Here is a 41,381-nt window from a genome sequence, read left to right as displayed (position 1 = left end):
TTTCTCGCATCGACTCAATAGATGCGGTATTGTAACTATTATTTAGGGCTTATCCAATTGAAGACACGCCCTAGTCATAAAAATAAAGCATAAAAAACCGCCATTATAATTGACGGTTAGTAGCATGCTTTTATGTATCAAAAATACATTATACGTCTAGCTGTTGTGAATGATTGCTTAGGTTCACAAAGTCTGTGACGCTTAATGTCTCAGGTCGTGCCTGCGGATCAATACCACAAGCCTCAAAATCGTCTTCGCTCAATGTCGGTAGCAACGTTGATTTTTTGAAGATAGCACGTAGCGTCTTGCGACGATGGTTGAAAGTCTCACGCACGACAATAGCAAAGTGCTCTTCATCATTTGCGACTACTGGTTTGTTGATATGCGGTGTCAGGCGGAAGACAGCACTGGTCACCTTGGGTGGTGGATTAAACGCACCGCGAGGAACGGTCAGCAAGTAATCTGTATCACAGTGATATTGCATAATGACCGACAAGCGGCCATAAGTCTTGCTACCCACGTCGGCTGTGATACGCTCGACCACTTCTTTTTGCAACATAAAATGCATGTCTTGAATCACATCGGCATAGCTAAGCAGATGAAATAAGATAGGCGTTGAGATGTTATACGGTAGGTTGCCCACTACGCGCAGCTTACCGCGCTCTTCACTATATAGCTCACGGTAGTCCACATGCATCGCATTGTCTTTGATAATCTCAAAGTTTGGATGGCTATTGGCACCGATACGAATACGCAAGCTATCTGCCAAATCACGATCCAGCTCCACCACTGTCATCGCATCCACTTCTGCTAATAACGGCTCGGTCAATGCGCCCATACCAGGCCCAATCTCGATCAAATTGTCATCGCGCTCTAGACGAATACTTTCGACGATTTCGCGAATGACGCTGGTATCATGCAAAAAGTTTTGGCCAAAGCGCTTACGCGGCTGATGTTTGGCAGCACGCAAGCTGTTAGAAATAGTTTGAGCATCAAATGAAGTTTTGGACATAAAAGAGTCTTAATGTATAAAAGATAAATGGGCGATGATAATGTCATGGCAGCGATATACTGACTTTATAATAACAAATTATAGCACAGCTCATAATTAGGCTGTGTTTTTGAATAATTATTATCGATAGACGAGCCATGCTTTTGAGTAACTGACTCGGTAACTTTTTATCCCTACATCCATATAATATAAACTCTGATTATGCTAAATGGCAGCGTCAAATCAAGTGCTAGCAGACAGAAACAGGTACAAAGATGGAGTCATCATAACGATTGCGGCGTAAAAATAAATCGATAATTAATCAATTTCTGACACTTCTCAGGTTTAATAAAGCCCGACTGCATAACGCAATTGGTTATGTTTCACCTTTTGAGTTTGAAAAGCGCTATTATGATAATTTAACCCTGTCAGGCATTGCTGTCTGACTCCAGTAAAGTAAGCCAGTCTCTGATATAGTCGAGGCGGTTCAGCCCTACGCGATCGTCAGCCCGCCAGATAAATACCCTTAGGGAATTCACATATGATCCTGAAACTTAACGTCACCCTCCATTATCGACTCTCAGAGCCAATGGATCTTTTGCTTCAGATCGAAGCTGCTGATCTTGCGGATCAACGGGTACGGTCAGCCGAGATTTGGACATCAGACGTTGCGCATTTTTCACGGGTTACCGCCGATGATGGCATAGGAGAGCGGATTTGGATTCACGCTGAAGGGGATTTTAGCTGCACTTATCTCGCAGAAATCGCCGTTGACCGTCCTGCCTTAGACATATCGGTACTGTCCCAAACGCCCCTGCATCTTTTGCCCGGAGAGACGATCAGGCATTTAATGCCGTCTCACTATTGCCCGTCAGAACAGTTCCATGCCTTCGTGGACGCCGAGTTTGGCAATCTCGCTGGCGGCGCACGAATTGCCGCGATGCGCGACTGGATCGAGTCGGCATTTAGCTACGTACCCGGATCAAGCCATGCACAAACCACCGCGCTTGACAGCTTTGCTCAACGTCAGGGCGTATGCCGCGACTTTGCGCATGTTCTCGTAACCCTAGCGCGCGCGTCGTCGATACCAGCTAGGTTTGTGAGCGTTTATGCGCCCGATATGACACCACAAGACTTTCATGCCGTGGCCGAGGTCTATCTTGAAGGGAGCTGGCACCTCATTGATCCGACTGGCATGGCAGATGCCGACACAATGGCCCGCATCGGTGTTGGGTCCGATGCGTCCAGCGTCGCGTTCTTAACTTCGTTCGGATCCATGGATCTGATCAACCAATCGGTATCCGTAACCAGACAAGCTTAGGGTCCTGATCCTAGGCTTTCGAGCCTGTGTTTAAGACAGATGCTGTTCCTCATGCACGATAAAAGCTTTACTAAATCGTCTTAAGTGGCTGCCTTTTTAGATAGGCATTACTGATACTAAAATTATTAAGTACTATGTGAAAAATATCTATAAGCACTGATTTATACAGCAGGTACATCGATAAGTGATTTATCAGCCATCTCATTAGCCATATTTAGTGCTTGATATAAGCTAGTCGCACTCGCACCGCCACTTCCTGCCAAGTCTAGCGCCGTACCATGATCGACAGAAGTACGAATATAAGGCAAGCCCAAGGTTAGATTGACCGTATCGCCAAAACCGTGCGATTTTAATACTGGCAATCCTTGGTCGTGATACATGGCAATGACCGCATCACAGTTTGCTAAATGTCTGGTGGTAAATAACGTATCCGCTGGCATCGCCTCTGATATATTGACGCCTGCATCGATGAATTCTTGCAACACGGGATTGATAATCTCAATCTCCTCGCTCCCCAAATGCCCGCCCTCGCCTGCATGTGGATTGAGGCCGCAAACCAAGATGCGAGGCTGCGCGAGACCAAACTTTTCTCGCATATCATCGATGACAATTTGTACCGTTTGGCGCACGTTCTCCGCGGTGATGGCAGCAGGGATGTCCTTTAATGGTAAATGCGTAGTGACAAGCGCGACTTTCATCGCTTGGTTGGCAAGCATCATGACGACTTTTTCACAGCCACTTTGCTGCATGAAAAACTCGGTATGACCACTAAACATGGTGCCATCTAATAGCTTGATACCAGCATCTATCAACGCTGATTTTTGCAATGGCCCAGTGACGATGGCAGCGACTGTATTATTTATTGCCAGTTTATGAGCAATATCTAACTGCTGAGCCACCATCGCTGAGTTAGCGATATTGATTTGCCCGCAGACAACTGGTGCGGCACAAGGAATACTCAGTAGGATGAAAGCACTATCAGCGTCTATATCTTGCTGCGATATCTGCTCTACCAAGTTAACATCGAAATTATCGGTATTTATATCTGTATTGATAGTATGCCAGCTAGGTATGCTTTTGAGCACGCCAGCTGCAATCAATTCCTCCGCACGAGTTTGCATGGCTTTAGCATCAGCAGTCACCCAAATTGGTCGAGCAAAGTCTTGTAACTTACCCTCTGCTGCTAATCCTAGCACTACGTCCATGCCAATACCTGCAGGCTCACCTGTGGTGATTAATAGCGGGCGCTTTTCTTCTGTCATAACAATAGCCTTTTTTATTTAAATTACTGATTTTATTATATTTATAATTAATATTTTAAGTTTTTACAATTAGATGCTTTATGGTATTTCTTAGTTCATGAAAAACAATCACTTCATATTTAGTGCTTTATCAAGTCTAAAAAACCACATTATGTGTTAAACTTTCGCATCTGATTGTAGCATTTACAGACAAACCTGAGACCGCGTTTTGGTACTTCTATCGTAGAGGCGCGCTACGTTTGTATTGCTCTATCATCGACATCTTTTTTCATACCCATTTTAACTCATTAGGCACTCATGGCAGAAAACGACAAAACCGACGACTTACTCAATCAGACACCGCCGCACAATATTGATATTGAAAAGGCATTGCTCGCGTCTTTGATGAGTATCGAAGAGGCGTACGACAAGATTGCCGATATTGTCACCAAAGATGACTTTTATGCTGGGCGACATCAATACATTTTTGATGCCATTGCTCATTTGGCGGCAGTGAATGAGCCTTATGATACGGTCATGGTACACGACTGGTTAGAAGCGCAAAAGCTACTAAAAGGCGCAGGTGGTGACAGTTATTTGGCCGATATTTTGAGCCAAAGTCCTGCGACCTTATTTAACCTGACTGCCTACGCCCAGCGTGTGCGTGAGCTCTCAACGCTGCGTCAACTGATTACCACTGGTAATGACATGCTGACACTTGCCTATAATCCAAAAGACCAAAGCGTTAGCGACATTCTAGACAATGTCGAAGGCAAGATATTTAGTATCAATGAGCAGCATAACAAACGTGCGGAACAGCGCGGACCTGTTGGTATCACTTCTGTCTTAACCAATGTTATCGATAAGATTCAAGAGCTAAAATCTAATCCCGACGGCATGATTGGTTTGCAGACACCATTTGCTGAATTGAATAACAAAACCCAAGGCCTACAAGCGGGTGACTTGATTATTGTTGCTGCGCGTCCTTCGATGGGTAAAACCACTTTTGCGATGAACTTGGCAGAAGGGATTTTGTTCAATGAAGATTTGCCAGTCGTCGTGTTTTCGATGGAGATGCCTGCAGAATCTATCGTCATGCGTCTGCTGTCCTCATGGGGCGCGATTAACCAGACGCACCTGCGTTCTGGGCAAATGAACGAAGATGAATGGGCAAAGATGATGAATGCCATTCAACATTTGCAATCAAAGCATTTATATATTGATGACAGTACTGCCCTACCGCCGTCTGAGATGCGTTCCCGCTGCCGCCGTATCGCCAAAAACCATGATGGTCGCTTGGGTGCTATCGTAGTCGATTATCTTCAGCTGATGAAAGTACCAAGTCTAGATGGTAACCGTGTTGGCGAGATTTCCGAGATTTCTCGTAGTTTAAAGGCACTGGCACGTGAGCTTGAATGTCCCGTGATTGCATTGTCACAGCTTAACCGTAGTCTAGAAAACCGTCCAAATAAACGTCCTATCATGTCGGATCTACGTGAGTCTGGTGCGATTGAGCAGGATGCCGATTTGATTATGTTCATCTATCGTGATGAGGTTTATAATGAAAACTCGGACCACAAAGGCGTGGCGGAAATCATCATTGGTAAACAGCGTAACGGTCCTATCGGTACTATTCGTCTAGGCTTTGAAGGTCAATTTACCCGCTTTATCAATCTAACGCCAGAGTACTATCAAGGCGTGAGTTTTGAGAATGATGAGTAACTAACCTTATAAAATTTAACCCTAACAAAGACTAAGCCTTATATAGACTCAGTTTCAATTATAGGTTAATGAATAATTTTACATAACCAGTTTTAATACAATAGCCAGTACCGCATCAACTCAATCGATGCAGTGCTGGCTTTATAACTTCATAATTCTACTCATAAAGAAGGCGATTATGCGCACAATTACTATAAAACCAAAAGCCCTTACTCATAACCTAAATCAAGTCAAACAACGAGCACCTCAGTCTAAGGTATTGGCTATGGTCAAATCCAATGCTTACGGACATGGCGTAGCGGCAGTCTTGCCAGCCCTGCAGCAAGCAGATGGTATCGGTGTCGCTACGTTGACTGAAGCGCTAGAAGCCAGACAGTTAGGTTGGGAGAAAACCATCGGTCTAGTAGAAGGTGCGTTTAGCGCTGATGAGTGGCAGCAATCGATTGATCATGAGATTAGCTGCGTGATTCACCACGGACCACAGTTAGAATGGGCACTACAAAATATCCCACCAGCTGGCAGTGCAACTAGAGTAGCTTGGCTCAAATACAATACAGGTATGAACCGTTTGGGTTTCAATGCTGAGGGTGTGCTATCAGCAGCAAAACGCCTACATGAAGCGGGTTATCAGCTGATTCTAGCCACGCATTTCGCCAATGCTGATGACCACGATCACCCATTAAATGCGATGCAGATTGAGCGCTTCTCAAGCGTACTAGCGACTTTGAAAGACACCATTAGCCCAGATATCCAAGGCTCATTATGCAACTCTGCTGGTATCGTCAACTTCCCAGAACATCATTATGATTGGGTACGTCCAGGTATTATTTTATACGGTAGCTCGCCTGTGGTTGATAAAAGCGCACAAGAACTAAACTTGCAGCCCGCGATGGAATTTAGTGCTCAAATCATTGCTCTACAAACCGTTAGCGCAAATGATGCGATCGGCTATGGTAGCCGCTGGCGTGCGCAGCAAGATACCAGAACGGCGTTGGTCAGCGTTGGATATGGAGATGGCTATCCACGTGTGGTCACTGATGATGCGTATGTCACTGTCATCGATGCTAACGACAGCCAAAGCTACCGCTGCCCAGTGATTGGGCGCGTGGCTATGGATATGATTGTCATTGATATCAGTAGCGCACCTGAGAGTCTTGCTATAGATAGCAAAGTCATGCTCTGGGGCGATGCGCCGCGTGTCGATGAAGTCGCAGGTCATGCTGGGACGATTAGCTATGAGCTATTATGTCGCCTTAGCATACGTCCAAACCGTACACAGGCATAATCATTAGCGGCACAGTCATTAGCATATAAGATATTGTGGCTTGCTAAGGTGATTTCGGTCTATTTGGCAAGCCATTTGATCTTGATAAAAATGAACGTTTACATTGAAAGTAAATACGCTATACTAAAAGTTTGTTGTCAACCCAGTAACGCACTGACGCGATGCTATTGAAGACTGATGACGTTTCACTGACTGCGATCGACTGCTAGGATTACTATGAGTTTGCGCCATTTTTTAACCTTATCTGATTTAACCAAACAAGAACTAGAAAACTTAATCAAACGCGCAAGCGAACTGCGTAAGATGCAACACGCAGGCGAGATATACCAGCCTTTTGTTGGTCGTACGCTTGGCATGATATTTGAAAAATCTTCAACGCGTACCCGTATCTCGTTTGAGACCGGTATGGGTCAATTTGGTGGTAACGCCATATTTTTATCACCAAACGATACGCAGCTCGGTCGCGGCGAGCCATTAGAAGACTCAGCACGCGTGATTTCTAGTATGGTAGATATCATTATGATTCGTACCTTTGGGCACGAAAAAGTTGAAACCTTTGCTGAATACTCAAGCGTACCGATTATCAATGCGTTGACCGATGACTATCATCCATGCCAGTTGCTTGCTGATATGCAGACCTATTACGAGCATCGCGGTAGTATCGAAAATAAGATCGTCACGTGGGTCGGTGATGGCAATAATATGTGCTCATCATTTATGCAAGCTGCTAATCAGTTTGGTTTCGAATTACGTGTCGCAGCGCCTTATGGGTTTGAGCCTGATCCGAAACTTATGGAGCGCTTCTCACACTGCGTCAGTCTGGTAGAAAACGTACAAGATGCAGCAAAAGATTCTAACTTAATTGTCACCGATGTGTGGGCAAGCATGGGGCAAGAGTCAGAGCAAAACACACGTGCACGTCGTTTTGCCCCTTATCAAGTGACGCCGTCTCTATTAGACAAAGCCGACCCTGAAGTGGTGTTTATGCACTGCTTGCCAGCCCATCGCGGCGAAGAAATCTCTCATGATATGCTTAATGACCCACGCTCTGTCGTTTGGGATGAAGCTGAAAACCGCCTACATGCCCAAAAAGCATTGATGGAGTTTTTACTTAAAGACAAAATCAAGTTACCTGCATAACTTAGACTATTCTGTAAAAAGACAGTGAGATCAATAGTAAAATAACTTGCTAGTACCCTCCTAAATAAGTTCTCAAATAAAAAAGCCGTCCAGATCTGGACGGCTTTTTTGGTTATACAAATGATTCAAAGATAGTTTAACGCGTGAGCGTTGTCACGCCATTAGCACCTGCTTTTAGCAAAACGTCTGCTTGGTTTGCTGCAAAGATACCATTACAGACCACACCTACGATATTATTTAGCTCTTTTTCGAGCGCGATTGGATTACTCACATCCAAATCATAAGTATCTAGAATGACATTACCATAATCAGTGACAAAGTCTTCACGATATACTGGCTCACCGCCTAATTTGGCCAATTGGCGAGCCACATAAGAGCGTGCTTGTGGTAATACTTCAATCGGTACTGGAAACGCGCGACCTAATATATCAACACTTTTACTATCATCGACCATACAGACGAACTTGTTTGAAGCGGCTGCCACAATCTTTTCGCGAGTCAATGCACCGCCGCCGCCTTTGATAAGTTGCAAGTGTTCATTGACTTCATCCGCACCATCGATATAAACATCCAATGTACCAGCAAAGTTTAAATCGACTATTTCGATACCAAGCGCACGAAGTTTGTCTTCTGTCACCTGTGAGCTAGCGACAGCGCCAGCAAGCTTCAATTGTGGCAACAACTCAATCAAACAGTTGACCGTACTACCTGTCCCTACCCCAAGTATCATATCGTCTTCGATATAGCTTAGAGCAGCTTTGGCCGCGGCTTGCTTTTGTGCTTGCTGATCACTCATCATAAATCCTTGGAAAATAAACGTATGGTCTTAAAAAAAGTAAAAGGCTAAAACAGATAAAATGCGCGGCTATTATAACCGATGATATTAATGGATGTTAGCGCATCATGACGCTAATTTGTGAGTCCTATCGTGCCTAGCTCAGGCTTAACTTAGGTAAATACTTGCACTTCATGTAAATTCGAGCACGAAATCCAAAGAAAACTGCAATTGAGTCTTGCAAGATACTAAAAATCGGCATAGGCTAATCTATTTCGTTTTTATATTCATTTATACTTTTTATATTCACTCTGTTTAGGGATTACTATGCTGTCACAGCTGTCACACTGGGTACGAGCCATCTTACAAGCCACCGTCTATGACGTTGCTATTCAAACACCACTTGAAACGGCGCCCAAGCTGACCCAACGTTTTGCCAATGACATTAGATTTAAGCGTGAAGACTTACAACCGGTCAAATCATTTAAATTGCGCGGTGCCTATAACCGCATCAGTCAGTTGAGCGATGAGCAAAAAGCGCGTGGCGTGATTTGTGCTTCAGCAGGTAATCATGCGCAAGGCGTGGCTTACTCTGCACGCAAATTATCACTAAATAACATCATCGTTATGCCAACCACGACTCCTGACATCAAAGTGGATGCGGTAAGAGCACTTGGTGGCAATGTAGATCTGCACGGTGATAGTTTTGATCAAGCAAACCGCTATGCGATTGACCGCGCTGAACGCGAAGGACTGACCTTTATTCCGCCTTATGACGATGAACTGGTCATCGCAGGACAAGGTACCATCGGTCTTGAGCTGACCCAGCAGTGGCGTAATATGGACTATGTATTCGTTGCCGTTGGTGGTGGTGGTCTGATTTCAGGTGTGGCCGCATTTTTAGGTGAAGTGGCACCACATGTCAAAGTGATTGCGGTAGAAGCCGAGCAGTCAGCTTGTCTAAAAGCAGCACTTGAAACAGGTGAACGTGTCAAACTTGAGCAAGTAGGATTGTTCGTCGATGGGGTGGCAGTCGCGCAGATTGGTGAATTGCCTTTTGATGTCGTCCGTACGCAAAAAAGCGATAACTCAGGCCCTATCGTTGAGCCTGAAGTGATCACTTGTACCAATGATGAAGTGTGTGCGGCTGTCAAAGATATCTTTGAAGAGAATCGCAGTATCGTTGAGCCTGCTGGCGCGTTGTCAGTCGCTGGTATGAAAAAATATATCGAAGCCAATAATATTCAAGATAAAAACTGCGTCGGTATCATTTGCGGTGCCAATATGAATTTTGACCGCCTGCGTTATATCGCTGAGCGTACCGAAATCGGTGAGAAAAAAGAAGCCATCTTTGGGGTTACTATTCCTGAACAAACAGGCGCTTTTTTGAACTTCTGTCGCAGTCTACATGGCCGTAACATCACAGAGTTTAACTACCGTGCTGACAGCAAAAAGTCACCAGACTCAATGGAGCCTGCCTCAATCTTCGTAGGTATCGCTTTAAAAGAAGGCGAAAAAGAGCGTCAAACCATCAGTAACCAATTGTCAGACGATGGCTACACTGCTCACGACCTGACTGATGATGATATCGCCAAATCACATATTCGTCATTTGATTGGTGGTCATGCTCATGTCGAAAACGAACAATTGCTACAAGTAGTATTCCCAGAACGTCCAGGCGCATTGCTAACGTTCTTAGAAAAATTGGGTGATGACTTCAATATTACTTTATTCCATTACCGCAACCATGGTGCTGCTGAAGGTCGTGTGCTGGTTGGCCTGCAAGCCTCTGAAGGTAACTCTCGTCAGCTACAAGACGCGCTTTTAGATATTGGTTATGACTGTGCCACGGTCAATGACAACATTGGCTATCAGTTGTTTTTAAGATAACCTCTTAAGAGTATGTTCCTAAGATGAATAACAAAAGCGGCTTCTCTTATGATTAGCCGCTTTTTGCATCATATAACCCGATACTAGGGAATGTCCCTATTTTAAAAATGGTGATAAACGTTTGAACTGGGAACACGTCCTAAGCACTACAATCACAAAAATACATTTGCAAATAGTAAAGTTGCCCTAATATTATTTATATAAAACTATGATTTAATATAAAAACGAATGCAGAGTGACTCTTATGAAGAAAAATGCTAATGCTGATGATAATAACCAAGGTTTGGTGAAAATCCGTCTCGATAAATGGCTATGGGCAGCTAGGTTTTATCGTACACGCACCCTAGCCAAACAAGCGATTGAAAGTGGACGCGTACACTATGCCGGTAGCCGGGTAAAAACCAGTAAAGAGATTTCAGTCGGAGATGAGCTAACCATTCGCCAAGGCTCAGCGACCGCTATGACTGAAAAGACGGTCGTTGTTGAGGCGCTATCTGCACAGCGTGGCAATGCGACCGCCGCTGAGGTACTATATTCAGAGACCAAAGAAAGCGAGACGCGCCGTGCTTACTATGCCGAACAGCGCAAACTGGCCAACCTTGCTCGTCCTGACAACAAACCCAACAAAAAAGAGCGACGCGATCTACAGCGTTTTAAAAGTAATCAAGATTAAAACCGTTTCACTATCTCACCTTTTGGCCATGCATCATATGGCCAAATTTCCATTGTTAAATGACGCTATTGTTTAGTCTCTATCCTTGCCATTCCAAGCATTAAGCGTTACGCTAGCAGCTGATTCAATCGATTGCATGCTAATAAAAGCCGCATTAACAATGCTGGTCTCTTATAGCATGTTTTTTTTGTTATAGAAGGTCATATTATGCTGATGAAAGCCTGTACTCCCTCGTCTGTATTATTGGTATGTTTAGGAAATATCTGCCGCTCCCCTACTGCTGAAGAAGTTTTTCGTCAGCAAGCAGCGATTGCTGGACTATCTATAAAAGTAGACTCAGCAGGCACCAGTGATTGGCACGTTGGTAGTGCGCCTGATGCTCGCTCACAACGTCATGCTAAGTCACACGGCTACAAAATTAATAAGCTGGTCACTCGTCAAGTCAGTGCCAATGACTTTCGTGATTTTGATTTAATCTTAGCCATGGATTCACAGAATCTAGCTGATCTACAAGCTATTAAAGACAGCATTACAGCAAAGTCAGAGGATAATTTGGCAACACTAGCACTGTTCAGTGAAGAAGACCCTACCTATTGCGGCAGTGATGTGCCAGATCCCTATAAGGGCGATAACGATGATTTTGAAGAAGTGATCGAGCGTATCGAATCAAGCGCCCAAGCTTGGATAGAAAGCTGGAAAGCCTGCTAGCCATACCGTCTATATTTCTGCTACTCTTGCATCCGGTATCCTCTATAATAAGGTTAATCTTCTATAAAAGAGCTACAGCGTTAACCTCGCTTGAAGTATCACAGTTACGTCTGCACTCAGTTGCTTTGTATCTCTTTTAAATTGAAACAACTATAACTACCTTATCATTTATTATCCTTTTGCCACATAGGCTATGTTATGACCCAAGCTTCACGCCTTGACCACAGTACTCAGTCTACCATCAGCTCTGATGTTTCGAATGTTTCAGCGACTGCCGTAGTTAATGATTCAATCGATTTGTCACATAATAATACTATGGCATTGGCTTGTGTTGCTGACTCTGTAGTGACATTAGAGAATGAAGCGCAGCTTGATGATTTTATGGCAGCTTATATAGAGGATACAGCAGACAAGCTACCACTGTTTGTACTGTCTGGCGGTAGCAATGTTTTATTGCCTGCCGCGTTGAAGGCTATAGTATTGCAGCCAAAGATGCGTGGTATTCATCTGACCAATCAAACCGACAATTATGTTGATATCGAGGTAATGGCTGGTGAGAACTGGCATGATTTGGTCGTACATACGGTCAATCAAGGTTGGTATGGATTGGAAAACCTTGCACTAATACCGGGCCTGACGGGCGCAGCACCCATACAAAATATCGGTGCATACGGCGTACAATTAGAAGACCGCTTACAGTATGTACGCGCCTATCATTTGCCGACACAAACTTGGCACCATTTATCAGCTGCCGATTGTCAATTTGGCTATCGTGACAGTATCTTTAAACGCACACCAAACACATGGCTTATTAGTCGTGTGGGTTTCAGATTACATACTGATCCTGCCAATATTCTAGCCAGTTATGGCGATGTACAGACTGTGGCGCAGCGCTATGCGGAGCAACAAGGGCGCGAGCAAGCGATGCCTCATGATGTTATGCAAGCCATTATAGATATTAGACAACAAAAACTGCCAGACCCAAAACAGCTACCTAATTGTGGCAGTTTTTTTCAAAACCCTATTATCGCTCAGGAGCAGTTCACAGCGCTGCAAACAACTTATCCAGCTATCGTTGGTTATGCGATGCCTGATGCAACGATAAAAGTTGCTGCAGGTTGGCTCATTGAACAAGCAGGGTTAAAAGGCGGCGGCATTGCACCTATTTTTACACACAAGCAGCAAGCACTAGTACTGACCAACCATACGCCTCAGCAAGCCACGCAAGAAGATGTAGCCATAGCGCAGAAACATATCGCTGCTACTGTCTATGAAAAATTTGCCATTCAATTGTCACGTGAGCCAGTCTGGGTAAATGCTGATGGCTCAATTGGATATGCTGAGCATGTGGCCTAAAAAATCATGGTCTAAGCGGCTATTATCTAAACGATTATGGCGATATTACTTGCGGTTTTCTGAACGCATGGTGACGCTTTTTCGCATTATCAATATTACTTTTATACTAGGCTCCACGTCTGTCATTTTAGTGATTATTAGCCTATTTACTCCGCTGTTTTCGCAAGCAATCGTTTATATCTTTTCTCTATTGCCACTACCTGATATGCCTTCTGCTGCCATGAGCTCACCGCCTACTGCCTATGTAGTCTTAGGCGGCGGTCTGACCAACGACCACAACAACCAAATTATCTTGAATCGTTATAGCCTCAATCGCGCCCGTACCGCTGCAGGCGCTTACCATGACTTACCTCTACCGATCGTACTGAGTGGTGCTGAAGCTCCATGGCTCGGTCAATGGTTGATGGAACACGGTATCGACGGACTGATCAGTGAAAATGCCAGCATGAATACATGTGAAAACGCCCGTTTTACAGCCAAACGCATTCCGCTACGCCATGTATATTTGATTACTGACAGCTATCATATGGCACGTGCACGCAGACAGTTTGCCTTAAACGGTATCAATAGCACACCACTTCCTGCGCCACTGCCAGTAAGACGCGACTGGATGAAGCCTGCGTACAACTTAAGTCACTCAAGGCGCGCTGTCTATGAGGTCGCAGCCTACCTGCGCGATGTGATACGTCCACAGATGGACTGCCGCCATGCCAAAGATGTGACTTCACAGCAGCTATTGACCCCAAGAGGCAATGCCGCAAAAAACTCTGACGAATAAACGTTAAAGATATATACGATACCATTGAGAAACTCATCCTAAATGCTACCGAACATCCACTACATTTGTGATGGGTGTATAATAATAAGAGACACTGCTATTTAAGAGATTTGCCATGCTCAGTATATTTTTATTAATTCCATTAAGTCTCATGCTGTTTGTGGTTGCTATTTGGGCGGTGCGTTATGCGGTCAAGTCAAATCAATTCGAAGATCTGGACAATGCATCACAGCGTATTATATTGGATGACCGTCAAGAACGCCGCCAAACCATGCAGGCTCATGAACGCTCAGCACCTACCCAGCAAAAAGATCAGACAGCGGTAACTGATGGAAATAACGAACATTCTGAGATAGATAAAAACTCAGAAATCTAATCTTATCTACCTTATAAATGCGTAATTTATTGGTGCCGTTTTATTAAATAATTCAGCATTAGCAAGTTCGCCCTTTACTATTCTTAGGAGACGCATTCATGACCATCGCTTTACTTGTGGCGGCATTACTAATGGGATTCTTTGGTTCACCGCATTGTTTAGGCATGTGTGGCGGTCTTGTGACCGCATTTGGTCTGTCTATGAAGGATGTTAGCCCTGCCAAACGCCGTGCTTTGGTGGCTACTTACCATCTTGGGCGTTTAACGAGTTACGCATTATTGGGTTTAATCGCAGGGCTTATTGGTATTACCATATTAAAGCCATTGATGATGGGTAATAGTACACCGCGTATTTTATTAGGATTGGTACTGGTATTCGTCGGTGTAACGATGCTTGGTGCACCGTTTTTGACTAAGCTCGAACGTTTTGGTATGCGCTTTTGGCAGTATCTTAGCCCATTGCGTCAAAAGGTATTTCCACTCAATACTTTTCCGCGCGCACTGACAGCAGGTTTGCTTTGGGGCTTTTTGCCTTGTGGTTTGGTATATGGCGCTCTACTAATTGCAGTCGTTGCTCATAATCCATTAAGCGGTGCTGCGTTGATGTTTGTCTTTGGTCTAGGGACCATACCGATGTTGGTTGCGACGCATGAGACGGTCGGTTGGCTACGTGATAAGATCGGACGTTTTCGCTTAAGACAGCTAAACGGTGCAGTTATGGTCATATCAGGTTTTGCAGTAGCGGTCGTGCCGATGGTCATGGCAAATATGCATGGCAGTCATGGTGAGATGAACCATAGTAGCCACGCTGCTATGATGTCTGATATGGACTCTCATAATATGAGCCAAATGAATCACGATATGGATATGGCAGAAGATATGGATCATAATATGCAAAATATGGACAACCATATGGATCATAGTATGCATGACATGAGTGATGAATCAGTGGACATGAATCACCATGAGCATACTGAAATGATGGAACACGCTCAATAAATTTATCGGTACAGATACTATTAACACTTCGCATATAAAAAAGCCCTCAATACCATTTGCGATATTGAGGGCTTTTGCTTGTTAAGTAGTGCTCAGTTTATAGCAATTATTCCTGCCACTGCTCAAGCGTAAATTTGGTTTCCAAGTGCTTCTCTAATGCCGGTATATTAAAGGCATCATCCTCACTCACAAAGCTGATACTAATGCCTGTCTGGCCCGCACGGCCCGTACGACCAATGCGATGCACATAATCATCTGGCTGATCAGGCAAAGTAAAGTTAACCACATGGCTGATATCATCGACATGGATACCGCGCCCTGCTACATCTGTCGCCACCAAGATAGACGCGTGACCATCTTTAAAGCGCTGTAAGTATTTCTCACGTTTTTGCTGAATGACATCGCCCGAGAGCATCACAATATTATGCGCTTGACGCAGTTTGTGATACAGACGCTTTACTTGGTCTTTACGATTGGCAAAGACGATAACCTTCTCTACTGCTTCATCACTGATAATACGCTGCAAGGCGTCTAGCTTTTGATCTTCTGTCAGCAAATAAAAATGCTGATCTACTAACTCGCTGGTCTTGTGTTCAGGCTCAATTTCAACAAACTGAGGCTCATGTAACCAGCGGTAAGCTAAATTCATCACATCTTGGTTAAAGGTTGCAGAAAACAACAAGCTTTGACGATCGGTATTGGCAGGCATTCGACCAACTAAGCGCTTGATATCAGGAATGAATCCCATATCTAGCATACGATCGGCTTCATCAAGTACCAGTACTTCTACTCTATCTAGATACACCATGCCTTTATTAGCAAGGTCAATTAGACGGCCAGGCGTCGCTACCAAGATATCAACGTATTGACGTTCAAGCTCGTGCTGCTGAGTTTCATAATTAGTACCTCCCATAATACAGACGCTATGTAGCGAGGTATATTTGGTTAATGCAATGCAGTCATCAAATATTTGCTGAGCCAGTTCGCGAGTTGGTGCCATGACCACAGCGCGCGGCTCACCAAGATAGCGCTCTTCGTCGTTGGTAAATGGACGCTTAAGCAAGGCTTCCATAATAGTCAGTAGAAAAGTCGCTGTTTTCCCTGTGCCCGTTTGTGCTTGTCCGATAGCATCTTGATGTGCCAATGTATGCGGTAGTATCTTTGCTTGAATGGGCGTCAATTCAGTAAAACCTAGATCACTTACTGCACGCAGGGTCGCTGTTGAAAGTGGCAAATCAGTAAACGTTGTAAAATTGCTCAAAAAAATATCCTTTTAAATGAATTGCTCGTATTTTATTAATTATAAATAGGCTCACAATGAACCTTTATAGTGTCAAATGCAGCATTTAAACCGTAATCAGTAAGAGTAGCTTTATTAATTCTGCGGAGAACCACCAGACATATAGGCATAAAAAAAGCCAAGCCCGAATCCAACCCTACCAAATATGCTGCAGTTCACTCAACATAGGTAAGATAAGATGGGCTTGACTCAGTAGTATATCAGTAGTTTGTACAGACATTATAACTAAACCGCTTTAATGTCTGGGTAAATTACTCTTCTATCTTTCTGACTTCTTCAGCTTGCAGACCTTTGTCACCTTCTACTACGCTGAACTCAACTTTTTCGCCATCTTTTAGAGAACGATAGCCATCACCCTGAATCGCGCGGAAATGGACAAAAATATCTTCTCCGCTGTCACGTTGAATGAAACCAAAGCCTTTTGAGTCATTAAACCACTTAACGATACCTTGCTCACGAGCTGACATAATATTACTTCCTAAAAAAGTCCGCTTAGCCCTAGCTTCCTTTGCGACATTGCATATAAACAGGGTCTAAGATTATGAAATCAAAAATTAAGAGTATTACTACTCTACTTACCATCGTCTATGTAGTACTTCAATTACCTACATAGTGTGTCCATAACGAATTCGCTAAACGCGCTTATTGTCATGAAACTCGATGATAGCAACAAACTTGCAATATTTATTGCATAAAAAATATCATAGCACGGGTTTTTAGCAACATAAAGACTTTTAATATGCTTTTTGATATCTAGATAATTTTTTTAGACAAATTTTTATAACCCAGCTGACAAGCTGTTATGATAAAGAGCAAAATGCGTTGAAGCCAATTTAGCTTGGCAGCTCGCGCCTTAAATTATTCATATATTATTATAAATTATTAACATCGCTCAATAGTTACCGAGACCATTATGACCTCCTCTACTCCATCAAAAACAGCCAAACAATCGACTAACGAAAATTCAAATCAAATACTGACTTATAAATTACTACTGGTAAACGGCGTAAACTTGAATTTACTAGGCAAGCGGGAACCGCACATTTATGGTCATACGACACTTGCCGATATAGAAAAGCAACTAGTTGAGCACGCCGCTCGCCACGGCGTAGAGTTAATCTGTATACAGTCCAACCATGAAGGTAAGCTAGTAGACGACATTCAGCATCATGGATTATTGGCGGACAAATCTGCCCAAGTCGATGCTATCATTATCAACCCGGCTGCATTTACGCATACTTCAGTGGCTCTACGCGACGCGCTATTGGCCACCCAAAAACCATTTATAGAAGTGCATTTATCCAATGTTCATGCCCGTGAGCCTTTCCGTCATCATTCATATCTAAGTGATGTTGCGGTCGGAGTCATTTGCGGCTTGGGACAATTGGGCTATCAAATGGCACTTGATTACTGGTTAAGCAATATGTATGCAGTTGACACAAACAAATGATATGACTGTGCTTACTTTTTATAAATGATTACTCGCGTCTTCACACATTAGTCAAACAGTAATTTTGCAATTAAAATAATAGAATTACGACTGAGCAAACAACCCATTATACGGTGACATGAATGGCAAAATCGTCCGGAAAACGCTTTATGAAACTCGCTGGCATGACAGCGAGTATTGCTGGCAAAGCCGCCAAAAACTCATTTAAGCATCTCTCAAGTGACGAAGAAAAACGTCTGCAAGCTCGCTCAGATCTGATGCAAGACGTGGGCGTTCAAATTGCCGAAACGTTGGGTGAGATGAAAGGCGCAGTGATGAAGGTCGGACAGATTGCTTCACAATATAAAGATGTGTTCCCGCCTGAGGTTGCGTCAGCGCTCGAAAAACTACAGAAAGATGCGCCGCCAATGCCATATGCGCAGATAAGAGCCCAAGTTGAACGTGAGTTGAAAGCGCCAATCTTAGAATTGTTTAGCGCGTTTGAAGAGACACCTTTTGCCGCAGCATCCATTGGACAGGTACACAAAGCAACGTTGCCATCGGGTCAAAAAGTGGTGGTCAAAGTCCAGTATCCTGATGTCGATGAAAACTGCGATAGCGATCTCAAACAAGTACGTATGGCATTGAAAATCGCTGGCGTGCTCAATATGAGTAAGCACCTACAAGAGCAGCTTTTTAATGAGATTCGCCAGAGCTTGCATGATGAATTGGACTATGTCAAAGAGGCTCATAACTTACGCGTGTTTGGTGCTTTTCATGCAGAAGATGAAGGCCTTATTATTCCCAAAGTGATTAGTAGCCACTCTTCTAGACGGATTTTAACGCTGACCGAAGAGATGGGAGAGACATTAACTGTCGCCGCGACGTGGGACAATGATGTCAAACAAAAAATAGCTGAGCGTCTGTTTCACTTTACTGCAGGTCAGCTATTTGGCTTATACCGTATGCACTGCGATCCTCATCCAGGTAATTTTGCGTTCCGTTATGATGGCAGTGTCGTGGCTTATGACTTTGGCGGTATCCGCAGCTATAGTGATAGCGAAGTGCAGCTATTTAAACGCTTTGTCAAACATGCATTAAAAGGTGACGTCACTGCACTTGAGCAAGATTTGATTGCGCTAGATATTCGCCGCGAAGATGACAAGAACATCCCTGGTGAATTTTATGAAAAGTGGCTATCGATTGGGCTTAAACCTTTATCTATCAGCCCGTATCAAGAAGGCGCATTTGATTTTGGCAGTAGCCAAGTACATCACGAGGCCATTGCACAGATGCGTACGTCTTTAAAGTACTTCGGTCAGTTTCAACCCTCAGCTACCACTATGATGCTAGACCGTACTGTATCAGGACAGTACTGGAATCTGGTCAACCTAGGCGTCGAGATCGACCTTTCACCACTGGTTGACGAATACATCGATGCGTAGTAGGTATATTGACTGTAGGGATTAAACCTATCTCTAGATATGTAGCGCGTGTCCACAACGATCGCAAAAGTCTGCCCCTACTGCATGGCCGAACTTACCACAGTTTGGACAAGTCACTGGGTTAAGCTGTGGACGCATATTACGTGCTAACTCTGACGTGAAAATACCTGTTGGTACCGCAATAATCGAGTAACCTGTGATCATGACCATGGTTGCAATTGCTTGCCCAAGCGGTGTCTTGGGTGACATATCACCGTAGCCAACCGTAGTCATCGTGACAACTGCCCAGTAGATAGACAGTGGAATACTGGTAAATCCATTCTCCGGCCCTTCTACCACATAAATAATCGAACCAAAGATGGTTACCAACAATACAAGCGATAGGAAGAAAACCGTAATTTTCTGCTGACTGGTTTTTAATGCAGACGCCAAGAACCCAGCCTGTTGCATATAGGCCTTGAGCTTAAGAACGCGGAACACACGTAAAATACGTAATACCCGTATCACGAGTAGATACTGTACACCCACAAACATTAGGCTCAAATAACTTGGCAATACAGACAGTAAGTCTACTATTCCAAAGAAACTAAAAGCATAGCGTAAGCGGTTGGGTGCTGAAAACAGCCTTAACGCATACTCAATAGTAAACAAAATAGTAAAAAACCACTCTGCATAAAAGAACAACGTGCCATACTGCAAACGCATATATAGCACACTATCAAGCATGACGACCGCCACACTGGCTAAAATTGCAATCAGCAATACAATATCAAAGAGCTTGCCCAGACGAGTATCTGTGCCTTCAATAATGATATGCGTACGGTTACGCAAGTGTGTAAGAGCTTCGGCGGTTGGTTGCTTCATAGAATCAGTACTTTATAAAATCAATGGCTTGATAGCACGCAATGACTTAAAATGTGATGGATAAGGGCAAGTTGGTCAAAATAGCTAAAACTGGTTTATAATATCGCTCACCTATCACAGTGAATACAATCTATAAGTTGCCACAGTGTAGCAAAAAAGCACTCTCAACAACATACAAATCGTTAACGTGCTAGTAGCGCTACTACCTCAAATAGACAAAGTAATGATAGTATAAAATCAGGCAATCAGATATCGAAGGTTGTTGTTGATCACTCTTTTTACCCATAAAAATAGTATGTAGAACTTAAGGATGTTATATGGCAGGCCATTCAAAATGGGCAAATATTAAACACCGCAAAGCCCGTCAGGATGCAGTAAGAGGTAAGATATTTACCAAGATTATTCGTGAAATCGTTTCAGCTGCCAAACAAGGCGATCCCGATCCTGACAAAAACCCACGCTTACGTGCCGTTATCGAAAAAGCCCTATCCGTCAATATGACGCGCGACACGATTAATCGTGCTGTCGATCGTGGTACAGGTGGCGGCGATAATGAGAATATGGAAGAAGTCAGTTACGAGGGTTATGGTGTTGGTGGTGTGGCTGTATTGGTCGAAACCATGACTGATAACCTTAACCGTACGGTCAGCGAAGTACGTCATGCTTTTACCAAGAATGATGGTAATCTTGGCACATCAGGCTCAGTTGCGTATTTATTCACTAAACGTGGCGAAATTACTTTTAACGATGTTAGTTTAGAAGATGAGGTCATGCTCGTTGCACTAGATGCGGGCGCCGTTGATATCGAAAACGATGGTGAAAGCTTGCTCGTTATTACTGAATGGGAAAGTTTTGGTCAAGTCCAAGATGCCCTTAATGCGGCTGGTCTTATTTCTGACAACGCCGAGGTCACTATGTCACCATCTACCACGGCTGAGATCGACAATGTCGATGATGCTGAAAAGATCATGAAGATGATTGATATGTTAGAAGATGCTGATGATGTGCAAGAAGTTTATACTAACGTGAACATCTCTGCTGACGTCATGGCTCAGCTTGAAGCATAAACTTATTAATTGTTCAGTAAAAAGGGCCAGATACTAAAAGTATTTGGCCCTTTTTTATTAAGACAGATTTGGACTCAGTTTTATGTCCAACTGCCTTCTAGCGCTAGTAAATACTCTTTTTTATCTAGCCCGCCTGTATAACCACCAAGCTTGCCGTCGCTCGCAATCACTCGATGACAAGGCACGATAATGCTAAAAGGATTTTTGCCATTGGCCTGCGCAACCGCACGGAATCCCTTTGGACTGTTGACACGCTGCGCGAGTGTGGCATAGCTGATGGTTTCGCCATACTCAATACCTTGTAGTGCCTGCCATACTCTTTGCTGGAACTCAGTACCCATAGAGAAGTCTAAAGGCAAATCCAATGTCTTACGTTTACCATCAGCATAGTCTTTAAGTTGAAAAATCGTTTCTATTAATAACGCTTGAGCAGGTTCATTCATGCTTAGGCTATTTTTATCTATAAAGGTAAAGTCTTCGTCTGTCAGGCCATAGTACTTTTTAAGTTTGGGTACAGATTTTGAGCTATGCCATGAGTTACCTGCCAGCAGCCAGTTGGCTTCAACGAGCATAGGCTGACCATGCCCATTGACACGAGCAATCAGTGTTAATCGATGTGACCCAAAGGCTGCTGTGGTAACTATCATAGCGTCTACTTCCAAATTATCTCAAAAATGATTTACCAATTAAAACTGGCTCTCTTATTCTTTATCGTCGGTCTCGAACAAAGCGGCGACAAATTGTTTCGGACTAAAAGAACGCAAGTCATCAATCGACTCACCCACACCGATATAGCGGATAGGCACATCTGTCGTTTCGGCAATATTAAATACCACACCACCTTTAGCAGTACCGTCTAGCTTAGTAATAGTAATACCTGTCAGTGGCACAACTTTGTTAAACAGCTCGACTTGGTTGATAGCATTTTGACCCGTGCCAGCATCTAGCACAATCATACCTTCATGCGGGGCACTTGGATCCGCTTTACGCATGACACGTACGACTTTCTCCAACTCTGCCATTAAATGTGTCTTGTTTTGCAGACGTCCCGCAGTATCGGCGATAAGCACATCGATATTTTTTGCTTTGGCTGACTGCATTGCATCAAAAATGACAGAAGCGCTGTCAGAACCATGACCTTGCGCCACTACTGGAATATGATTGCGCTCGCCCCAAATCTGTAGCTGCTCAGTAGCTGCCGCACGGAACGTATCGCCCGCTGCCAGCATGACTGATTTGCCTTCACCTTGTAGGCGCTTGGCAAGCTTACCAATCGTTGTGGTTTTCCCTACGCCATTGACCCCTACTACCAATATAACAAACGGCTTTTTGCTAGTATCAATCACCAATGGCTCAACTTTCGGTGTAAGGATATCAACCAACTCACTTTGCAATGCTTTATATAGAGAGTGTGCATAGATCAAGTCACCACGATCTGTCTGCTCGGTGAGGCTCTTGATGATACGGTTTGTCGCGTTGACGCCAATATCGGCTACCAATAGCTGATCTTCGACTTCTTCTAATAGCTCATCATCAATCTCTTTGCCACCGATTAAGATACTGACCATGCCTTCGGCTAAGTTTTTGCGTGACTTACTGAGGCCCGTTTTCATACGGTTAAACCAGCTGCCCTTTTTCTTATTTTCTTTAGTCTCTTGTGACTCTTGTAACTCTGTAGCAGGCTCTTTGGTAGTAGCTGCCTGTACATTACTGTCAGCCACTGGGTTTACGCTTGGTGTATCACCCAACTGCTCTTGCAATGGCATAGCAGGAATGGTTGACGCAGTATTAGTTTGACTTGTAGCAGCGGCTGTCTCTTTAGCGCTCGAAAAGCTTTCAGAATTACCTTTAGGGACATTATGCTCTTCTGTCATAACAATTGGCGTCGCTAAAGCAATATTGTCCGCAGCATCATTACTAGAGACGTCTTGGTTTACCATACTGTCCTTTTGCGGAGCAATATTTTCTGTTTCATCAATAATGGGCACAGATTGCACCGGTAGACTGGGTAAGGTAATATCATCGTCATCTAAGTCGTCAAGACCAGCATCAAGGTTAATGACTACGCGGTTGCTATTGTTTGGGTTGTTCATAAATTTGCCCTAAAAGTTATCACGATCAATTATTTGTTTATTGTTAATGGATTTATAGGTTGTCATCTGGCTACGAGCGACATGACATCTAATTTTGACCTATTTTAGCATAATTCAAGTCATGCTCAGCCCTTACCCTATTAGACTATCGTCAAAATCTATCTGTTTAAAAAATCACTCGATGATTTGAGAAAGTTTTGCTTAAGGTTTGGACACAAAATTCTGACCTGTTACTTGTCAGACTTCGCCTACTCTACCAAGACTTATTCGATAAATACTTATTAGGAATCCGTTATGTCATTACTCTCTAAGCACTACAAAAAAATCAGCAGCATCAGTGTAGCTGTTTTATTAACGACGACTATATTGGTGACAGGTTGCACGACGACGCAAGAGTTTAGACCGACTGCTAGCGTTATGGTTGGTGCTCAGACTTCTTTGTAATGTCTTCTATCACTATGATTAGCATTTAATTCTTCTATTATTATTCTATATAAGTAGACCATACCATGCCATTGTCTTTACCTATAGCAGCTGCGCCATTACGCATGGCTTGTGCCTTAGTAGTAGCAGCGTCACTTACTGCGTGTCAAACCAACACGATGCCTACTAATTCTGCAACTGCGACAAGCTCAATCGCAACCGATAGCTTGGCTCAAAACATATCAGATGAAAATAAAACGAGCAAAGACACTCAGCCGTCTGAGTTGACAATGGATATGTCAGGTCGACATGAATATCAGTTAGAAAATGGTCTAAAAGCCGTCATAAAAGAAGACCACCGTGCCCCAGTCGCTATGACACAAATCTGGTACCGAGTGGGCTCAGCAGATGAGCCTCTTGATAAAGGTGGTATCTCTCACTTACTCGAGCACATGATGTTTAAGGGCACGACCAATGTCTCTAGTGATGATTATGAGCGGCTAATTGCTAAGTTTGGTGGTGTCAATAATGCCTTTACCAGCTATGACTATACCGGATACTACGAGCTATTCCCTGCCAATCGTATGCCGTTAGCGCTAGAGCTTGAAGCAGATCGCATGAAAAACCTTATATTCGATGAAAAAGAATTTGTAAAAGAGCATCAAGTGGTCATGGAGGAGCGCCGCCAACGTACTGATGACAATCCGCTTGCCAAAGCGTATGAGTCATTTCGTCTGCTGGCCTTACCTGATAGTCCAAAGGGTGAGTCTGTTATTGGGCCTATGAACGAGCTAGAATCGATCAAACTTTCAGATCTAAAAAACTGGTATAAGACATGGTATGCACCAAATAATGCAACGTTAGTCATCGTCGGCGACGTGCAACCACAAGAAGTACTTACTCAAGTCAAACGTTACTTTGGTGATTTAGAAAAAAGCAACCTACCCAAACGTACCTCTGTGACTCAAAAAGGCTTCCGTGGTTATCAAAAGGTAGACTCTGAGCAAGCCGTTCAAGTGCCCGTTCTACTGATGGGTTACAACGTGCCAAGCCTTGCCACGGCAGGCACCAACAATGAAAAACAAGCTTATGCCCTTTCACTTGCGCAAGATGTGCTCGATGGCGGCTTATCTGCACGCTTAGAGAGTCGACTGATACGTGAGCAAGGTATATTGACGACGGTTGGTACTTCTTACGACTTGCTAGATCGCGGTGATGGGCTGTTTTTGATTCAAGCAACACCGCGTGAAGGCGTCAGCTTAGAGCAAGCACAACAAGCTATAACTTCGGAAATAGAAAAGCTAAAAACCGATCCTATTGCCGATGACGAGATCAGTCGCGCCAAGACCAATACGGTTACTGGTTTGATTTATGCGCAAGACAGCATGGAAGGACAGGCACGTATGATTGGCTCGTTACAATCTATCGGTCTAGATGACAGACTGCTTGCTAAGTTACCAGCTAAGCTCGACGGTATCAGTGTGGCTGACATTCAGGCTGCCAGCAAAAAATATTTGGTCAAAGACAACTTGACGGTGATGCATGTCGTGCCACCTAAAGACAGTAAAACCCCAGCGAAATAGTCGCTGCCTATTATCAAACGTCTCATAAAAATGGCCATAGCACCGTATTCTTAATAAGAAGAAACTCATGATTCAGAATAAATACGACTCTAAAGCAAAACCAAAATCTTTTAAAACTGCTTCAGCCTCTATAAGAAGCACTATCGCATCTAAAAAGGGATCTTATCTCAGTGCTAGCGTAATTTTTGCTTTTAGCATCTTGGCTACTACTGCTCAAGCTGATACAACAGCTGCTGAAGATTACCGCTCACCTGCTGCAGTCGATGCAAGTGCGCCAATTGCTGCTCTATCTAAACTGACCAGCTTAGCCGATGACAAACCTTTAAAAGTCACCGTACCGACCATTCAACAGTTTAAGACCAAGTCTGGCGTACCTGTTATGTTTGTACAAACGACCACCTTGCCAATTGTCGATGTTGATTTGCGTTTTAATGCTGGTAGCGCGCGTGATGGTAGTATCAAAAAGGATGGTTTTGGTATTGCGAATATGACAGCGACGATGCTCGAACAGGGCTCAAAAAGCCTAGATGAAAATGCATTTACTCGTGCAGTGGAAACGTTGGGCATCAATCTAAGCAGTAGCGCCTATAAGGATATGTTTATTGTTTCACTGCGTAGCCTATCTGATGATAAGCATCTCCTGCCAGCCATTGACTTAATGACACAGATGGTGAGTGAACCTACCTTTGACGAGCAAGTTCTAGCTCGCAATAAAGCAAGACTGTTGGTAGGCCTGCAGCAACAAAAACAAAATCCCAATAGCTTAGCAAGTATCGCTTTCAACGAGGCTCTATATGGTACTCACCCTTACGCGCATCCATCAGTCGGCACGCTAGAAAGCGTTCCTACGATTGAGAAGCAACAACTGATAGACTTTAAAAATAAATATCTAGTTGCAGCAAACGCGTCTGTTGCTATGACCGGCAACCTGACATTAAAACAAGCCAAAAAACTGGCAGAAGACATCACTGCTAAATTGCCTACCGGCCAAGCTGCCACTGATTTACCTGAGCCGAAACCGCTGACTAAAGCGCAGCACGTTCATATTCCATTCCCAAGCACTCAAACCACTGTACTCATGGGACAGCTGGGTAGTAAACGGGCAACTGACCCAATAGCACAGCAGCAGCAGACCAACTTTGCTGTTGGAAACGAAGTCATGGCAGGCAGTGACTTTAATGCGCGACTAATGACGGAGGTAAGACAGAACCTCGGCTATACTTATGGAATCTCGGGATCGATGAATCCGATGCTCTCTCGAGGTCCCTACCAGATTGGTTTTTCAACACGTAATGACAAGGCGCGTGCGGCTATTGATGCAAGCTTAGCGGTTATCAATGAGACGCTAGACAAGGGTATCACCAATGAGGAGATGCGCTTAACTACAGATAATTTGAAAAACAGCTTCCCGATGGGGTTTGCGAGCAATGCTGGTATTAATAGCTTACTTGGAATGATGAATTTTTACCAATTGCCGAATAATTACTTAGCTGACTATACCAATCGCATTGATCAAGTCACACTTTCAGAGGTCAATCAAACCATGCGAGATACGCTAAAGCCTGATAACTTTTTAATAGTTACGGTTGGGCAAGAAGATCCTTGGAAAGAAAAGAAAGTGGTAGAAAAAACCAGTAAGAAATAAATCGCTAGGAAGCAATATTAGAAATAAGCGTTATCAATCCAATGGACGTATTATAAATGGTAAAAAATACTACTCATAATATGTCCATTTAAATATTTGAACGGCTATAATCTTTAAATAAGAAGCAGAACATTCTTAATGCTTGGCATTAGGAATACTTGGCGTCAGAAATTTTTAGCGCAACATCATAGACAAAATGCTCAGGCTTATGGGTAGCCCCGTTATAGCTCAAACGGATAACATGCTTATCATAAGACGTCACTTTATAATTACCATTGGCAAAGTTATGTAGCGTCGGCACAATTAATAGCGCTTCTATTTGACGGTTATCTACTTTAACATTGAGGCGCTGACCCTCTCGCGGATATAAGAAATAATCACAGTAGTCATTTACCATGACCTCTGATATACGTTCGATAACCTGATTACCTGTTTCTTCTTGAATTAATTTTGGACAGACATCAGAGCGCTTAGAGGCTAAACGAGCGTAAGAGTTCTTGATACTATCTTCTATCTCTTTAGAGCTTTGTATATGTCTATCAGCTTTATCCGTCACTATCATATTGTTTTCAGAGGACATCTCTGTACTACACGCATTAATCAATAATACCGACATAAGTGCAGAAGTAAACAAAGCGCCATACTTATAGTTCGAGTGCAAAAAACTTTGCTTCTCGTTATTTAATTTATGATAGTTTTTCATTGTCAAGCGCTGATTTTTCATAGTTTTCGCTTAAAGTAAATTTGGTGGTTTTCTTTATAAGCCATGAAAATATAAAGGCGATTGATAACAGATATTATTAAAGCATAGTTTTTAAAGACCAAACAAATTTTTAATGAACTCATGCGTCTATCCTATGAATCCTACCAAATAATTACAAAATTATTATTTTTAGTAAACACCGGAATAGTATATATAAAAATGAATATATATCTAGCGTTATCCCGGCTAACTTTATAATTATTTGAATTCTCGATTCTTGATAAATCAATTAATAGCGGCAAGAAGAGGAACTACTAGCGTGATTGAATCCCCATTTGCGATAACCATCAGTATCTAAATGAATAGCCCCTGTCGCATATAATCCTAAGCCAAAGTTATAAGGCTGTCCTTGATACTGCCAAAACTGACATAAGCCATCATGCATGGTACTCAAGCGCCATAGATTGTCTTCATACTCAGGTACCCATATATCGATAGCACTTGCATTCATATGCTTACTACCGTCTGCCCCGCCTGCACAATCATTCAAACCTGGGTTACGATATACCGAACGTATCTCACTACTAAGTGGTAAAATACCTTGGTTTTTCAACTCACTATAAAGGCGTAATGTTGGTACAATGTTAGACCATAGTTCTTGAGGTGGCAGTTGATAAGGCTCATATCCGCATTTACTCCAACTACGGGCAGTCGTCAGCAGTTGAGACAATGGCGGTACATTCTGTGATCCGACTCGTGCGCTAAGATAACGCTCATACTCTGCTACTTGTCTGGCACGATAACTATTGCTATTTAACCATGCATTAAAGTCCATATTCATAGAATCGTTATAAGCACCATTATAGGTGTTGTTTGCTGTACTATAAGTAGTACCGCGTCTCACTACATTCACACGTTTGTTTTCTTCAATGGACAACCTAGCATCAATCTCGAAATCACGCTGCTTTTGTACAATCAAGTTTTGCATACTGTCGCCACTTGATGTATTCGCCCCACTCAACATGGTGACACCAGGACGCTGATTTGAGCTGTTGGTAGAAGGTGTTATATACGCATTAATATTATCACTTGTACCACTACTTTGACGTATTTGAATACGGCGTTCACTATCGTCACTAATAATAACGGCATGAGCACTGACACTGCCAGCACATAGGATAAGGGTGATAATAGGTTGGCAAATTTGCCTATACGCATGGATTTTTGATTTTATCATTGCAATAAACTACCGCTAAAAACGTTTTATCGATACTATCAAATTTTCAACAAGCAGGCTAAACTATCGCTTCTAATTTGAAGTCCAATATTGATAATTAACACTTATCCCTACAACTTTTATAATTGAGTGACTTTATTATTATTTGTGAATTATATAGCCATCGCGTGCTCGCATACTTTTATTAAAGTCGGTACTTTTAAGTACGCTTCTCATCATTATTTACAATGAGATAATTTAGTTAGTACTTCCCTCCTACACCAATTGTTAGCCAAATTCTGCCTATGTCTTCTAACCCGCAATATCGTTTTTCACGTCAGAGCCATCATTTGGGTCAAGGTCATGCACCGACGCTATGGCAACGTATTCATATCGACCCATGGTTAACTTTACTGTTATTGACGGTTTGTTGTATTGGTCTGACGATTCTATACAGCGCCGCCAGCCAAGATATTGGTATGGTTATTCGCCAAATGGTCAGTTATGGAGTGGCATTCGCGGTAATGTTTACCATGGCGCAGATACCGCCCAGTCTCTATCGTACTTTTACGCCCATATTTTATGTCTTAGGACTTATATTATTGGTATTGGTAGATATTATCGGTGAAGTACGTATGGGTGCTCAGCGCTGGATCAATTTGCCTGGGTTCGGTAGTGTGCAGCCTTCAGAGTTTATGAAGCTTGGTATGCCAATGATGTGTGCTTGGTTTTTGTCTAAGCGTGATTTGCCACCGTCAGCATCTAGCATTGCTATCACCTTAGCATTGATCATTGTACCGGTGCTATTAATTGCTAAAGAGCCTGATCTTGGTACGTCGTTACTGGTCGCTGCTAGCGGCATATTTGTGCTTTTCTTAGCAGGCCTCTCGTGGCGATTGATTTCTGCTGCTGTAATTTTAGCTGTGCCGTTTATTGCTTTTGCTTGGAACTTTTTACTTCATGACTATCAGCGTACGCGGGTATTAACACTCCTTAATCCTGAAGCAGATGTACAAGGTGCTGGATGGAACATCATTCAATCAAAGACAGCCATTGGCTCTGGTGGCCTCACTGGAAAAGGCTATCTGGAAGGCACGCAATCACACCTACATTTCCTACCAGAAGGCCATACTGACTTTATTATTGCCGCCTTCTCCGAAGAGTTTGGTTTACTCGGTGTGATGCTACTGATGTTCATTTATTTCTGCCTTTTATCACGCGCCTTATATATCGCTTTCACTCATCCTGATGTTTACAGCAGATTGTTGGCTGGTGCTATCGCCATGTCTTTCTTTGTTTATATATTCGTCAATGTCGGCATGGTTGGCGGTATTTTGCCTGTCGTAGGTGTTCCACTACCATTTATTAGTTATGGTGGTACGGCTATCGTGACTCTGATGGCAGGATTTGGCTTACTCATGTCTATCCATACACATAAATCTGGCTAACTGGGATAGGATACTTTCTGTATAATTCGTCTTTCGAGTAAGTCGTTGTAATAATCATGGTAGTACCATTAAGATAAATTGCTTTGTACTACTAATGATTTGATAAAAGACAATGAGCCATAATGCGAAGAAGAGTTTTATTCTTAGCGCTATGGCTTTTTTATTTTAATGATCTTCATATAATTTATGTTCGTATAGATAATAATAGTTACAAATCTGAAATAATTGTTCGTTTTAGTGCCTCTTATTTTTAATAGTAAATAGACATGATTTTCAATATGAGTTAATCGCCTATAAGTTCAGAAAGATTTTATTCCTTGTTTTTTACAAAAAATTGCGTTAACCTCGTTTTACTGTACTCTGATACATAACCCGTACATAGCTACTAATAAACTTTGCATTTAAATATATTTAGGTTGTAGCGTAGCCGTATAGTTAGCATCTTGTAGATTCCAGACTTTCAAATACACTACTTAATTAACGGTTTGATAACAAAGCGATACGCGATGTCCTCTGAACCTTTTATTAACGTAGCATTCTAAAAAAGTTTGTAGATCGCACATCATGTAAATACGACATATAGTGACATTGTCACTCAGTCCTGATTTTGGACTTTGTATTCAATGCTTATCGCTAACTATCATTTGAGCGTATCATCAGTCGCTTTAGCTCTATTTCTGCTGAACACTGATGATAATGAAATGAAAAATTACCATATATTAATATCTATAAGAGCCACGCATTAATCAATATGAAAATAATAGATTAATACCATGCTCAATCTAAAATATTTAGAGTTAGGTTTTGATGTATAAGTTATAGAGGTATTTATGAACAAGCGTTTATCTGGTTTACTTACAATGTCAGCAATGTTATTTGCTGGCTCTGCAGTCGCTACCAATGCAAATGCTGTAGAAGCAAAGACCACACTTGCTATGATTTCGCAAGATAACGCCTCCCACATTGACCGTGTACTTGGTGAACTAAGCCGTCAGCATGATGGTGCATCAAGTTTGGTAAAGTCAGCCCGTCAGCCGACTTCATTGGCACTTAGCAGCTCATTGTTAGCCAATGATACGACACAAGTTACCAATGATGAAGATGTATTAGAGCGCTTAACAGCTGTTGCTTCTAACTCTGTCAGTAAGTTCAAGCAGACTGGTCTTGCGTCTTGGTATGGTCGTAAGTTTCATGGTCGCAAGACTGCCAGTGGCGAAACTTTTGACATGAACGGTTTAACTGCAGCGCATCGCTCATTACCATTGAACTGCTATGTCAAAGTCACTAACAAGACCAATGGTAAAAGTGTCGTGGTAAAAGTGAACGATCGTGGCCCATTTCATGGTAACCGTGTATTAGACTTATCTTATGGTGCCGCCAAAAAACTCGGTATTACGAGTAAAGGCGTGGGTAACGTTGCTATTGAGCGCGTTGCAGGACCTTAACTTTAGGTATCAGTTTTAAAGACCAATAATATTGCTAGCCTATCTAGCAAAAAAAGCCTAACTCATCATTAGTTAGGCTTTTTTATGGTCTATATTTATCGTTCCAAACTAACAGTAGCGACTAAACTACTCAAAACAAAGTACTACTAATTCTATATAACTTATAACTCAAAGGCGCTTTCGATAGCATCATCGAGTCGCTCAACAGCAATCACATTGATACCTTTAAACTGAGGCGCATCTTTAGCAGGCGCATTGGCCTTTGGAATGATGGCATGCTTAAACCCATGTTTCATCGCTTCCTTCAGGCGCTCTTGTCCATTAGGTACTGGGCGGATTTCACCAGATAGACCGACTTCGCCGAATACTGCTAATGAAGATGGTAACGCTCTCTCTTTAATACTTGAAGCACAAGCCAACAGTACGGCCAAATCAGATCCTGTCTCTATGACTTTGACGCCACCAACGACGTTGACATAGACATCTTGTCCACTGGTATGTATTCCGCCGTGACGATGCATCACTGCTAGCAACATGGATAAACGTTGGAAGTCTAAACCTAGCGCCATTCTTCTAGGCGAACCTTGTGAATCATCGACCAAGGCCTGCACTTCTACTAGTAACGGCCTTGTACCTTCACGGCTGACCATTACTACAGATCCAGCAACAGGTTTATCGTAACGACTTAAAAATATCGCTGATGGATTGGCGACTTCTTTGAGCCCCATATCAGTCATACCAAAGATACCCAATTCATTAACCGCACCAAAGCGATTTTTGACCGCACGGATCATACGAAAACGTGAGTCAGACTGGCCTTCAAAATAAAGTACGGTATCAACCATATGCTCCAATACTCGCGGACCCGCTAGCGTACCTTCTTTGGTTACATGTCCTACTAAAAATAGTGCCGTTCCCGTTTGCTTAGCATAGCGGGTCAAAATTGCAGCAGACTCTCTAATCTGACTGACACCACCTGGTGCAGAGTTGATAGCGTCCGTATAAATTGTCTGAATAGAATCAATAATAGCAATGGCGGGCTGCTCTTGCGTTAATGCAGCGCAGATAGTTTCTACGTTAGTTTCGGCCAGTACACGCAGTCTATCAGCAGGCAAGTCTAAACGTTTGGCTCGCATGGCTACCTGCGCAAGTGATTCTTCACCCGTCACATATAGTGCACTACCTGCTAGTGAATCCGCCCGTGCCATATTGGTCGCCGTTTGCAGCAAGATCGTTGATTTACCAATACCTGGATCACCGCCGATTAACACTACGGAACCCGCCACTAACCCACCACCCAGTACGCGATCGAACTCACTGATACCAGTTGGTAGGCGTGTGTCGAGCGTCACACTTACTGCATTAAGCGGCATGACAGCACTGTGAGTACCAGAGTAGTTACCAGCTGGCGCACTGGTACCACGAGTAGCAGCTCGTGCGTTATTAGGCTTCGCGGTGCTCTTATTGTGATGAGGCATGCTGACATTTGGGGCTTCGACCAAGCTATTCCATTCCCCGCAATCCGTACACTGCCCGGCCCATTTACCAAAATGCGCACCGCAATGCTGACAGACATAGCTGCTTTTATTTTTTGCCATAGCTTATAAGCCTTATTCAGAGGGTCAATCGAGAATAATGAAGAAAGTATTGTCACGCTTTATAAGCGCTGATTCAAAAATATTTGTTATGATAAGTCAGCCTTTAGTTTTACAAGCTGTACTTGAAAGAGGATGATATTAATTGTAGAGATGTTAATTGTAGATATAAGTAGTAACTGGCTTACAGGCTCTATATAGAATAGTGTTAACCAGCTCTATTAGTTAATTAGAAAATATAAAGTTGTTAGTATAACTTTACGCAGCGTTTTGAAGGCAAAATGCAGAGGAAGTAAGGAAAACCTATGCCAGCACAACTCTACTTTAACGGCACCTTTTTGTTTTGAGCGCACTATATAAAATAGAGTATGAGATAAGCAACTTAACGCTCTCACTTATACTTGAAAGTCTTTACCTAGATAAACGGATTTCACTAAATCATTTTCTAACACTTCAGCCGAAGTGCCTTCTGCAATGATAGCGCCTTCTGATACGATATAAGCCTTTTCACAAATCGCCAATGTATCTCGAACATTATGATCGGTGATTAAAACGCCAATACCGCGATTTTTAAGCGTCAAAATAACGTCTTTAATATCACCGACAGAGATAGGATCTACCCCTGCGAAAGGTTCATCTAATAAGATAAACTTAGGATCAGCGGCCAATGCTCGCGCAATCTCACAGCGTCGACGCTCACCGCCTGACACGCTCATACCCTGAGACTTGCGCACATGTTCTAAATGGAACTCGCCAATCAACTTTTCAAGTTCTTGATGCTGTTCAGCTTTACTTAATTCTTTACGAGTCTGTAGGATAGCTAAGATATTATCTTCGATAGATAATTTACGAAAGATTGATGCCTCTTGTGGTAGATAGCCGATACCCGCACGCGCACGCTCGTGCATTGCGTATTTAGATAAATCCATTTTACCTAGCGTAACACGGCCCTTATCCATATTGACCAGTCCCACCACCATATAGAAACTTGTCGTTTTACCAGCACCGTTAGGCCCCAACAATCCGACAACTTGACCCTGTTCGACAGAAAATGAAACGTCTTTGACCACCCAACGCTTTCCATAGCGCTTGCCTAGATTTTGCATAGTCAATCGAGCGACAGGCGCCGTATTAGTATTTGATGCCGATAGGTCTAGATTTTTATCATCGCTCATAACTTACTCTTACTTTCACAAAATTTAAGCATTGCTAAAGGCAGACTGATTTACTCATAGCCTGTTTATTTGGATTAACGTACGCCACTCTGATTTGTACCATTGTTAGGCGGGAATACCAATTCAACGCGCTGATTACCACCAGCAGTCGCTTCAACATCACCTGCTTTTAGGCTATAACGAATGACGTTACCAGCGAAGCTTGCACCATTCTGAACCAACTTTGCATTGCCAGTTAGCGTAATAATCCCAGACACTGCATTGTAGTCAATCTTATTAGCCTGCCCTTTTGCCAAGCCCTTTTCTTGCGTGACTACTTGCTGCATAGTCGCTGGACGGCCAGTTGCTACTGCTGAGTTAATGCTACGCTGCTGAGAAAGATTGACCGTGATGTTGTCAGCCGTCATCTTAAACGTACCTTGAGTGATAATGACATTACCTGCATAACTGGTCACGCCGGTACGCTCACTATAAGTGGCTTTATCCGCTAGCAATTTAATCTGCTGATTAGAATCTGATGGCAACGCATGACTATATAGCGGTAGCGCCAATAACATCACCATTGGCAGTGTGCGCAATTTATGCAAGCAGAGTGCTGATGCGCGTAAAGTAGGCAAAAATTTAAGTTTCATATAAATAACTCATTTCATAATAGGTGGTAGGATTTGCAAACTTTATGCTAGCTGCTATTTTTTGACACAGTAAATAAGAAAGACTTTGATTAAAACAATGCTTTGTCTTGGCGTTCAGATGGAGAAAAGGCAACAGCAACTTGGCCAAATTCATATTCACCCGTTTCAAGATTGGCAGTCATACTAGAGGCTTCAAATCGATTCATGCCTTGTTCGATTTTCACAGGCGCGTCACTGTATACTTTGCCTGATTTCGTATTACCTTTTAGCGTACTACCAGTCACTTTTATCGGTTCGATCTCAGGGGTACTCTTATTGCCTTCGCTCACCAGTGTAAATCCACCTGATAAACTAAGCTCCCCTGTCTGTTGACTAATAGCTGCACTGCCCGCTTGAATACGATAGCGTTGCTCTGCAGATGGTTCCCAATTCATGGTAATGCCTGACATTTCATCCTGATTGGTCTCAGGATTATGCGTCAAAGACTCAGCGGTAAGCTCGTATTCGGTTTCACCTTGTTCATTGGTCTGCACGGCTTTGATATCAGTGGCTTCATAATCGACATCTGTTGTTTCAATATTGACTGGCGGCGTTACGTCGCCTTGCTGCTGAAAAAACCAACCTGCGATACCAGCAATAATTAAGGCTAATACAATTAAGACACGTGTATTCACGACTGGTTATCCTGAGTTTGCGCCTCATCAAGCGTGTAATGCGCGATAAAGTCTTGATAATGTCCATGACCTTTTAAAATAAGGTCACATATCTCGCGCACTGCACCAGTACCGCCAGCACGAGTCGTTACCATGTCACTGCGCTTGATGACTTCAGCATGCGCATTAGGTACGGTTGCCGCAAAGCCTACTGTTTGCATTGCTTTGATATCTGGTAAATCATCGCCCATATAGGCACAGTCAGCAGCAGTGATATTCAGGGCAGGATCTAGAGAAGATAGCAGCTCGTTTAGCGCAACAAGCTTATCATCACGGCCTTGCACCACATGGTTGACGCCCATTTCTGCTGCGCGCTTATTCACCATTGCACTACTACGGCCCGTAATAATGGCTGTCAAAATACCGTAGCGTGCTAACGACTTAACACCCACACCATCATGTACTGAGAACGCTTTGGTCTCAACACCATTGGCATCATAGATAATTTGACCATTGGATAAAATACCATCAACATCCATGACCAATAGTTTTACTTGTCCAGCTTTCTGTATCAAGTCCTGCATTATTTGTCTCTTTTTAATATTTATTTTCGAAGCGTTATTCTATATAGCTTAACTATTTCAACGGCAACTCACAAACCTTATTTGACCCCAGCTTGCAGCAAATCATGCACGGTAATAATAGCTTCTAAACGATCTTCATCATCAATAATCAATAACTGGCTAATACCACTCTCATTCATGACACTAAGCGCATCTGACGCACGCATCGTTTTACTGATATGGCGTGGATTACTGACCATTACTTCATGCATTGGCGTTTGTAGATCGATGCCTTTCTCTAACCCTCGGCGCAAGTCACCATCTGTGAACACACCGACGACCTTATTGTTATCATCAGTCACCACTGTCATGCCCAGTCGTCCGGCAGACATAGTAAATAAAGCTTGTTGCAATGGGGCTTGCTGATGAATCAAAGGCAAGTTTTCTGAATTGGTGTGCATCAAATCTTCAACACGCGTCAATAGCTGACGACCCAAGGCACCAGCAGGATGCGATAATGCAAAATCTTCAGAAGTGAAATTACGTGCGTGTACTAAAGCAACCGCTAACGCATCCCCGAGCGCTAAAGTAGCTGTCGTACTGGAGGTAGGCGCTAGATTAAGTGGACAAGCCTCTTGCGACTGACCGAGCGTTAATACAATGTCAGCTGCTCGTGGTAACATACCGCGCTTATCACGACTGATACTGATAAGAGGGATATTTAGATGCTTAACAACTGGCAGTAGCATCTTGATTTCATCTGACTCACCTGAGTTTGAAATAGCAAGCAGTACATCACCTTTCACAAGCATTCCCAAGTCGCCATGCCCCGCTTCACCAGGATGCATAAAAAAAGCAGGCGTACCCGTTGAGGCAAAAGTCGCTGCTATCTTGCGTCCAATTAATCCTGATTTGCCCATGCCCGTGACCACCACTCGACCCTTACAAGTCAGGATGATGTCACATGCTTGTGCAAATCTGTCGTCAATCTGCTCTGTTAGCAGTGCTAACGCAGATATCTCTGTATTAATGGCCTCGATAGCAGTGGTAATAAATTGCTCATGGGTTAAGTTGTTTTTGGTATCACTCATGAATCCGCTCTATTTTTATAATGAATCAATACGCTATTTTACTACACTATGTTTCATATTAGTAATAGTCTACAAAATCTACACTAATATAGTGCTGCATACGGAATAAAAGAGCTTGCTGCTATCTATACAAAAAAAACCCACTATTATTAGCAGGTTTTAAACGAATAAATCATGTCTTAATGTTTTTTCAGACAACACGCTCGATTAATTCAATACGTTAGCTATTGCTATCATTAGAACCGTCGTTTGGCTTATCTTCAAAGCCTGTGTTATCTGCCGTGGTATCAAACCCACGATCTTGACCGAAGCCACCACGCTCGAAGCCGCGCTCTTGACCTTGTCCAAAGCTACCGCGTTCAAAACCACGATCTTGACCTTGGCTAAAACCACCGCGATTAAATCCACTGCGACTCGATGCAAAACCACGTTCTTCAAAGCCGCCAGCAGCAGGGTTGCTACCACGTTCAAAGCCACCGCCTTGATATCCAGTCGGTGCTGCGCTCTGAGGCTGAGCACTTGTACCTGTCGTTGTGCTACTACGTGGGTTACGTGCTGGCACGACTGTTGAAATGGCATGCTTATATACCATTTGGCTCACTGTGTTTTTCAGGAGAACGACATATTGATCAAATGATTCAATTTGGCCTTGTAATTTAATACCATTTACCAAAAAAATAGAGACAGGAATGCGGTCTTTGCGCAGCGAGTTCAAGAACGGATCTTGTAAAGTTTGTCCTTTTGACATGAAATCTCTCCTAAATATTATATAGTTATGTTTTGAGTGCCAATTATTTTAAGTGTTAATTTAATTATAATGGCTAAAAGGTAGATACAATAAGGTGTTTTCTTTATAAAACGTATCTAAATAAATATTCATTGCTCTTAAGTGATTCCACTTTATCGCGAATACGTTATTATTGTAAATAATTAAGTAACTAGTTGTTTCGTTAATACTTTCTGTCTACAAAAGTCTATAAACCAGACATCATAACAAGGCTCAACGCACTGAGCCAAATTATAACAGCTATCTATGTCAATTTTTGAAACTAATTGTGTTAGCTATCATTGCACCTTAAGACAAGTACTCTCGTGCTTCGGCCATGGTTTCAAACGTTTGTAATATCATACGACTGCTAGCATCAGCCCCGCTCTCAAACTCTACTGTCCCATTCGATGATGCGCTAGGCAATTGCATTACCTTTCTTAGCCATGTGTACTGACGTTTTGCTAGCTGTCTTGTAGCATATAATGCCTTATTTTGCATTTCCTGACAAGCAAGCGCCTCGGTCTCTTGGTTAGCCATATTTGGTTGAGTAGCTGACTGAGCAACATTATCTGAGATTTCTTTTTCTCCGTTGACAGCTATATGCTTTTCAAAAGCTTCATAAAATTGAGCTTTATCTAGATGAGTCTCATCAAATATCGGATGCTCAATATGCACCAAGTATTCTAGTACTTGCCTGTAGCCCACACAGCGCATCGAAGGTATATTAGGCGTGAGCGGATACTTTTTTAGTAAGTCTATGACTTCAGCCACTAGCCCTTCATTCCACATGATATCTAGACGTTGTTCGATACGATTATGTAGCCATGGACGATCTGGCATTACCGATAGCGCATGCCATTGCTGATTCGGATTATGTGCCAATGCTTGCTTTGGCTTGCGCTGCCAGTCACTTATTGGAATATGTGTTTGTAGATAGACTTCAATTGCTCGCGTGATACGCTGAGTATCAGTAGCATTCAAGCGCTCATGACTTATAGGGTCTATACTCCCCAAATAATCATATAGAGCGCTAACACCTTCCTCTTGACGCCACTGCTCTACGCTCGCCCGTACGCTGTCATCGCTATCGGGCACAGGAGACAACCCATCGAGTAGCGCCATGTAATACATCATGGTACCGCCTACTAATAATGGTATCTTGCCATTTCTGTGACACTCGTCAATAAGACGAGCAACGTCACTGACAAACTCCGCCACGCTATAGCTTTGCGTAGGATCGATGATATCGACCAAATGATGTGGATAACGCGCCAGCTCAGCCGCTGTTGGCTTGGCTGTGCCAATGTTCATGTCACGATATATCAGCGCTGAGTCCACTGAGATTAATTCAAAACGACCTGTATCGTATAGCTCGTACGCCAGTGACGTCTTGCCGCTAGCAGTTGGTGCCATAAGACAAACCACGCTGTTATCCGTCAGTTTGTGAGGTAGGATATCAGACGAATGTTGCATAAAGTGGCCTTTCATAATATATGGATAACTCAGATATCGATTGGTTTAATTGCTTTAAGATGTTGTAATTATTTTCAGATATTCAGGATAGCATTAGCTTTACTAAGCGATGACTGTCTATCGCTTTAATAGCATTGTTCATGATTATTCCAGTAAGATCATTCACAAAAACCATTGAATCCTGTGCAGACATTTGCGCATTGACCATTATAAGTTGCTGATTAATCTCAGTAGCACTGTTTGGCAATCTATCTTTTTTGAATACTTGCTGACTAGAGGTAAGTGATTCGAACAACTGGCTTACTTTAAACTGCCAGTCTTTAGCACTTATCAGTGCACACTGCCCTTGGTGATAAAATAATAACCAAGGTAGCTTTTTATCATCTGTGTTTAAGTCCATGTCAACAGCTTCTACATCGTTAATGATATCTAAGCAAATTGGTAAAGATGCAGAGGTAGCTGCTCCATCAGAATAATGTGAAGTGCTGTGGTTACTATTGTTACTTTGGTCTGATCGTTCATTGATATAAGATCGCGCTGACTCTTGCAATAAAGGATTACTTGAAAGTGATTGGTTTGCAGTAGACTGATAAGACTGTCTAGTAGATTCTACTTGATTATTCTGCCTTTGGTTATTGCTAGACTGACTACTTGAGATGGGCATTTCAGACGAACGACCTTCAGAAGCATTATTATTTACCCATTCCACAGATTTGTATTGGCTGTCAGTTTCTGTCGTCGCTACGGACGCAGATGCAGAATCAATTCCAAGCCCAAACTTAGCTACATCAATCGTTTTCAACTGCGTACGAACTGTATGGCCTAAGTGCGCCATAATATTATTCAATGGACTGATTTTGATACGCTGTTTAGATGGATGCACATTGATATTCAACCATTGCGTTGGTAAATCAAAATACAGTGCATACCCCATACCTGCTAGCTGCGCACCTTGTGCCAGTTGACGTATTTGATTGCTAATCAATGCTTCTTTTACCAGTCTGCCATTTACATAAATCAGTTTGGGTAAGTCAGATTTGTCATGATGTAGCGGCCATAACCAACCACTAATCGCTGCCTGATTAACATTGCTATCATCGTACGCTACAGACGACTGTACCAGACTCGACAAATCTATCGATATTGCTAATGCATTATCTGTCAATGCCATACCAGTCGCTTGTTCTAGACGCGGCAGTGGCAAGCGGCTGTCATTATTGCCACTAATACTCATAGCACTTGCAGATAATGATAGCCGCTGTTTATTGTCATGAAAAAGTGTCAAAGCAACATCGGCACGCGCCAGTGCAACCTCTCGGACGATGGTTTCAATATGCCCGAACTCAGTAGCAATAGATTTTAAATTGCCACGGCGGGCAGGCACATTGAAATACAAATCTTTTACGACAATCGTAGTACCGCAGTTATGCACAACTGGTAACAGTTTTGGTGTGTCATCTAATACGCCAGCGACCTGTAATTGACGGCCAATACCACTCTCATCATGACTACTGG

The 41,381-nt window shown here is 42.9% G+C and carries 37 protein-coding genes and 1 pseudogene (1 of these 38 only partly in view); 19 read left to right on the top strand and 19 right to left on the bottom strand.

Annotation, left to right across the window (positions count from 1 at the left end):
• Window positions 1-148: 148 nt before the first annotated feature.
• A complete protein-coding gene (gene rsmA, locus QO187_RS05380; RefSeq protein WP_102091795.1) occupies window positions 149-1,012 on the bottom strand; it encodes a 16S rRNA (adenine(1518)-N(6)/adenine(1519)-N(6))-dimethyltransferase RsmA in 864 nt (287 codons plus the stop codon).
• Window positions 1,013-1,532: 520 nt separating this feature from the next.
• Here rsmA and QO187_RS05375 point away from each other — a divergent pair.
• Window positions 1,533-2,312 (top strand): transglutaminase family protein, encoded by a 780-nt coding sequence (locus QO187_RS05375; protein ID WP_102093417.1) that lies wholly within the window; start codon window positions 1,533-1,535, stop codon window positions 2,310-2,312.
• Window positions 2,313-2,473: 161 nt separating this feature from the next.
• Here QO187_RS05375 and pdxA read toward each other — a convergent pair whose 3' ends face one another.
• Window positions 2,474-3,574, bottom strand: a complete 1,101-nt coding sequence (gene pdxA, locus QO187_RS05370; protein WP_102093415.1) for a 4-hydroxythreonine-4-phosphate dehydrogenase PdxA — start codon at window positions 3,572-3,574, stop codon at window positions 2,474-2,476.
• 297 nt (window positions 3,575-3,871) lie between these two features.
• Between pdxA and dnaB the strand changes: the two genes are divergently transcribed.
• The 3 genes from dnaB to argF all read left to right on the top strand — a co-directional run bounded on the left by dnaB (window position 3,872) and on the right by argF (window position 7,700).
• Window positions 3,872-5,275: a replicative DNA helicase gene (gene dnaB / locus QO187_RS05365; RefSeq protein WP_057760393.1), complete on the top strand. Its 1,404-nt coding sequence runs from the start codon at window positions 3,872-3,874 to the stop codon at window positions 5,273-5,275.
• A gap of 178 nt (window positions 5,276-5,453) precedes the next feature.
• Window positions 5,454-6,560: an alanine racemase gene (alr, locus tag QO187_RS05360; RefSeq protein WP_102093413.1), complete on the top strand. Its 1,107-nt coding sequence runs from the start codon at window positions 5,454-5,456 to the stop codon at window positions 6,558-6,560.
• Window positions 6,561-6,776: 216 nt separating this feature from the next.
• Window positions 6,777-7,700, top strand: a complete 924-nt coding sequence (gene argF, locus QO187_RS05355; RefSeq protein ID WP_057760398.1) for an ornithine carbamoyltransferase — start codon at window positions 6,777-6,779, stop codon at window positions 7,698-7,700.
• 136 nt (window positions 7,701-7,836) lie between these two features.
• On the opposite strand, the gene rpiA is transcribed toward argF, so the two are convergent.
• Window positions 7,837-8,496 carry a ribose-5-phosphate isomerase RpiA gene (gene rpiA, locus QO187_RS05350; protein WP_057760400.1) on the bottom strand — a complete coding sequence of 220 codons (660 nt, stop codon included), beginning with the start codon at window positions 8,494-8,496 and terminating at the stop codon, window positions 7,837-7,839.
• A 306-nt stretch (window positions 8,497-8,802) separates the two neighbouring features.
• On the opposite strand from rpiA, the gene ilvA reads away from it, so the two are divergent.
• From ilvA to QO187_RS05315, 7 genes are all read left to right on the top strand, one after another.
• Complete coding sequence (ilvA, locus tag QO187_RS05345) at window positions 8,803-10,365, top strand: threonine ammonia-lyase, biosynthetic (protein ID WP_102093412.1); 1,563 nt, start codon at window positions 8,803-8,805, stop codon at window positions 10,363-10,365.
• A 244-nt stretch (window positions 10,366-10,609) separates the two neighbouring features.
• Window positions 10,610-11,038, top strand: coding sequence for an RNA-binding S4 domain-containing protein (locus QO187_RS05340; protein ID WP_057760405.1), 429 nt, complete (start codon window positions 10,610-10,612; stop codon window positions 11,036-11,038).
• Between the two features lie 207 nt (window positions 11,039-11,245).
• Window positions 11,246-11,746 carry a low molecular weight protein-tyrosine-phosphatase gene (locus QO187_RS05335; RefSeq protein ID WP_102093410.1) on the top strand — a complete coding sequence of 167 codons (501 nt, stop codon included), beginning with the start codon at window positions 11,246-11,248 and terminating at the stop codon, window positions 11,744-11,746.
• A 315-nt stretch (window positions 11,747-12,061) separates the two neighbouring features.
• A complete protein-coding gene (gene murB, locus QO187_RS05330; RefSeq protein WP_257020010.1) occupies window positions 12,062-13,102 on the top strand; it encodes a UDP-N-acetylmuramate dehydrogenase in 1,041 nt (346 codons plus the stop codon).
• A gap of 49 nt (window positions 13,103-13,151) precedes the next feature.
• A complete protein-coding gene (locus QO187_RS05325) occupies window positions 13,152-13,880 on the top strand; it encodes a YdcF family protein (RefSeq protein ID WP_228153184.1) in 729 nt (242 codons plus the stop codon).
• A gap of 115 nt (window positions 13,881-13,995) precedes the next feature.
• Window positions 13,996-14,256 carry a cbb3-type cytochrome oxidase assembly protein CcoS gene (gene ccoS / locus QO187_RS05320; RefSeq protein ID WP_227673272.1) on the top strand — a complete coding sequence of 87 codons (261 nt, stop codon included), beginning with the start codon at window positions 13,996-13,998 and terminating at the stop codon, window positions 14,254-14,256.
• Window positions 14,257-14,354: 98 nt separating this feature from the next.
• Window positions 14,355-15,254: a sulfite exporter TauE/SafE family protein gene (locus tag QO187_RS05315; RefSeq protein ID WP_102093405.1), complete on the top strand. Its 900-nt coding sequence runs from the start codon at window positions 14,355-14,357 to the stop codon at window positions 15,252-15,254.
• A gap of 106 nt (window positions 15,255-15,360) precedes the next feature.
• Here the strand turns inward: QO187_RS05315 and QO187_RS05310 are convergent, their stop codons facing one another.
• Together QO187_RS05310 and QO187_RS05305 are read right to left on the bottom strand one after the other, a co-directional pair.
• On the bottom strand, window positions 15,361-16,515 hold the full coding sequence (locus QO187_RS05310) for a DEAD/DEAH box helicase (RefSeq protein ID WP_102091784.1): 1,155 nt from the start codon (window positions 16,513-16,515) through the stop codon (window positions 15,361-15,363).
• A 290-nt stretch (window positions 16,516-16,805) separates the two neighbouring features.
• Window positions 16,806-17,021, bottom strand: a complete 216-nt coding sequence (locus QO187_RS05305; RefSeq protein WP_057760416.1) for a cold-shock protein — start codon at window positions 17,019-17,021, stop codon at window positions 16,806-16,808.
• A gap of 446 nt (window positions 17,022-17,467) precedes the next feature.
• Between QO187_RS05305 and aroQ the strand changes: the two genes are divergently transcribed.
• The gene (gene aroQ / locus QO187_RS05300; protein WP_102093403.1) at window positions 17,468-18,004 is read left to right on the top strand and encodes a type II 3-dehydroquinate dehydratase; all 537 of its coding nucleotides are present in this window, start codon (window positions 17,468-17,470) and stop codon (window positions 18,002-18,004) included.
• Window positions 18,005-18,126: 122 nt separating this feature from the next.
• Window positions 18,127-19,428 (top strand): AarF/ABC1/UbiB kinase family protein, encoded by a 1,302-nt coding sequence (locus QO187_RS05295; RefSeq protein ID WP_102093401.1) that lies wholly within the window; start codon window positions 18,127-18,129, stop codon window positions 19,426-19,428.
• Window positions 19,429-19,461: 33 nt separating this feature from the next.
• Here QO187_RS05295 and QO187_RS05290 read toward each other — a convergent pair whose 3' ends face one another.
• Window positions 19,462-20,292, bottom strand: coding sequence for an ion transporter (locus QO187_RS05290; RefSeq protein ID WP_057760421.1), 831 nt, complete (start codon window positions 20,290-20,292; stop codon window positions 19,462-19,464).
• Window positions 20,293-20,609: 317 nt separating this feature from the next.
• Here QO187_RS05290 and QO187_RS05285 point away from each other — a divergent pair, with 317 nt between their 5' ends.
• The gene (locus tag QO187_RS05285; RefSeq protein ID WP_102093400.1) at window positions 20,610-21,359 is read left to right on the top strand and encodes a YebC/PmpR family DNA-binding transcriptional regulator; all 750 of its coding nucleotides are present in this window, start codon (window positions 20,610-20,612) and stop codon (window positions 21,357-21,359) included.
• Between the two features lie 80 nt (window positions 21,360-21,439).
• Here QO187_RS05285 and QO187_RS05280 read toward each other — a convergent pair whose 3' ends face one another.
• Together QO187_RS05280 and ftsY are read right to left on the bottom strand one after the other, a co-directional pair.
• The gene (locus QO187_RS05280) at window positions 21,440-22,006 is read right to left on the bottom strand and encodes a methylated-DNA--[protein]-cysteine S-methyltransferase (RefSeq protein WP_057760425.1); all 567 of its coding nucleotides are present in this window, start codon (window positions 22,004-22,006) and stop codon (window positions 21,440-21,442) included.
• Between the two features lie 54 nt (window positions 22,007-22,060).
• Window positions 22,061-23,452: a signal recognition particle-docking protein FtsY gene (gene ftsY, locus QO187_RS05275; protein WP_102091779.1), complete on the bottom strand. Its 1,392-nt coding sequence runs from the start codon at window positions 23,450-23,452 to the stop codon at window positions 22,061-22,063.
• Window positions 23,453-23,746: 294 nt separating this feature from the next.
• Here ftsY and QO187_RS05270 point away from each other — a divergent pair, with 294 nt between their 5' ends.
• The 3 genes from QO187_RS05270 to QO187_RS05260 all read left to right on the top strand — a co-directional run bounded on the left by QO187_RS05270 (window position 23,747) and on the right by QO187_RS05260 (window position 27,103).
• Window positions 23,747-23,896 carry a hypothetical protein gene (locus QO187_RS05270; RefSeq protein ID WP_165598598.1) on the top strand — a complete coding sequence of 50 codons (150 nt, stop codon included), beginning with the start codon at window positions 23,747-23,749 and terminating at the stop codon, window positions 23,894-23,896.
• 65 nt (window positions 23,897-23,961) lie between these two features.
• Window positions 23,962-25,458: a pitrilysin family protein gene (locus tag QO187_RS05265; protein ID WP_102093398.1), complete on the top strand. Its 1,497-nt coding sequence runs from the start codon at window positions 23,962-23,964 to the stop codon at window positions 25,456-25,458.
• A 67-nt stretch (window positions 25,459-25,525) separates the two neighbouring features.
• A complete protein-coding gene (locus tag QO187_RS05260; protein WP_102093396.1) occupies window positions 25,526-27,103 on the top strand; it encodes a pitrilysin family protein in 1,578 nt (525 codons plus the stop codon).
• Between the two features lie 148 nt (window positions 27,104-27,251).
• Here the strand turns inward: QO187_RS05260 and QO187_RS05255 are convergent, their stop codons facing one another.
• On the bottom strand, window positions 27,252-27,827 hold the full coding sequence (locus QO187_RS05255) for a hypothetical protein (protein ID WP_102093395.1): 576 nt from the start codon (window positions 27,825-27,827) through the stop codon (window positions 27,252-27,254).
• Window positions 27,828-28,095: 268 nt separating this feature from the next.
• On the bottom strand, window positions 28,096-29,043 hold the full coding sequence (locus tag QO187_RS05250) for a D-Ala-D-Ala carboxypeptidase family metallohydrolase (protein ID WP_102093393.1): 948 nt from the start codon (window positions 29,041-29,043) through the stop codon (window positions 28,096-28,098).
• 284 nt (window positions 29,044-29,327) lie between these two features.
• Here QO187_RS05250 and rodA point away from each other — a divergent pair, with 284 nt between their 5' ends.
• Both rodA and QO187_RS05240 read left to right on the top strand, forming a co-directional pair.
• Window positions 29,328-30,470 carry a rod shape-determining protein RodA gene (gene rodA / locus QO187_RS05245; protein ID WP_057760433.1) on the top strand — a complete coding sequence of 381 codons (1,143 nt, stop codon included), beginning with the start codon at window positions 29,328-29,330 and terminating at the stop codon, window positions 30,468-30,470.
• A gap of 1,103 nt (window positions 30,471-31,573) precedes the next feature.
• Window positions 31,574-31,915, top strand: a pseudogene (locus tag QO187_RS05240) (septal ring lytic transglycosylase RlpA family protein); the annotation flags it as partial.
• Between the two features lie 161 nt (window positions 31,916-32,076).
• Here QO187_RS05240 and radA read toward each other — a convergent pair.
• The 9 genes from radA to mutL all read right to left on the bottom strand — a co-directional run.
• Window positions 32,077-33,513, bottom strand: coding sequence for a DNA repair protein RadA (gene radA / locus QO187_RS05235; protein ID WP_102094543.1), 1,437 nt, complete (start codon window positions 33,511-33,513; stop codon window positions 32,077-32,079).
• A 392-nt stretch (window positions 33,514-33,905) separates the two neighbouring features.
• The gene (lptB, locus tag QO187_RS05230) at window positions 33,906-34,616 is read right to left on the bottom strand and encodes an LPS export ABC transporter ATP-binding protein (RefSeq protein WP_371547716.1); all 711 of its coding nucleotides are present in this window, start codon (window positions 34,614-34,616) and stop codon (window positions 33,906-33,908) included.
• Between the two features lie 143 nt (window positions 34,617-34,759).
• On the bottom strand, window positions 34,760-35,248 hold the full coding sequence (gene lptA / locus QO187_RS05225; RefSeq protein WP_179799007.1) for a lipopolysaccharide transport periplasmic protein LptA: 489 nt from the start codon (window positions 35,246-35,248) through the stop codon (window positions 34,760-34,762).
• A gap of 158 nt (window positions 35,249-35,406) precedes the next feature.
• A complete protein-coding gene (lptC, locus tag QO187_RS05220; protein WP_102094540.1) occupies window positions 35,407-35,991 on the bottom strand; it encodes an LPS export ABC transporter periplasmic protein LptC in 585 nt (194 codons plus the stop codon).
• Window positions 35,988-36,554, bottom strand: a complete 567-nt coding sequence (locus QO187_RS05215; RefSeq protein ID WP_102094539.1) for an HAD family hydrolase — start codon at window positions 36,552-36,554, stop codon at window positions 35,988-35,990. Before QO187_RS05215 ends, lptC begins: the two co-directional genes overlap by 4 nt.
• Before the next feature lie 77 nt (window positions 36,555-36,631).
• Window positions 36,632-37,624 carry an SIS domain-containing protein gene (locus tag QO187_RS05210; RefSeq protein WP_102094538.1) on the bottom strand — a complete coding sequence of 331 codons (993 nt, stop codon included), beginning with the start codon at window positions 37,622-37,624 and terminating at the stop codon, window positions 36,632-36,634.
• Window positions 37,625-37,844: 220 nt separating this feature from the next.
• Window positions 37,845-38,372, bottom strand: a complete 528-nt coding sequence (gene hfq, locus QO187_RS05205; RefSeq protein ID WP_102094537.1) for an RNA chaperone Hfq — start codon at window positions 38,370-38,372, stop codon at window positions 37,845-37,847.
• Between the two features lie 327 nt (window positions 38,373-38,699).
• Complete coding sequence (miaA, locus tag QO187_RS05200) at window positions 38,700-39,866, bottom strand: tRNA (adenosine(37)-N6)-dimethylallyltransferase MiaA (RefSeq protein ID WP_102094536.1); 1,167 nt, start codon at window positions 39,864-39,866, stop codon at window positions 38,700-38,702.
• Between the two features lie 82 nt (window positions 39,867-39,948).
• On the bottom strand, window positions 39,949-41,381 hold the 3' portion of the coding sequence (gene mutL / locus QO187_RS05195) for a DNA mismatch repair endonuclease MutL (protein ID WP_102094535.1). Its footprint extends 352 nt past the window's final position; 1,433 of the gene's 1,785 nt are visible here — the last part of the coding sequence; its start codon lies beyond the right edge, outside the window — the gene reads right to left on this strand; its stop codon occupies window positions 39,949-39,951.

Origin of the sequence: Psychrobacter sp. Arc9 (genome assembly GCF_041431295.1) — a bacterium.
Classification (GTDB): Bacteria; Pseudomonadota; Gammaproteobacteria; order Pseudomonadales; family Moraxellaceae; genus Psychrobacter.
This window is presented reverse-complemented; position numbering and strand designations above follow the sequence as displayed.

Excerpts from the sequence above, each read along its gene's own strand:
- rsmA (WP_102091795.1), bottom strand. The coding sequence starts at position 1,012 with ATGTCCAAAACTTCATTTGATGCTCAAACTATTTCTAACAGCTTGCGT.
- QO187_RS05375 (WP_102093417.1), top strand. The coding sequence starts at position 1,533 with ATGATCCTGAAACTTAACGTCACCCTCCATTATCGACTCTCAGAGCCA.
- pdxA (WP_102093415.1), bottom strand. The coding sequence starts at position 3,574 with ATGACAGAAGAAAAGCGCCCGCTATTAATCACCACAGGTGAGCCTGCA.
- dnaB (WP_057760393.1), top strand. The coding sequence starts at position 3,872 with ATGGCAGAAAACGACAAAACCGACGACTTACTCAATCAGACACCGCCG.
- alr (WP_102093413.1), top strand. The coding sequence starts at position 5,454 with ATGCGCACAATTACTATAAAACCAAAAGCCCTTACTCATAACCTAAAT.
- argF (WP_057760398.1), top strand. The coding sequence starts at position 6,777 with ATGAGTTTGCGCCATTTTTTAACCTTATCTGATTTAACCAAACAAGAA.
- rpiA (WP_057760400.1), bottom strand. The coding sequence starts at position 8,496 with ATGAGTGATCAGCAAGCACAAAAGCAAGCCGCGGCCAAAGCTGCTCTA.
- ilvA (WP_102093412.1), top strand. The coding sequence starts at position 8,803 with ATGCTGTCACAGCTGTCACACTGGGTACGAGCCATCTTACAAGCCACC.
- QO187_RS05340 (WP_057760405.1), top strand. The coding sequence starts at position 10,610 with ATGAAGAAAAATGCTAATGCTGATGATAATAACCAAGGTTTGGTGAAA.
- QO187_RS05335 (WP_102093410.1), top strand. The coding sequence starts at position 11,246 with ATGCTGATGAAAGCCTGTACTCCCTCGTCTGTATTATTGGTATGTTTA.
- murB (WP_257020010.1), top strand. The coding sequence starts at position 12,062 with ATGGCATTGGCTTGTGTTGCTGACTCTGTAGTGACATTAGAGAATGAA.
- ccoS (WP_227673272.1), top strand. The coding sequence starts at position 13,996 with ATGCTCAGTATATTTTTATTAATTCCATTAAGTCTCATGCTGTTTGTG.
- QO187_RS05315 (WP_102093405.1), top strand. The coding sequence starts at position 14,355 with ATGACCATCGCTTTACTTGTGGCGGCATTACTAATGGGATTCTTTGGT.
- QO187_RS05305 (WP_057760416.1), bottom strand. The coding sequence starts at position 17,021 with ATGTCAGCTCGTGAGCAAGGTATCGTTAAGTGGTTTAATGACTCAAAA.
- aroQ (WP_102093403.1), top strand. The coding sequence starts at position 17,468 with ATGACCTCCTCTACTCCATCAAAAACAGCCAAACAATCGACTAACGAA.
- QO187_RS05295 (WP_102093401.1), top strand. The coding sequence starts at position 18,127 with ATGGCAAAATCGTCCGGAAAACGCTTTATGAAACTCGCTGGCATGACA.
- QO187_RS05290 (WP_057760421.1), bottom strand. The coding sequence starts at position 20,292 with ATGAAGCAACCAACCGCCGAAGCTCTTACACACTTGCGTAACCGTACG.
- QO187_RS05285 (WP_102093400.1), top strand. The coding sequence starts at position 20,610 with ATGGCAGGCCATTCAAAATGGGCAAATATTAAACACCGCAAAGCCCGT.
- QO187_RS05280 (WP_057760425.1), bottom strand. The coding sequence starts at position 22,006 with ATGATAGTTACCACAGCAGCCTTTGGGTCACATCGATTAACACTGATT.
- ftsY (WP_102091779.1), bottom strand. The coding sequence starts at position 23,452 with ATGAACAACCCAAACAATAGCAACCGCGTAGTCATTAACCTTGATGCT.
- QO187_RS05270 (WP_165598598.1), top strand. The coding sequence starts at position 23,747 with ATGTCATTACTCTCTAAGCACTACAAAAAAATCAGCAGCATCAGTGTA.
- QO187_RS05265 (WP_102093398.1), top strand. The coding sequence starts at position 23,962 with ATGCCATTGTCTTTACCTATAGCAGCTGCGCCATTACGCATGGCTTGT.
- QO187_RS05260 (WP_102093396.1), top strand. The coding sequence starts at position 25,526 with ATGATTCAGAATAAATACGACTCTAAAGCAAAACCAAAATCTTTTAAA.
- QO187_RS05255 (WP_102093395.1), bottom strand. The coding sequence starts at position 27,827 with ATGAAAAATCAGCGCTTGACAATGAAAAACTATCATAAATTAAATAAC.
- QO187_RS05250 (WP_102093393.1), bottom strand. The coding sequence starts at position 29,043 with ATGATAAAATCAAAAATCCATGCGTATAGGCAAATTTGCCAACCTATT.
- rodA (WP_057760433.1), top strand. The coding sequence starts at position 29,328 with ATGTCTTCTAACCCGCAATATCGTTTTTCACGTCAGAGCCATCATTTG.
- radA (WP_102094543.1), bottom strand. The coding sequence starts at position 33,513 with ATGGCAAAAAATAAAAGCAGCTATGTCTGTCAGCATTGCGGTGCGCAT.
- lptB (WP_371547716.1), bottom strand. The coding sequence starts at position 34,616 with ATGCAAAATCTAGGCAAGCGCTATGGAAAGCGTTGGGTGGTCAAAGAC.
- lptA (WP_179799007.1), bottom strand. The coding sequence starts at position 35,248 with ATGGTGATGTTATTGGCGCTACCGCTATATAGTCATGCGTTGCCATCA.
- QO187_RS05215 (WP_102094539.1), bottom strand. The coding sequence starts at position 36,554 with ATGCAGGACTTGATACAGAAAGCTGGACAAGTAAAACTATTGGTCATG.
- QO187_RS05210 (WP_102094538.1), bottom strand. The coding sequence starts at position 37,624 with ATGAGTGATACCAAAAACAACTTAACCCATGAGCAATTTATTACCACT.
- hfq (WP_102094537.1), bottom strand. The coding sequence starts at position 38,372 with ATGTCAAAAGGACAAACTTTACAAGATCCGTTCTTGAACTCGCTGCGC.
- miaA (WP_102094536.1), bottom strand. The coding sequence starts at position 39,866 with ATGCAACATTCGTCTGATATCCTACCTCACAAACTGACGGATAACAGC.